This is a genomic window from Paraburkholderia sp. BL27I4N3 (assembly GCF_003386115.1).
Taxonomy (GTDB): Bacteria; Pseudomonadota; Gammaproteobacteria; order Burkholderiales; family Burkholderiaceae; genus Paraburkholderia.
The window spans coordinates 5,285,111-5,342,781 of the sequence record NZ_QREJ01000001.1 but is presented as its reverse complement, the minus strand read 5'-3'; the positions used below and the strand labels follow the sequence as shown (position 1 = coordinate 5,342,781).

Annotated in this window: 49 protein-coding genes and 2 pseudogenes (2 of these 51 running past the window's edge); 32 read left to right on the top strand and 19 right to left on the bottom strand. The window is 61.2% G+C overall.

Features of this window, described 5'->3' with window-relative positions; all coding sequences use genetic code 11:
* Positions 1-1,181, top strand: the 3' portion of a protein-coding gene (locus tag B0G71_RS24335; protein ID WP_116144821.1) for a chloride channel protein. It extends 127 nt beyond the left edge of the window; the window shows 1,181 of its 1,308 coding nt (coding positions 128-1,308); its start codon lies off the left edge, out of view; it ends in the stop codon at positions 1,179-1,181.
* 93 nt (positions 1,182-1,274) lie between these two features.
* Here the strand turns inward: B0G71_RS24335 and B0G71_RS24330 are convergent, their stop codons facing one another.
* Complete coding sequence (locus B0G71_RS24330) at positions 1,275-2,090, bottom strand: helix-turn-helix domain-containing protein (protein ID WP_258875657.1); 816 nt, start codon at positions 2,088-2,090, stop codon at positions 1,275-1,277.
* Between the two features lie 96 nt (positions 2,091-2,186).
* Between B0G71_RS24330 and B0G71_RS42075 the strand changes: the two are divergent.
* Positions 2,187-2,335, top strand: a pseudogene (locus tag B0G71_RS42075) (maleylacetate reductase); the annotation flags it as partial.
* A gap of 129 nt (positions 2,336-2,464) precedes the next feature.
* On the opposite strand, the gene B0G71_RS24320 reads toward B0G71_RS42075, so the two are convergent.
* Positions 2,465-2,902 (bottom strand): PRC-barrel domain-containing protein, encoded by a 438-nt coding sequence (locus B0G71_RS24320; protein ID WP_116148849.1) that lies wholly within the window; start codon positions 2,900-2,902, stop codon positions 2,465-2,467.
* A gap of 294 nt (positions 2,903-3,196) precedes the next feature.
* Here B0G71_RS24320 and B0G71_RS24315 point away from each other — a divergent pair, with 294 nt between their 5' ends.
* From B0G71_RS24315 to B0G71_RS24305, 3 genes are all read left to right on the top strand, one after another.
* Positions 3,197-3,772, top strand: coding sequence for an HdeD family acid-resistance protein (locus tag B0G71_RS24315; RefSeq protein WP_116144817.1), 576 nt, complete (start codon positions 3,197-3,199; stop codon positions 3,770-3,772).
* 143 nt (positions 3,773-3,915) lie between these two features.
* Positions 3,916-4,551 carry an Hsp20/alpha crystallin family protein gene (locus tag B0G71_RS24310; protein ID WP_116144815.1) on the top strand — a complete coding sequence of 212 codons (636 nt, stop codon included), beginning with the start codon at positions 3,916-3,918 and terminating at the stop codon, positions 4,549-4,551.
* Between the two features lie 327 nt (positions 4,552-4,878).
* Entirely contained in the window at positions 4,879-7,713 is a 2,835-nt protein-coding gene (locus B0G71_RS24305) for an ATP-dependent Clp protease ATP-binding subunit (protein ID WP_116144813.1), read from the top strand.
* Positions 7,714-7,766: 53 nt separating this feature from the next.
* On the opposite strand, the gene B0G71_RS24300 is transcribed toward B0G71_RS24305, so the two are convergent.
* The 3 genes from B0G71_RS24300 to B0G71_RS24290 all read right to left on the bottom strand — a co-directional run bounded on the left by B0G71_RS24300 (position 7,767) and on the right by B0G71_RS24290 (position 9,864).
* Complete coding sequence (locus B0G71_RS24300; protein ID WP_116144811.1) at positions 7,767-8,039, bottom strand: UBP-type zinc finger domain-containing protein; 273 nt, start codon at positions 8,037-8,039, stop codon at positions 7,767-7,769.
* Positions 8,040-8,098: 59 nt separating this feature from the next.
* Complete coding sequence (locus B0G71_RS24295) at positions 8,099-9,340, bottom strand: NAD(P)/FAD-dependent oxidoreductase (protein WP_116144809.1); 1,242 nt, start codon at positions 9,338-9,340, stop codon at positions 8,099-8,101.
* A 281-nt stretch (positions 9,341-9,621) separates the two neighbouring features.
* Positions 9,622-9,864: a hypothetical protein gene (locus B0G71_RS24290; protein WP_116144807.1), complete on the bottom strand. Its 243-nt coding sequence runs from the start codon at positions 9,862-9,864 to the stop codon at positions 9,622-9,624.
* Positions 9,865-10,520: 656 nt separating this feature from the next.
* On the opposite strand from B0G71_RS24290, the gene B0G71_RS24285 reads away from it, so the two are divergent.
* Positions 10,521-11,087 carry a phosphate-starvation-inducible PsiE family protein gene (locus B0G71_RS24285; RefSeq protein ID WP_116144805.1) on the top strand — a complete coding sequence of 189 codons (567 nt, stop codon included), beginning with the start codon at positions 10,521-10,523 and terminating at the stop codon, positions 11,085-11,087.
* An 82-nt stretch (positions 11,088-11,169) separates the two neighbouring features.
* Here the strand turns inward: B0G71_RS24285 and B0G71_RS42070 are convergent.
* A pseudogene (locus tag B0G71_RS42070) lies at positions 11,170-11,360 on the bottom strand (DSD1 family PLP-dependent enzyme); the annotation flags it as partial.
* A 414-nt stretch (positions 11,361-11,774) separates the two neighbouring features.
* Between B0G71_RS42070 and B0G71_RS24275 the strand changes: the two are divergent.
* From B0G71_RS24275 to B0G71_RS24230, 10 genes are all read left to right on the top strand, one after another.
* A complete protein-coding gene (locus B0G71_RS24275; RefSeq protein WP_116144803.1) occupies positions 11,775-13,352 on the top strand; it encodes an ABC transporter substrate-binding protein in 1,578 nt (525 codons plus the stop codon).
* A 220-nt stretch (positions 13,353-13,572) separates the two neighbouring features.
* The gene (locus tag B0G71_RS24270) at positions 13,573-13,881 is read left to right on the top strand and encodes a (2Fe-2S)-binding protein (protein ID WP_116144801.1); all 309 of its coding nucleotides are present in this window, start codon (positions 13,573-13,575) and stop codon (positions 13,879-13,881) included.
* Positions 13,863-15,293, top strand: coding sequence for an NAD(P)/FAD-dependent oxidoreductase (locus B0G71_RS24265; protein ID WP_116144799.1), 1,431 nt, complete (start codon positions 13,863-13,865; stop codon positions 15,291-15,293). Before B0G71_RS24270 ends, B0G71_RS24265 begins: the two co-directional genes overlap by 19 nt.
* On the top strand, positions 15,290-16,444 hold the full coding sequence (locus B0G71_RS24260; protein WP_116144797.1) for an FAD-binding oxidoreductase: 1,155 nt from the start codon (positions 15,290-15,292) through the stop codon (positions 16,442-16,444). Before B0G71_RS24265 ends, B0G71_RS24260 begins: the two co-directional genes overlap by 4 nt.
* 221 nt (positions 16,445-16,665) lie before the next feature.
* Positions 16,666-18,126, top strand: a complete 1,461-nt coding sequence (locus tag B0G71_RS24255) for an aldehyde dehydrogenase family protein (RefSeq protein WP_116144795.1) — start codon at positions 16,666-16,668, stop codon at positions 18,124-18,126.
* Positions 18,127-18,222: 96 nt separating this feature from the next.
* Positions 18,223-18,696, top strand: coding sequence for a GNAT family N-acetyltransferase (locus B0G71_RS24250; protein ID WP_116144793.1), 474 nt, complete (start codon positions 18,223-18,225; stop codon positions 18,694-18,696).
* Between the two features lie 54 nt (positions 18,697-18,750).
* Complete coding sequence (locus tag B0G71_RS24245; RefSeq protein ID WP_116144791.1) at positions 18,751-20,790, top strand: hydantoinase/oxoprolinase family protein; 2,040 nt, start codon at positions 18,751-18,753, stop codon at positions 20,788-20,790.
* A 71-nt stretch (positions 20,791-20,861) separates the two neighbouring features.
* Positions 20,862-22,865, top strand: coding sequence for a hydantoinase B/oxoprolinase family protein (locus B0G71_RS24240; RefSeq protein WP_116144789.1), 2,004 nt, complete (start codon positions 20,862-20,864; stop codon positions 22,863-22,865).
* A 488-nt stretch (positions 22,866-23,353) separates the two neighbouring features.
* Entirely contained in the window at positions 23,354-23,992 is a 639-nt protein-coding gene (locus tag B0G71_RS24235) for an SDR family oxidoreductase (protein WP_116144787.1), read from the top strand.
* A 319-nt stretch (positions 23,993-24,311) separates the two neighbouring features.
* Positions 24,312-25,526 (top strand): alkene reductase, encoded by a 1,215-nt coding sequence (locus tag B0G71_RS24230; RefSeq protein WP_116144785.1) that lies wholly within the window; start codon positions 24,312-24,314, stop codon positions 25,524-25,526.
* A 120-nt stretch (positions 25,527-25,646) separates the two neighbouring features.
* Here the strand turns inward: B0G71_RS24230 and B0G71_RS24225 are convergent, their stop codons facing one another.
* From B0G71_RS24225 to B0G71_RS24195, 7 genes are all read right to left on the bottom strand, one after another.
* On the bottom strand, positions 25,647-26,819 hold the full coding sequence (locus B0G71_RS24225) for a fumarylacetoacetate hydrolase family protein (RefSeq protein WP_116144783.1): 1,173 nt from the start codon (positions 26,817-26,819) through the stop codon (positions 25,647-25,649).
* A 46-nt stretch (positions 26,820-26,865) separates the two neighbouring features.
* A complete protein-coding gene (locus tag B0G71_RS24220) occupies positions 26,866-28,089 on the bottom strand; it encodes a glycoside hydrolase family 88 protein (RefSeq protein WP_116144781.1) in 1,224 nt (407 codons plus the stop codon).
* A 145-nt stretch (positions 28,090-28,234) separates the two neighbouring features.
* A complete protein-coding gene (locus B0G71_RS24215; protein ID WP_116144779.1) occupies positions 28,235-29,128 on the bottom strand; it encodes a helix-turn-helix domain-containing protein in 894 nt (297 codons plus the stop codon).
* Positions 29,129-29,362: 234 nt separating this feature from the next.
* On the bottom strand, positions 29,363-29,806 hold the full coding sequence (locus B0G71_RS24210; protein ID WP_116144777.1) for a MaoC family dehydratase: 444 nt from the start codon (positions 29,804-29,806) through the stop codon (positions 29,363-29,365).
* Positions 29,803-30,996 (bottom strand): CaiB/BaiF CoA-transferase family protein, encoded by a 1,194-nt coding sequence (locus B0G71_RS24205; protein ID WP_116144775.1) that lies wholly within the window; start codon positions 30,994-30,996, stop codon positions 29,803-29,805. Before B0G71_RS24205 ends, B0G71_RS24210 begins: the two co-directional genes overlap by 4 nt.
* 44 nt (positions 30,997-31,040) lie before the next feature.
* A complete protein-coding gene (locus B0G71_RS24200) occupies positions 31,041-32,186 on the bottom strand; it encodes an acyl-CoA dehydrogenase family protein (RefSeq protein WP_116144773.1) in 1,146 nt (381 codons plus the stop codon).
* Positions 32,187-32,233: 47 nt separating this feature from the next.
* Complete coding sequence (locus B0G71_RS24195) at positions 32,234-32,659, bottom strand: MaoC family dehydratase (RefSeq protein WP_116121631.1); 426 nt, start codon at positions 32,657-32,659, stop codon at positions 32,234-32,236.
* Between the two features lie 421 nt (positions 32,660-33,080).
* Here B0G71_RS24195 and B0G71_RS24190 point away from each other — a divergent pair, with 421 nt between their 5' ends.
* The 6 genes from B0G71_RS24190 to B0G71_RS24160 all read left to right on the top strand — a co-directional run bounded on the left by B0G71_RS24190 (position 33,081) and on the right by B0G71_RS24160 (position 40,594).
* On the top strand, positions 33,081-34,112 hold the full coding sequence (locus tag B0G71_RS24190) for a TRAP transporter substrate-binding protein (protein ID WP_116144771.1): 1,032 nt from the start codon (positions 33,081-33,083) through the stop codon (positions 34,110-34,112).
* 12 nt (positions 34,113-34,124) lie between these two features.
* On the top strand, positions 34,125-34,658 hold the full coding sequence (locus B0G71_RS24185) for a TRAP transporter small permease (RefSeq protein WP_116144769.1): 534 nt from the start codon (positions 34,125-34,127) through the stop codon (positions 34,656-34,658).
* Positions 34,659-34,669: 11 nt separating this feature from the next.
* Complete coding sequence (locus tag B0G71_RS24180; RefSeq protein ID WP_116144767.1) at positions 34,670-35,941, top strand: TRAP transporter large permease; 1,272 nt, start codon at positions 34,670-34,672, stop codon at positions 35,939-35,941.
* A 107-nt stretch (positions 35,942-36,048) separates the two neighbouring features.
* A complete protein-coding gene (locus B0G71_RS24175; RefSeq protein ID WP_116144765.1) occupies positions 36,049-36,882 on the top strand; it encodes an enoyl-CoA hydratase-related protein in 834 nt (277 codons plus the stop codon).
* A gap of 159 nt (positions 36,883-37,041) precedes the next feature.
* Positions 37,042-37,824 (top strand): ABC transporter substrate-binding protein, encoded by a 783-nt coding sequence (locus tag B0G71_RS24170; protein WP_116144763.1) that lies wholly within the window; start codon positions 37,042-37,044, stop codon positions 37,822-37,824.
* 1,120 nt (positions 37,825-38,944) lie between these two features.
* Positions 38,945-40,594 carry an MOSC domain-containing protein gene (locus B0G71_RS24160; RefSeq protein ID WP_404935483.1) on the top strand — a complete coding sequence of 550 codons (1,650 nt, stop codon included), beginning with the start codon at positions 38,945-38,947 and terminating at the stop codon, positions 40,592-40,594.
* 89 nt (positions 40,595-40,683) lie between these two features.
* Here B0G71_RS24160 and B0G71_RS24155 read toward each other — a convergent pair whose 3' ends face one another.
* From B0G71_RS24155 to B0G71_RS24140, 4 genes are all read right to left on the bottom strand, one after another.
* Positions 40,684-40,869 carry a hypothetical protein gene (locus B0G71_RS24155; RefSeq protein WP_116144756.1) on the bottom strand — a complete coding sequence of 62 codons (186 nt, stop codon included), beginning with the start codon at positions 40,867-40,869 and terminating at the stop codon, positions 40,684-40,686.
* A gap of 413 nt (positions 40,870-41,282) precedes the next feature.
* Positions 41,283-41,666, bottom strand: a complete 384-nt coding sequence (locus B0G71_RS24150) for a hypothetical protein (protein WP_116148847.1) — start codon at positions 41,664-41,666, stop codon at positions 41,283-41,285.
* A gap of 143 nt (positions 41,667-41,809) precedes the next feature.
* The gene (locus tag B0G71_RS24145) at positions 41,810-42,280 is read right to left on the bottom strand and encodes a BON domain-containing protein (RefSeq protein WP_241974959.1); all 471 of its coding nucleotides are present in this window, start codon (positions 42,278-42,280) and stop codon (positions 41,810-41,812) included.
* 30 nt (positions 42,281-42,310) lie between these two features.
* Complete coding sequence (locus tag B0G71_RS24140) at positions 42,311-43,252, bottom strand: hemerythrin domain-containing protein (protein ID WP_181916816.1); 942 nt, start codon at positions 43,250-43,252, stop codon at positions 42,311-42,313.
* Positions 43,253-43,488: 236 nt separating this feature from the next.
* Here B0G71_RS24140 and B0G71_RS24135 point away from each other — a divergent pair, with 236 nt between their 5' ends.
* Both B0G71_RS24135 and B0G71_RS24130 read left to right on the top strand, forming a co-directional pair.
* Entirely contained in the window at positions 43,489-46,188 is a 2,700-nt protein-coding gene (locus tag B0G71_RS24135; protein ID WP_116144752.1) for a LuxR C-terminal-related transcriptional regulator, read from the top strand.
* Positions 46,189-46,385: 197 nt separating this feature from the next.
* Positions 46,386-47,510, top strand: a complete 1,125-nt coding sequence (locus B0G71_RS24130; RefSeq protein ID WP_116144750.1) for a porin — start codon at positions 46,386-46,388, stop codon at positions 47,508-47,510.
* 77 nt (positions 47,511-47,587) lie between these two features.
* Here the strand turns inward: B0G71_RS24130 and B0G71_RS24125 are convergent, their stop codons facing one another.
* A complete protein-coding gene (locus B0G71_RS24125; RefSeq protein ID WP_106277903.1) occupies positions 47,588-48,589 on the bottom strand; it encodes an AraC family transcriptional regulator in 1,002 nt (333 codons plus the stop codon).
* Positions 48,590-48,795: 206 nt separating this feature from the next.
* On the opposite strand from B0G71_RS24125, the gene B0G71_RS24120 reads away from it, so the two are divergent.
* From B0G71_RS24120 to B0G71_RS24090, 7 genes are all read left to right on the top strand, one after another.
* The gene (locus B0G71_RS24120; protein ID WP_116123771.1) at positions 48,796-49,851 is read left to right on the top strand and encodes a 3-keto-5-aminohexanoate cleavage protein; all 1,056 of its coding nucleotides are present in this window, start codon (positions 48,796-48,798) and stop codon (positions 49,849-49,851) included.
* Positions 49,852-50,003: 152 nt separating this feature from the next.
* Positions 50,004-51,323 carry an MFS transporter gene (locus B0G71_RS24115; protein WP_116144748.1) on the top strand — a complete coding sequence of 440 codons (1,320 nt, stop codon included), beginning with the start codon at positions 50,004-50,006 and terminating at the stop codon, positions 51,321-51,323.
* A 179-nt stretch (positions 51,324-51,502) separates the two neighbouring features.
* Positions 51,503-52,483 (top strand): quinone oxidoreductase, encoded by a 981-nt coding sequence (locus B0G71_RS24110; protein ID WP_116144746.1) that lies wholly within the window; start codon positions 51,503-51,505, stop codon positions 52,481-52,483.
* 10 nt (positions 52,484-52,493) lie between these two features.
* Entirely contained in the window at positions 52,494-53,342 is an 849-nt protein-coding gene (locus B0G71_RS24105) for a TauD/TfdA family dioxygenase (protein ID WP_116144744.1), read from the top strand.
* 18 nt (positions 53,343-53,360) lie between these two features.
* Positions 53,361-53,921 carry an alpha/beta hydrolase gene (locus B0G71_RS24100; protein WP_116144742.1) on the top strand — a complete coding sequence of 187 codons (561 nt, stop codon included), beginning with the start codon at positions 53,361-53,363 and terminating at the stop codon, positions 53,919-53,921.
* Between the two features lie 45 nt (positions 53,922-53,966).
* Positions 53,967-54,311 carry a Rieske 2Fe-2S domain-containing protein gene (locus B0G71_RS24095; protein WP_116144740.1) on the top strand — a complete coding sequence of 115 codons (345 nt, stop codon included), beginning with the start codon at positions 53,967-53,969 and terminating at the stop codon, positions 54,309-54,311.
* Between the two features lie 26 nt (positions 54,312-54,337).
* Positions 54,338-55,966 (top strand): 3-(methylthio)propionyl-CoA ligase, encoded by a 1,629-nt coding sequence (locus B0G71_RS24090; protein WP_116144738.1) that lies wholly within the window; start codon positions 54,338-54,340, stop codon positions 55,964-55,966.
* An 84-nt stretch (positions 55,967-56,050) separates the two neighbouring features.
* Here B0G71_RS24090 and ppk2 read toward each other — a convergent pair whose 3' ends face one another.
* Positions 56,051-56,866, bottom strand: a complete 816-nt coding sequence (gene ppk2 / locus B0G71_RS24085; protein ID WP_116144736.1) for a polyphosphate kinase 2 — start codon at positions 56,864-56,866, stop codon at positions 56,051-56,053.
* 385 nt (positions 56,867-57,251) lie between these two features.
* Here ppk2 and B0G71_RS24080 point away from each other — a divergent pair, with 385 nt between their 5' ends.
* Positions 57,252-57,671 carry the 5' portion of a hypothetical protein gene (locus B0G71_RS24080; protein ID WP_116144734.1) on the top strand. The gene runs 261 nt beyond the window's last position, so only the first 420 of its 681 coding nucleotides appear in the window; its start codon is at positions 57,252-57,254; the stop codon falls past the right edge of the window.

Genomic DNA, 57,671 nt, shown 5'->3' with positions numbered 1-57,671 from the left:
TCGACTTCGGCTACGACATCTTTTTGCGGATGATCGCCCACAACTGGTGGCTGCCGCTGCTCGTCACGCCGGCGATCGCCGCTTTTAGCGTCTGGGCCACGCGCCGCTGGTTCCCCGGTTCGGAGGGCAGCGGCATTCCGCAGGTCATTGCGACGCTACACGATGTGCGCACACGCGGCCCGCGTCTGCTTACGCTGCGCATCCTGATCGGTAAAATTGCCCTCTCATTCCTTGTGATTCTCGGTGGCTTCACAATCGGCCGCGAAGGGCCGACGATTCACGTCGGCGCCGCGCTGATGTTTAGCCTTCGGCGCTTCTACCCGGCACGGCTGCGCAGCATTTACGGCGTTGGTCTCGAACGCAAGCTCGCGCTCGCGGGCGCGGCCGCGGGGCTGTCCGCCGCGTTCAACGCGCCGCTCGCGGGCGTCGTCTTCGCCATCGAGGAACTCACGCGCAGCTTTGAGGCACGAACCAGCGGCGTCATTATCACGGCAATTATTTTCGCGGGCGTCGTGTCGCTGGCGCTTCAGGGCAACTATGTGTATTTCGGCACGATCGCCATCGGGAGCAAACTGCCCGATCTGCTGGCCGTCGCGGTCATTCTGGTTGGTGTGATCACCGGCGTTGGTGGCGGCGTGTTCTGCTGGCTACTGCTCAACACCGAACGATGGATGCCCGCCTGGTTATGCACGCTGCGAAAGGTCCATCCCGTGGCGTTCGGCGCAGTTTGCGGCCTCTTCATTGCCACAATCGGCGTGGCCAGCGGCGGTCATCTCTTTGGCAGCGGCTATGCGGAAGCTCGCGGAATGCTCGAAGGCCGTTTGCAACTCGGCGCGGCCTATCCGGTCCTGAAAATGGCGTCGATGGTGGGCTCGTATCTGCCGGGCACGCCGGGCGGCCTTTTCGCGCCGTCGCTGGCCATCGGCGCGGGGATCGGCAACGCTTTGCACATCGTGTTCGGACAAATGCAATTGCCGATGTTGATCGCGCTCGGTATGGTCGGTTATCTCGCCGCCGTCACCCAGAGTCCGATCACGGCGTTCGTCATCGTCATCGAAATGATCGACGGGCACGCGCTGGTGATTTCGCTGATGGCGACGGCACTGGTGTCGAGTCAGGTGTCGAAACTCTTTGCGCCTCCGCTCTACGAAGCGTTGGCGCACCGGTATCTCCGTCATTGATGGACACGCGGCATCCGGGCAGGGAAATTCGTTGATCGGAGGCAGATGGGGGCGGGGTAAATCGGTGTCCAGCGTTCTTCATCGTCATGTCGGTCAGCTACCGACGTTCCGGTGGGCCAGCCGGAACGCGCGCGGCGTCACGCCGGTATATCGATGAAACACGTCGGTGAAATGCTGCTGAGTCTGAAACCCTGCGCGCGCGCCAACGTCGACGAGGGGAATGGTCTCCTCGCACAACATCGTCCTGGCAAATTTCACTCGTTCGAGTGTCACATACAGATGAGGCGGGTTACCTGTCGCCGTTTTGAAACCGCGTGCAAAGTTTGATGCGCTCATGTGCACCAGAACTGCGAGTTGCTCGACCAGAATGGTTTCGGCGATGTTCTCGTGAACGAAGGCTTGAATGCGAGTCAGCATCTGACGCGTAAGCGGCATGTCCGGCTCAACCGCGCCTGCGCAGTGCCCGTAGCGCAGAGCGATGTGCGCCGAGATGACATCGGCAAAGGCGTCGGCGCAGGCAGCGTCGATGAGATCCGCGTTATGCAAAGCACCCAATGTATCCGCAGCCTCGCGCAGGAACGGATCCCAGGACTTGGACCATTTCGGAACCGCGCCAAACGCTTCTTGCGAGACTTGCCCAAGAACGCCCGGTTTGAGTGCGATAACCCATCCCTTGGGATCGTTGTCAGCAATGGTGGTCAATTGCGCCCCGGCAGGAATAACCGCGACAAATGGTGCACTTATCAGGATCGAGTGACTCATTCCGCCCTCGTCGCAGCCCGCGGCCCGCACAACAGTGCCACCCGTCGGTATAACGAGCCGAATTCCCTGCACCGAATGCAGCCCGCCATTGGTGAAAACGACGTTCATCGGTTGGCAGCGTAACGTGTGATCCGAGGTCGATCCCATTGCTTACTCCATAATGAGCGGACGTTTTCTCCTTGCATCGTCGCATACCTGAGTTTACGTCGAATTCAAGGCGGCTTAAGGCAGATTCGTAATACGCTCCAACCGCGCCTGCCGATCATCGCGATCCCGACCGCGTATGCGGGCTCAAGAATGACATCGATTTATGGCCTGACCGAGAGCTGTCTGAAAGGTATGGGACGCGGCCGCATGTGTTGCCGAAGACGGTGATCCACGACCCCGAGCTGTGACGTGAATTACCGCCGGCTTACGGCACGACGAATGGTCACGCGGTGGCGCATTTATCGGCGGACCGCCCATTGGAACGAACGTGCCGCGCGCCAAATGAATCGATCACGCACGCTGCGAGACATATATCAGTGATGCTCGCTCTTGTAGTCGGCCCTTGCCTTGGGTGTCGCGCGTACCTTTGCGTATTGAAACTCGGGCAGCGCCTTGATCGCATCTTTCGTCGCACCGGCAAGCAGCAGTTTGCCGTTGTTGAAATCGAGCTGCTCGATCGGGATAGCCACGTCGTGATGCGACACCCCGAGAAACTGGTTTGCGGCGACGATTGCAAACGATACCGACCGGTCGGGTGCCACGATAATGTCATGAATGACGCCGACGCGCTCACCCTTCTCGTTGAAGACCGGCTTGTCCATGACCGACTTTCTCACGCTCCAGCCTGCCACGATCGCGGCCGACTCTTCCACGCTGACGCCGAGCGGCTGGGTGCCGGCCACCTGGGCATTCGCCACTAGCGGGAGTGCGAGCGACGACGCGAGCAGCCATACAAGCAGATTCGTTTTCATGAGATTCCCTTCGTTATCGTGCCGACGGTGCGACACCGGGTCAGCAATGATCACGCTGATGCCGGACCGTGCGCGGCATAAGTTCATGTTAGAACTCCTCACGGCGAGCGTTTATAAAAAAACGGTGATGGATCGGTTTATTTTGGTGCAACTGTGACGCCAACTGGATGCCATTCAGCACGCGTCGAGAATCAACGCAGAATTGCGAAAGACATGGCAGAAACGCGAAAGAATCGCCGATGCGTGGAGCGTAGACTGAAGTCCATCACCTCACGGCACAGCCCGGAGTCCCACATGGATGAACTGCTTGGACGCGCCTGGTGGATGCTCATTCTGCGTGGCACGGTCGCGCTGCTGTTCGGTATTCTGGCGCTATTCTGGCCCGGTCTCACTCTGCTGCTGCTCATCACCCTTTTTAGCGCCTACGCAATCGCCGGCGGCGTTGTCGCGATTGTGGCGGCCATCCGCTACCGCGCGACGCACAGCGGCTGGTGGGTGCCCTTGCTGCTCGGCATCTGCAGTATCGGCGCCGGTGTGATTACCGCGCTGGTGCCGGGCATTACGGCGCTCGTGCTGGTCGCGGTCATGGGCGCAAACGCAATTATCACCGGCGTATTCGATCTGATCGCAGCAACGCGGCTGCATAGGCGCCTGCGCAATGCGTGGATGCTGGTGCTAACCGGAGTGCTATCCGTGCTGTTCGGCATCCTCGTGCTGCTCTTTCCCGGCGCCGGCGCACTAGCGCTCGTCTGGCTGATCGGCGTGTATGCGTTGTTCACGGGCGCGCTGCTGTTCGTACTCGGCATCACTGCGCGCGCCTGGCACCATGACGGTCTGGCCGGCGAGCCACACGCGCCATTGCATCCGTAAACGAACCGCTCGCGGGAATGCGTGGGTCACCAGGCCAAGCCAGCGGCCGCGCCGTCGCATCCGGAGGTCGAATGGACTACCCGTCGTCTCGAGTGGTCCAGCCTCGGGTCTGGCTCTGGCGCACCTGACGCAAGGAGAATCACATGCTTCTCGATCTCGACAAATGGAATCCGTTCCGGTTTTTGCGCTCGGACTCCGCGCAGGAAAAGGCATCCGGCCCCGCCGGTGCGTCGCGCACCAGTCAGCAAAGCGCACGGCAAAATACGCAGCAGACTGGCGGCACGCAAACGGGCGACGGGGCACCGATGGCAACCGCTGCTGCGCCGGCAGCACTCGCGTCTGCCAGCTGGCCGCTGCCCGATCCTATTCATCTGTTTGCCGAATTGATTCGTGATCCGTTCGGCGGCCGTGGACCGCTCGGAAGCTGGTTCGGCGACTTCAGCGCCAGCGAGTTTCAACCACGGATCGACGTCACCGACGAAGGCGACGCACTGCGTATTGTCGCCGAATTGCCGGGCATGACCCGCGACGACGTCGAGCTCGAAGTGATTGAAGACATGCTGATCATCAGCGGCCAAAAGCGCTTCGAATCGACGAGCGAAGAACAGGGATGCTATCGGGTCGAGCGGTCGTTTGGAGACTTTCAGCGTGCGGTTCCGCTGCCCTCGGGAATCGATCTCGATCGGGCCGAGGCCAGATTTGAAAATGGCGTGCTGACGCTGCGCGTCCCCAAAGCGGCCGCAGAACCAGCCGCGAAGCGGCGCATTGAGATCAAATAACGCGCTCCGCACTCCGCGGTCAGGCCTATCGTTGGCAAGTGAACGATGTGCCGTTGCAGGAAGTCGCGGTACGCCTCGGCACGAACGACCCACCGCGCGGCGCTGGATTGAGCATGCCGATGCGTTCCTGCGCGTAGCTAAAGGAACTGGGTGTCGGGGAAACAACCGATCAACCCACGTACCGTCCACTTAATTGCTTGCTTCGGATGCAGCGCGAGCCCAGCGTGCGAACAAGGCGGCGTCGGAACAAGCAGCGGAACAAATATTTTCCACCCACCCATTACCCGCCCGGGAAGCGATGCGCTCACGGACGAACAGGAGATCATCATGGCCGAGTGCAGTGTTTGTGGGAAGCCCGCGACTTCGCAGATCACGATCACCGAAAACGGTCAACGCCGTCAGCTGATGCTGTGCGATGAGCACTATATGGAGTTCATGGCGCGCAATCAGCGCCGCCTATCGCCGCTCGAGTCCCTCTTTCACGGCGGACTTTTCGACAGTCTGTTCGACGACATGTGGCCACAGCTGGAAGGCGGGCGCGGTAGCCGGCCACGCATCAGACGCGCGCCCGGACAGCCCGGCGGCGCGGATCAGGATACGGGCCCCGCTAGCGGGCAAATCGGCGATTCGGCGGGCGCGCAGCCAGCCGGCCGGACACGCCGGCATCGCCGGGCGCGTGAAGCGGTGGACCTGCAGACGTACCTGAGCCAGAGCGGTCTGGAGCGCCTGCAAGCCGCGGCGCAAGCAGCGGTCGAATACGGCAAGAACGAAGTCGATACGGAACACTTGTTGCTGGCGCTCGCCGATAACAATGTGGTGCAGGAAATCCTGCGCGAATTCAAGCTTGATCCCGAAGAGATCAAGAAGTCCATCGACCAGACCGCGCCGCGCGGCACCCGCAAGGAGCCGAGCGACAACGAGCAGATCGGCGTGTCGCCACGCGCCAAAAGTACGCTGGAAAATGCGTTGAAGGCATCGTTGGAACTGGGTCACAGCTATGTAGGACCAGAACACATACTGATTGGGCTTGTGGAGGAAGAAGACGGCTTTGCAGGTGAATTGCTGCGCAAGCTCGGGCTGTCGTCGCCATCGCTGCGGCAAAAAGCGGTCAAGGTGGTCGGCAAGGGTGCTGAAGACGGCAAGACGGAAGACCGCTCCACTACGCCCACGCTCGACAAGTACGCGCGCGATCTCAGCGCGCTTGCGCGTCAAGGCAAGCTCGATCCGGTGATCGGCCGCGACAAGGAAATCGAAACCACCATTGAAGTGCTCGCGCGGCGGCGCAAGAACAATCCGGTGCTGATCGGCGAACCCGGTGTGGGCAAGACCGCTATCGTCGAAGGCCTCGCGCAACGCATTGCTCAGGACCAGGTGCCGGAAGTGCTGCGCGGCAAGCGCGTGGTCGAACTGAATATCAATAGCGTCGTGGCAGGCGCGAAGTATCGCGGCGAGTTCGAGGAACGCGTCAAGCAGGTGCTGGATGAGATCATCGAGAATCAGGACCGTCTGGTCGTGTTTATCGATGAACTGCATACGATAGTCGGCGCCGGCCAGGGCGGTGGCGAAGGCGGCCTCGATATCGGCAATGTCTTCAAGCCCGCGCTCGCTCGTGGTGAACTGCACCTCGTGGGTGCGACCACGTTGAATGAATACCAGAAGTACATTGAGAAAGACTCGGCATTGGAGCGGCGCTTTCAGCCCGTCATGGTGCCTGAGCCGAGCGTCGAGGAAACGATCGAAATTCTGCGCGGCCTGCGGGACCGGCTCGAAGCGCACCACAAGGTGAAAATCACCGAAGAGGCGATCGTTGCTGCGGCAAAGCTCTCGGACCGTTACATCGCCGCACGCTTTCTGCCAGACAAGGCAATCGATTTGCTCGATCAGGCCGCTGCACGCGTGCGCATTTCGTCGAATTCGCGTCCGCAGCCCTTGCACGATGTCGAGGCGAGCATCCGCCGCATCAAGCAGGAACAGGACGCGGCCAGCGCTGCTAAAAAATTCGATAAAGCCAAGGAACTGGAAGGACGACTCGTCGCGGAACAAAAGCGCCTGCACGAAGCTACTGAAACGTGGAAGAAGGAGCGCGGCACCAGTTCACAGGAAGTGACGGCGGAAGACATTGCGCAGATCGTTTCGTCGCTCACGGGCGTACCGTTATCCGAACTCACGGCTGAGGACCGTGAAAAGCTATTGCGACTGGAAGACCGCCTGAAGGAACGCGTGGTCGGTCAGGATGAAGCCGTCTCCGCGGTCGCCAAAGCAGTGCGGCTTTCGCGCGCCGGTTTGACGGAGGCCGGCAAACCGACAGCGAGCTTCCTCTTTCTTGGACCTACAGGCGTGGGCAAAACCGAACTCGCGAAGGCGCTTGCCGCTTCGGTATTCGGCGACGAGAGCGCGCTCGTGCGTATCGACATGAGCGAGTATTCCGAGCGCCACACGGTGGCACGACTGGTTGGCGCGCCACCCGGATATGTCGGTTACGAGGAAGGCGGGCAACTCACCGAGCGCGTGCGGCGCAGGCCATATTGCGTGGTGCTGCTCGACGAAATCGAAAAGGCGAACGCCGAGGTGCACAACCTCCTGCTGCAACTGTTCGACGAAGGGCGGCTCACCGACGGCAAAGGACGTCTGGTCGATTTCACCAACACGATCATCATCGCGACCAGCAACGTCGGCTCACAGTTGATCCAGGACAATATGAAGGCCGACGCGAAGCAACTCGACTATCCTGAGCTGCGCGACCGGTTGATGCAAATCCTGCGGCACCATTTCAGGCCGGAGTTTCTCAATCGCGTCGACGAAGTGGTTGTGTTTCATGCGCTCGGCAAGGAACAGATTCGCAGCATCGTAGATCTGCAACTTGCGCGCGTACGACGCACGGCGTTGGCCCAGGGCATCGATCTGTCGTTCGACGATGGCTTGCGCGATCACCTTGCGCAGATCGGCTATGACCCCGAATTCGGCGCGCGCATGCTCAAGCGCAAGATCCGTCTTGAAGTGGAATCGCAACTCGCCGATGCGCTGTTGGGAGGCGACGTGCGCGACGGCGACAAGGTCACAATGGTCTACGACTCGGGTACGCACTCTGTGCGTGTGCAGAAAGGCGCCACTCCCGCGGAAGCGCCCAGCGAGGCGTCGAAGCCGGCACCGGCGCATGCGTGACGCTGGCATGCACAGGAACTCGACGCCGCTCGCACGTGCAGGCGGCGTCGGCGTTACGATTCGAGTTCACCTGCGATGATCTCGTCGCGATAGCACCAGATCCAAGCTTCGCCGGGTTCAATTGAACGTACCAGCGGGTGGCCCGTCGCGTGAAAATGTTTGCTTGCATGCCGGTTAGGCGAAGAATCGCAACAGCCGACGTGGCCGCACGAAAGACAAAGCCGCAAATGTACCCACGGCTGGCCAAGCTTCACGCAGTCCTCGCAATAGTCGATGGATGTGTGGAGAATGCGGGCCTCGCCCAGGTGCATGCAACCAGGGGTCATGATGGTACTCCTCGGACAGGTGCGCACAGACGTGCGGACCAAGGTTGTTGTGCTTACGCTCAGGCGCTATTCAGATAGCGATGCACCAGCGCCACCGCCATCGCTCCCTCGCCGACCGCCGACGCTACGCGCTTGATCGATGCGTGACGCACGTCGCCAGCTGCGAATACGCCGGGCACACATGTTTCCAGATGCAGCGGCGCGCGTTCGAGCGGCCAGTTCAGGGTCGCCCGATATTCCTGCAGGTCGGGACCGGTCACGAGATAGCCGCCTTCATCGCGGACAATGCCGACGTCCTGCGCCCATTCAGTCTGCGGCACGCCACCAATGCAGACGAATAGCCAATTCGTCCTTGCCGTGCTTTGCCGGCCGGTGCGCACATCGGTCAGCGTGATCTCCTGCAACACGTCACTGCCTGCGAGCGCGGTAACTTCGGTGCACGTGCGCACTTCAATGTTCGGCGCCGACGTGACGCGATCAATCAGGTAGTGGGACAGCGTGTTCTTGAGCGACGCGTCACGCACGAGCATATAGACGCGCCTGGCGGTCTGCGAAAAATGCATGGCGGCCTGTCCGGCCGAATTGCCGCCGCCCACCACATAGACGTCTTCGCCATGGATCAGTTCGGCCTCACTCGCGCCGGCGCCGTAATAAAGGCCCGCGCCGAGAAAGCGCTCTTCGCCGCTCAGCCCTAGCGTGCGATATGCCACGCCGGTCGCGCAGATAGACGTGCGCGCCGTGATACGTGTGCCGTCTTCCAGATACACGATGCCACGCCCTGGCGGAAACTCCGCGTGCACGCCGGCGCGCGCCAGCAGGATTTCGGCGCCGAACTTGACGGCCTGGACGCGCGCCCGTTCAGCGAGGTCCACACCGCTCACGCCTTGTGGAAAGCCCAGGTAGTTCTCGATTTTGGAACTGCTGCCTGCCTGGCCGCCCAGTGCCCAACGCTCCACCAGTACCGTACGCAATCCCTCCGATGCACCGTACACCGCCGCGCTCAAACCCGCCGGTCCCGCGCCGTAGATCGCGAGATCGTAGGCCTCACGGGATGGACTTGCGAACCAGCCGAGCTTCTCGGTGATTTGCCGGATGGTGGGACATTCGAGCCGCGTGCCGTCGTGGAAGATGCAGACCGGCAAGCGCGAATCGGAAAGATGCTGCACGTGCGCCAATTCCTCCGCTTCTTTATCGCTGCGCAGTTCGATCCATTCGAACGGTATATCGCTGCGATGCAGGAAGTCGCGTAGCGCGTAGCCATTTGCGCCGCGCATTGGGCCATAGATCCTGACCGTGACCATGCTATTCGCCTTTGAGGTGGGAGTTTCCTTCGTTTCACGCGTTTCCCAAGCAGGCGGGCCGCGCCGGGATAAGTGCGGTTCGCCGTATTCAGGCATCGTAAGCCCATGGTAAGAGGCGTCTTTTGCAATACCGCCCGGTTTTGTTCGCTTTCCGCTAAAGGTTCCATCACGTCGGGTCGTGCGACTGCCTGCCACGCGCCGTATGCGTTCTGCTCGATCCCGCAGGCCCGACGTTCAAACGCGTGCGTTCGCACAGGCCGCTCCGGTTTCGTATCAAGGCGTCAATCTGGAAGCACGAACTCGGTACGCATGTCTTCGATCGCCTTCTGGACATGATGTGACCAATCCGCGCCGAGGTCGTTGAGCGGCACGATGTTCCAGTTGCGGCCGGATGCGTCCGGCGGACACCGCTCCGGTAGCGGTATGCGCACGTGCAAAGCGCCCGGCACGTCCGCGGCGATTTTTGCAACGCGGTTCTGCAGTTCATCGCGAATCTGCTCAGCGGTTCGAACGGTCTTCCCCATCGGTCTGCCTCTCTAGGTCGCATGTGCGGTTCGTGACTGAATGGCGCATACGTTCCTTGCGCGTGAGCATGCGCCAACGATGCTTTAAGTCTAGTCGCTAATCCGGGGATGTTTGGATAATCGCTCGCTTGCGCGGACCGCATCAAGGGACGGCACGCAACAAAGGCGCTTGGAAAATGCGCAAAAGCCAGAAAGACCCGGGAAAGAGGCGCGGGTGTCGCTCGCGAGGCTGCATTGAAACCCTGTGTCACGCGCGGCAAGAGCTGCATACATCTTATGAGCGGTTGACGACCGGCCGGCGCATCGTGGGTGGGACGGGCAGTGAGGCAATCCCCGTAACGCCGCCGAAATCGCGTATTCTATCTTGCGCTCGTTGGGGTACAGTGCATGGAGCTGCTGCTTGAGGCTTAGTACCTCTTCGAATTCATGACAGGAACCTGTATCAGAAGCGCGAGATAGTTCGGCCTCTGTTATCAATCACCGGATATGTCAGTTCCGCTTTGGGCAGGTATCCGCGAGAAGCCGCGCAAGCGCGAAAGACCGTAGCATGTGAGTTACCCCAGCGTCGAATGAACTGTGCACGGTGCACGGTGCATGTGCAATCCATGCGCGCGCGGTGCGTTCGCGGCGCAGCACGGCCGTCCGGGAGTCAAATCATGGAAAGTAAGAAAGGCTGGCTACGCAAGGATCTCGATGCGTTGCGTCTGCAGTGGGCGATGCTCACCTTTTATGAACGATTCGAGCAGCTTGTCGCGCATGTGCTGAGCGTCGTGATTTCCATCATCATCCTCGTGTCGCTCTGGCAGTTGATTCAGGCGGTGATTTCATTGCTGGTTGCGGATGCGCTCAACCCGCTGGATCACGCGGTGTATCAGACCGTCTTTGGTATGGTCATGACGCTGCTGATCGCGATGGAATTCAAACATTCAATTACGCGCGTGATGGCGCGGCGCGATCACATCGTGCAGGTCAAAACGGTGCTTCTGGTTGCGCTACTGGCTATCGCCCGCAAATTCATCATTCTCGATCCGGCCAGTGCGCCCGCCCAGATCGCGGCGCTTGCATTTGCGCTGGTGGCGCTGGGGAGCGTCTACTGGCTGATGCGGCAGCGTGATGACCCGGTCGACGCACCGAACGCCGCGCAAGCGGAGCGTGATCGCGTGGTGCACGCGCAGCGACAGCAAGGCGGCCCGCCCCGGGCAGGCGACCAGCCTGACAATTAACTTGAGTCGCCGCGCTCGTCTCGTGACGGCAGTGTAAGCGTCAATCCGCCGGACGGCGTCGACGGTTACGGGAAGTCCGGTGGGCTGATGCGCAAGCGCCGCTGTCGGCAACAATTTTTAATCCGCAGCCTTTTCCCCGCAGCGCAAGCGCCCCGTGAGGGCGCTGGTTGGCGCCATACTCATTGCGTAGACGATGTCACTTAGATCGCTCGCAAAAAACTGCCCGGCTTCCTTCAGCGTGGACACGGTGATGCCGCTTGCCCCGGCGGCCATTCAAAACCGGTGGCTGCGAATTCGCCGATTTCCAGATTCGAGTGCGCCGCGCCGCTTCCGGCGCTCCACTTCGGTCTGAAGATTGAGATCCAGGCTGTCGCACAAGAATAAGCGCGTCGATTCGCAACGCCAGGTTTGAGGTCGATGCGACGCATCGACAGACAACATCCGCCCCCGCATCGCCACGCAATTCATGCTGTGCACCCCACCAAGAACGATCGATTTGAATGGTTGGGATGCCGCGTTTGCAATAAAGGCCATTTTTTGGGGTGATTAAATTGGTTCGTCACGAGTCCGTTGCGAAGCCGTTCCAGGCGACGGGCGTCAAGTTTCAACAGAGACGGCATCGCACGAGGCCGCGCCAGCTTCAGCTGTCATTGCACCATCAATCTCTCTATGTAAGGAGCAGTTCGCATGAACGACGCCCAGATCAAGAATGGCCGTATCAGCCGACGCGACATGATGCGTCTTCTCGCCGCCGGCGGAATGCTTGCCACTGGCGCCGGCGGACTGTTCGCCGGTGTGAAGTCGGCGATCGCCGCGCCGGCGCCCAAGAAGGGCGGGGCGATCCGGGTGGCGTACGACGCCGGATCGAGTGCGGACACCATGGACCCGGCCAAGGGCTCCGCAGGGTCTGACTACATTCGCTTCTTCATGTTCTACAGCGGACTCACGCAACTGGACCAAAGCTTGACACCGCAGATGAATCTTGCGGAGGCGGTGGATACTTCCGACGGTCGCGTCTGGATCATCAAGCTTCGCAAGGGCGCGACCTTTCATGACGGCAAGGCGCTGACACCGGCGGATGTCGTGTATTCGCTGATGCGCCACAAGGACCCTGCGATTGGCTCGAAGGTGAAAACGCTGGCCGATCAGTTCACCGATATCAAGGCAAGCGGTCCAAACGAAGTGACGTTGACCCTGGCGTCGGCCAATGCCGACCTCCCGGTCATCCTCGCCACGCCGCAGTTCGTCATCGTCAAAAACGGTACGACTGACTTCTCGTCGGGAATCGGTACTGGTCCGTACAAGGTCAAAACGTTCAAGCCGGGTGTGACCACCATTGGCGTGCGCAATGAGAACTACTGGAAACCGGGTCTGCCTTATCTGGACCAGATCGAGCTCATCGGGATCGGCGATAACGCCGCCCGTGTGAACGCTTTGCTGGCCGGCGACGTGCACCTGATCAATTCCGTCGATCCTCGTTCGACCCAGCGAATCGCGTCGACGCCGGGCTATGCGGTCCTCGAAACGAAGTCGGGGCTCTATAGCGATCTGATCATGCGTCATGACAATCCGCTCTCCGGCAATGCGGACTTCGTCGAGGGCATGAAATACATGTTCGACCGCGAGCAGATCCGTACTGCCGTATTTCGCGGCTATGCCGTGATCGGCAACGACCAGCCGATTCCGCCGGGGCATCGCTACTTCAATGCGTCGGTACCGCAACGGCAGGTAGATCTGGACAAGGCCAAGTATTACTTCAAGAAGGCGAATGCGATCGGCCCGGCGCTGCCCCCCATCTACGCGACGCCCGACGCAAATGGCTCGATCGAGATGGCCGAACTTCTGCAGCAGACGGGCGCGAAGATCGGCGTCAACGTGACGATCAATCGCGTGCCCGCCGATGGCTATTGGTCGAATCACTGGATGAAGCATCCGCTTGGCTTTGGCAGCGTGAATCCGCGTTCGAGCGCGGACGTCCTGTTCACGCAGTTCTTTAAATCGGATGCGCCATGGAACGAGTCGGGCTGGAACAATCCGAAGTTCGACCAGTTGCTCGTCGCTGCACGATCGGAAACGGACGAGACCAAACGCAAGCAGATGTACGGTGATATGCAGCAGATCGTTGCGACGCAGGGCAGCATCGGTATTCCGGCGTTCATCAGTATTCTCGATGCGAACGACAAGCGTCTGCAAGGACTCGGGTCGATTCCAACGGGTGCGATGATGGGCTTTTCGTTTGCCGAACACGTGTGGTGGAACGCGTAAGCCCGCGCGGTGAAGCGTGACCGGCGCACGGACATAGATTGAGCGATGTCCTGACGCCGCATCGTGTGCTGCGGAGTGTCCGCAAAACGGTGAGATCTGTGCAGCACACCCACGAATACGGCATAACGCCGGGTTTTTAAGGTGATTAAATGTCTCTCAGTGCGGTCGCATCCTTTCATGATCAGCGCCGCGCATGCGGCGTGCGTTGGGAGTCATGTGCATGAAGTCCAAATTCGTCCGGCTGTCAGAAACGGCGCGGACTCCGGTCCGGTTTTGCATCGACGGAGAAACCGTCGCAGGCTTTGAAGGCGATACGCTTCTCGTAGCCATGCTGTGCAACACGGATCATGTGCGTCATTCGGAGTTCGGTCCGGAAACACGCGCCGGCTTCTGCCTGATGGGTGCGTGTCAGGACTGCTGGGTATGGACCACGGATGGCGAACGCATGCGCGCCTGCACGACCATGGTCAGTGCCGATCTGAACATGGTGACTCGCCAGCCGGAGGTGCAATGGCCGAACCTCGCGTGATCATTGTCGGCGCGGGGCCGGCTGGGGTTCGCTGCGCTCAGGCGCTGGTCGCCGCCGGATTGCGTCCGCTTGTCATAGACGAAAGCAGGCGCGACGGCGGCCAGATCTACCGGCGCCAGCCAGATCAGTTCACTCGCCCGTACAGCAAGCTATATGGCACCGAGGCGCCGCGTGCGCTCGACTTGCACGAGAGCTTCGAGCGCCTTCGCGCGAGCATCGACTATCAATCTGAAACCCTTGCATGGAATGTCGCAGGCGGCACACTCCACACCACGCACGCGGGCGTGGCGAGCCAGCATCCGTTCGACGCCCTGGTGCTGTGTCCGGGCGCGACCGACCGGCTGATGCCGGTGAAAGGCTGGCAACGGGCCGGTACGTATAGTCTCGGTGCCTCACAGATCGCGCTCAAGGCGCAAGCGTGCGCGATCGGCAGCAACGTGGTGTTCATGGGTTCGGGGCCGTTGCTGTATCTCGTCGCGAACCAGTATGTGCAGGCGGGTGCAACGGTCGCGGCGGTGCTCGACACCTCGTCATTCGGCAAGCGTCTTCGCGCGTTGCCGAAGCTGCTTGCGCGGCCCGATGTACTACGCAAGGGCGCGGCGCTGGTCTCGTCGCTCAGGAAGCAGGGCGTGAAGATCGAGACGGGCATCGTGCCGGTGGAGATTCACGGCGATGACCAGCGGGGTGTGGATGGCGTGAGTTATCGCACGGCACGTGGCGCGCAGCATCGCATCGCGTGCGACGCGGTGGCGCTGGGTTATCACCTGCGGCCCGAAACGCAGCTCGCGGACCTCGCAGGCTGTACTTTTACATTCGATGCATCGACGCGCCAATGGCTACCGCAACTCGACGAGATGGGGCGCAGTTCGGTTAAAAACGTGTATCTGGCAGGCGATGGTGCACGTGTGCTCGGCGCGGACGGCGCCGAAACTGCGGGGGCGCTCGCAGCGTTCGCCGTGTTGCAGGACCTCGGCAGCGCTGTCGATGCATCGCGGGTCGCGTCCCTGATTCGCACGCGGGAGAAAATGGACCGTTTCCGCGCAGGGCTCGCCATCGCGTTTCCCTGGCCGGCCCAGCAGGCGGCCGCGCTCTCCGACGACACTATCGTGTGCCGGTGCGAAGGCATCTCGGCAGGCGAATTGCGGCGAGTGGTTCGCGACGAGAGCGCGCGCGAAGCGAATCGTGCCAAGGCATTCAGCCGTGTCGGCATGGGCCGCTGCCAGGGGCGCTATTGCGGCCATGCCGCGGCTGAAGTGATCGCCAGCGAATCAGGCGTGCCACTCGAACAGGTCGGCCGCTTGCGCGGTCAGGCACCCGTGAAGCCGTTTGCGATCTCAACGGTTTCCGATACCTTGGCTGCAACGCAGGTCGTGGCCGGGCATACCGCGCTTACGACGCTGGAGGAAGAATGAAGCGGATCGAGGCGGATGTGGTCATTGTCGGTGGTGGCTTCATGGGCGCGGCGGCGGCCTTTTTCCTGCGCCAGCGCGGACGCTCTGTCATCGTGCTCGAGCGCGGCCTGATCGGCCAGCAGGCGAGCGGCACGAATTTCGGCAACGTACGCCGTCAGGGGCGCTTTCTGCCGCAGTTGCCTCTTGCTAACCGCTCACGCGAGATCTGGGGAAAACTCCCGGAACTAATCGGTCATGATGCAGAGTTTCTGCCGTCGGGACACGTGCGTGTCTGCTACCGGCAGGAACAGGACGACGCGCTCGAGATCTATGCGCGTGAGGCCAGTCACTATGGACTGAAGCTCGATCTGTATCGCGGCGCCGAGATGCGTGCCAAGTTCCCATTTCTGGGCAAAGAAGTGCGTGCGGCTTCCCACTCCGTGACGGACGGTCACGCGAATCCGCGCCTTGCCGCGCCGGCGTTCGGTCGAGCTGCGGCACGCGCGGGCGCGCGTATCGAAGAGAACACGGAGATTGCCGTCGTCGAGAAAGACGGCGATACATTTCGCGCACGAAGCACCGACGGCCGTGAATTCTGTGCGCCGAATCTGCTGATTACAGCGGGCGCGTGGGGAAATCAGCTGAGCGAACAATTCGGTGAAGCCGTTCCGATTGCCGTGCGAGCGCCTCAGATGGCGGTGACCGAACCCATGCCTTATGGACTGCGCGAGGTGGTCGGCGTGACCTCACCGTTGCTCGAAGAAGTCGTCTATTTCCGGCAGGTCAAACGCGGAAACATTGTGATCGGGGGCTGCGCGCGTGGGCCCGCCTACCTTGACGAGCGTCGCGCAAAAGTCTTGCCGGAAAGTCCGCTGATCCAGTTCCGTCAACTGGCGCGCGTGGCGCCAGCGCTGACTCGGCTGCATATCATTCGCGTGTGGAGCGGCGTGGAGGGCTACATGCCGGACGATCGCCCAATCATGGGGCCGAGCAACAAGGTGGATGGTCTTTACTATGCATTCGGTTTCTGCGGCGCGGGTTTTCAATTGGGCCCGGGCGTCGGCGACGTCATGGCCGAGCTTATCGATACCGGCGCAACCAGCACGCCGATCGACGCATTTGCAATCGAACGGTTTGCGGCAACGGCGACGTCCGCAGCGGTGGCGGCATAGCACGGTCACAGGCGCCGACGCCTGCGCGCCGCGCTCTACACAGAATCTGCTACGTGCCTTCGTATTTGCGCATGACGCCGAGTGCCTTCCTGAAAAGCGTCCGCCTCAGGCCGGCCACGCATTTTGATAGCTTGCACGCGGGCTCGCCGTTACCCATATGAACGCCGCGCGCCGCGTTCAACCGATTGCCGGCGCTTATTACTCTTTCCTGGATGTGTGCGATGACTTCTCTCTCAACGAACGCTTATAACGTCGATCCGGTCGCATGCCAGCGTTTCTATATCGACGGCCGCTGGATTGCACCCGCAAAGCCCACATTCATGCAGGTTATCAATCCCGCGACGGAGGAACCCGTCGCCGAGATAGCATTGGGTTCCTCCGAGGACGTCGATCGTGCGGTTAGTGCTGCCCGCGCGGCGTTCGATGGCTGGTCGTCCTCGCCTGTAGCGACGCGCGTCGCCATTCTTGGCAGGATGCATGATCTGATTCTCGAACGAAAGGAAATGTTCGCCCAGGCAATATCGCTTGAAATGGGCGCTGCAATTTCTTTCGCGCGTTCACTGCAGGTTCCGCTTGCGGCCGAGCACGTTCGGATCGCACGCGACGTGGTTTCGCAATATCGCTTCGTGTCCGTCAATAACGGCACGGCAATTTCACGTGAGCCGATCGGCGTTTGCGCGCTCATTACGCCGTGGAACTGGCCGCTTTACCAGATCACCGCAAAGGTGGCTTCGGCGCTCGCGGCCGGGTGTACGGTGGTCCTCAAACCGAGCGAGTTGTCGCCGCTCAGCGCGCAGCTCTTCGCACAACTGGTCCACGACGCCGGCGTTCCTCCCGGCGTGTTCAATCTGATTAACGGCACTGGTCCGAAAGTGGGCGCGGCACTCGCGGAGCACGTGGACGTCGACATGATCTCGATCACCGGATCGAACCGCGCCGGCGTGCTGGTTGCCCAGGCGGCAGCGCCGACGGTCAAGCGTGTCGCCCAGGAACTGGGTGGCAAGTCCCCGAACGTCATGCTTCCTGATGCCGATTTCGCAAAGGCCGTACCGCTCGGCGTGATGTCCGCATTTCGCAACGTCGGACAATCATGTAGCGCACCCACGCGGATGATCGTGCCCCGCGACAGACTTGCGGATGTCGAAGCTTTGGCCGTGGCGACTGCCGAGGCAATTGTCGTGGGCGATCCCCAATCCGACGCGACGGTGTTAGGGCCCATCGCCAACGAGGCCCAGTTCAACCGCGTACAGACCATGATTCTCGCGGGCGTGGAGAGCGGAGCGAAATTGATTTGCGGAGGGCCCGGGCGAGTGGAAGGTTTCAGCAAAGGCTTCTTCGCCCGCCCGACGATTTTCTCCGAGGTACTACCTCAGATGCGGATCGCGCAGGAAGAAATCTTCGGTCCGGTTCTTTGCATCATTCCCTACGACACGATCGACCAGGCAGTCGAGATAGCGAACAGCACACCTTATGGACTGGGTGCCCATGTGCAGACTCAGGATATCGACGCCGGGCGCACGGTGGCATTTCGCATTCGCGCGGGACAGGTTCATATCAACCATCCGGCATGGGATCCGCACGCGCCGTTCGGTGGCTATAAGCAATCCGGTAACGGACGTGAGTATGGTGTTCAAGGATTCGAAGAGTACCTCGAAACGAAGGCTATTCTTGGTCACGGATGATCGAGGCACGACTTTGATCCCTGAAAAGTGGGGATCTGCCTACGTTATTGTCGCAACCGAAAAGCCGATCGGCAGGGCGATCCACCAGGTCTCGTCATGACACCGTCAAGTCCCACATTTCAGCTTTTGCCTTTCGAAGCCGGGTCGGCGCGCTGGTCGCGCGATGGCTTCGAAGTGGATACCGACCGGCAGCGTATCGATGTGCCGGCTACCCAGCGTTTGCTGATCGAGGAAAGTTACTGGGCGCAAGAATCGACGGCCGGCGCTTTGCGGCGAGCAATAGCCGGATCCGTGGCGTTTGGGCTGTATGACGGCTCGCGGCAGATCGGCTTTGCACGGGTCGTCACGGACGGCGTCGCGTTTGCTTACGTACGTGACGTGATCGTGGCAAGTGCATATCGTGGGCGGGGTCTGGGCCTCTGGCTCATGCAGACGATTGGCGAGCATCCCGACCTGATACCCGTGCGCCGATGGATGCTGTCGACCCGGGATGCTCATACGCTCTACGAAAAGGTCGGCTTCAAGCGTGTCGGATATACCGATCTCCTCATGACGAAGGCCGCCGAGTGAGCGCATCGAGCGTCATACGAGCAGCGGGAAAGCATTCTATTCAGGGTAGCTAACATGGCCTACAGGGTTGGAGTTGATATTGGCGGTTCGTTCACGGACTTCGCGGTGCTGGACGAAAAGGACAACACGATTCGAACGTTGAAGGTGTTGTCACGTCCCGATGAACCGGGCGCGGAGATCAGGACCGGTATGGCCGTATTCGCCGAGCGCGATGGCATTGCCGCTGCAGACGTCAGCTACTTCACGCATGGGACGACCGTCGGCGTCAATACCGTCATCCAGCGCAAGGGCGCCAAACTGGCGCTTCTCACCACCCTGCATTTCGAGGACGTGCTGGAGTTGGGCCGTCTCAAGATGCCGCGCTTTCACAATCTGTATGCGCGCCGGCCGGTCCCGCTGGTTCCTCGGTATTCGGTATTTGGAATCGACGAGCGTACCGACGCCGCCGGCAAGGTTCTCACGAAGGTCGATGCCACAGCCGTCAAGCGAGCCTTCGAGCAGGCACAGGAGCAGGGTTGCGAGGCCATCGTGATCTCCTTTCTGCATTCCTATCGCAATCCGGAGAACGAGCGGGCTGCAAAAGCGGCGATCGCCGATATCGCGCCTTCTTTTCCGGTGTTCTGTTCAAGCGACGTGTGGCCCATCATCCGCGAATATGAGCGCACCGTGACCGGGGTGATCAGCGGCTATGTGCAGCCGAAAGTGGCCCGCTATCTCACGGCTTTCGAGGAAGCACTAAACGGAGTCGGCGTTCCCGTGCCGCCGCGCATCACGAAATCGAACGGAGGCGTGATGAGTGCGCGCCAGGCGAAGGAAGAATGCGTGCAGATGATCTTGTCGGGTACCGCGTCCGGGGTGATCGGCGCCGGCTATCTGGCGCGCATGATGGGACTGCCCAGGATACTGAGCCTCGACATCGGCGGCACGAGCGCCGACGTGGCCGTCATTGTGGATGGCGCGGCGGAATATGGTGCAGGTGAGTTGATCGGTGAGTTCCCGATCTTCATCCCTTCTGTGTCCGTCACGTCGATCGGCCAGGGCGGCGGGTCGATTGCGTGGGTCGATGACCTCGGCGTGCTGCAGGTGGGCCCCGAAAGCGCGGGATCGAGTCCGGGGCCGGCATGCTTCGACAAGGGCGGGCTTCGGCCGGCGGTGACCGACGCGTTCGCCGCCTGCGGTTTGATCGGCCACAGCAAGCTGGGTTACAGCGCCGTGAACATCGACGTGAAGAAGGCGCAAACCGCATTGGCGCCGCTCGCAGACGCGCTGAATCTGAGTTTGTTCGAAACCGCCGAGAGCATCATTACGATTGCTGTATCGGGCATGTTCGCCGATACCAGCGGATTGATGTCGCGCTTCGGCATTGACCCGCGCGAATTCTATCTGCTCGCATTCGGCGGTGCAGGCCCGATGATGGCGTGCTTTCTCGCACGCGAACTGAATATCAAAGGCGTGATCGTTCCGCCGACACCGGGTGTATTGAGCGCATTGGGTGGGTTGATAGCCGATCTGAAGAACGATTTCATCAAGACGTTGTATATCGATCTGGATGAGGATTCGATCGCGTTGCTGCAGGAATCGTTTGACGCGCTGAAATTGCGCGCCGAGCATTGGCTCTATCGGGACCAGCAGTTCGAAGGTGAAAGCACGCTCTCGTACACGACCGAGATGCGGTATCGCGGACAGTCCTTCGAAATCGAAGTGCCGCTCGATCCGGACTGGGTCGCTCATGGCGATCTGGACGCGATCACCGCTGCCTTTCACGCGCAGCATCAGCGTTTGTTCGGCCACAGCGATTCCCTTGCGCCGCTGCAAATGATCAGCCTGCGTCTGCTGATTACCGGCAAGACGCCGAAGCCGGCGCTCGCGCGCATCGCACACAGTACGGCCGCTCCGGTGCCCGCTGCGTTCGTCGACGCATACGTCGACGGCAAAGTGCGCAACGTAGCGCTATATCAGCGTGCGCATTTGCTTGCGGGACAATGCTTCGATGGTCCGGCGATCGTCGCTCAGGACGATTGCACGACATGCGTGCTGCCCGCAATGAGCGTGACAGTCGATACATTCGGCAATCTCGTGATCAGCATGCATTGATGGCCCGCCTGCGTCGCGCCCGTGCTGCTCGCGGGCACGCACAACGATAAACCCTCAAGGAGCCATACGTCATGGCGATTGACCGTCGTAACCTGCAAGTTCTTGCCAACTACTGCGCCGCCGCAGCGGACGCGATGGCTTATACCTTGCTCCGAACGGCATACTCGACGTTCGTGAAGGAAACCGAAGATTTCTCATGCACGATCCTGACCGAGTCGGGCATGGCATTCGCCAATCCGCGCAGTTTCGGCGCACCGTGGTACAGCGGGATCGACTATGCTCCGGTCATCGAGATGTTCGATGACTACGAAGACGGCGACGTCTGTATCACGAACGACTCGTATAGCGGCCATGTCGCCACGCATTCTCCCGACATCCATATCTGGAAACCGGTATTCGACGACGGTGTCCTTGTGTGCTTTGTCGCGGGCCATATTCACAATACGGACGTAGGCGGCGCGGTGCCGGCTTCGCTCTCCCGGTCGCTCACCGATATCGTGCAGGAAGGGATTCGCATACCGCCCGTGAAGATCTACCGGCGAGGCGTTCTGAACGAGGAGATGGCGGCGATGATGCGCCTGAACGTGCGTGCGCCGGATCAGAACTGGGGCGACTTCAACGCGCAGATTGCGTCGGTCAATATCGGCGAGCGCAAGGTCAAGGAAATCATCGCGCGCTTTGGCCGGGAAGATTTCAAGGAAGGTGCACGGGCGATTCTCGACCATGCCGAACAGCAGGCGCGAAATGTCATCCGCACCATTCCCGACGGCGAATATTTCTTTGCCGACTACGCTGACGAAGACGGCGACGGCGGCGTGCCATGCCGTATCGCGCTTACGCTGCGCGTGAAGGGCGACGAGGTCGAGTTGGACTATACCGGCAGCGATCCGCAACTCGCGTCGTCGCTGAACATGCCGACGGGCGGGCGCGAACACCATCCTTTGCCGCTGGTCGGCCTGACCTACGTGCTCTATACGCTGGACCCGCGCATCTGGATGAACGCCGGAACCCTGCGTGCGGCAAGGGCGATTCTTCCGTCAGGCACGGTCGTCAACTGCGAAGCGCCTGCTGCCGTGGGTATGCGCTCGCTGACATGCATGATGACGCAGATCGTCACGTTTGGCGCATTCTCGCTGGCGCTTCCCGACAGGATTCCCGTGACGGCGCCCGGTGGCAACGCGATCATGAATGTGAAGACCGTCGATCACGCCAATCGGCCCGTCATGGCGTCCATTGGGCCAGTGGGCGGCGGCGGTGGAGCGACCCCTATCTCGGATGGCGTGGAGGGTTGCGGTGGCGCGTCGGCGTTTCTTAAGAACACGCCGATCGAAATCAGCGAAGCTGAAGTGCCGATCTTTTTCCTGCGTTACGGTTTGTGGCCAGACACGGCTGGCGCCGGGCAGTATCGAGGCGGCATGTCCACGGTGATGGAGTTCCGCGCGTCGACGCCCAACACGATCGTGACGGCGCGTAACCGTAACCGTTCAGTGTTTTCGTCATGGGGCGTGAAGGGAGGCCGTGCGGGTGCGCTGTCCACCTTCCAGAAGAACCCGGATACTTCCGATGCCATGGAACTGGGCAACACGGACGTCGTCCGGTGCGATCCGGGCGACGTTATCCGCGTCATTGGTCCGGGGGCAGGCGGCTACGGCGATCCGATGCTGCGCGATGCGCAACGCGTTCTGTCGGACGTTCGCAGCGGCTTCCTTTCACCTGAGCGCGCGCTCGAAGACTATGGCGTGGCGGTGAAGGGGACAGGACTGCACATGTGTATCGATCAGGACCTGACCGCGACGCATCGCGAGAAGAGGCGTGGGGTGGCTGGCGGGCATGAGCATTTCGACTATGGTCCGACGCGCTCTGCGTTCGAACAACGCTGGACACGCGATCGATATGATGAGATGACGACTTTTCTCGCGAGCCTGCCGGTTGCGTGGCGTCACTTCATCAAGCGCCAAATCTTCATGGTGGTCGATGCGCAGACGGGCATGTCAGTCGACTTGCGAACGCAGATGCAGGAAATCTTCAGCGCGATCCGCAGCAAATATCCTGCGCTTACGCCCAGGCCTGAATAGCTTTGAAGGCATTTCGGTTCGCGTAGTTGTGTGAGAGATCAGGCGATTACGATGGCCATCACGCTGCGTGCACGTACAAGCGCGCAGCGTATAGCACGCAATTCGATCATAAGGCGTTGTCAACTTGCCGAAATCGCTCTCCGGCGCGGACATGGCTCCAGCGTTGGAGAATCTGCTGAGAGGCGTTATTGAGTGGCAACAAGCGCTTGCCAGAGCAGAGAGTAGCGATTCAAGCTGTTACGGCGGTCATGCGTGGCGCTCAAGCCGCGAGAAGATATTGCGCACAGGCCGGCCGAGAGCACTAGACTTCCTTCATGGGAACCGTCCGGTCGCATGGAAGAGTGCATCGCGGCGAATGTAGCGGCGCGCGTGGGTTGGATGGACTCACAACCGCCACCAATCTTAAGCGATAACACGGCTCCTGGAAGACATGTCAGCTGAATGCCCGAAGCTTTCGCTGTGCTGACGCTTTCCCGAGGAGAGACACGATGAGCATTGCATTGATTGGCGCCACCGGCCGCACCGGTCGCCTGGTGGCAGAGAAATTGCACCGTGCGGGCATTTCGTTCCGCGCGTTGCTGCGCGACGAGGCGCAGCGGGCCCATTTCGAAGGCCTCGGCGCGACCGTTGCGATGGTCGACCTGACGCAGGACTTCGGCGCGGCGCTCGCAGGTGCTCGTACAGTTATTTTCACAGCCGGATCCGCTGAAACCGAGGGCGCCGCACAGGAGGCTCAGATCGATCGGGACGCGATCATCAAAGCGGTGGATTATGCGAAGCAACATGGCGCGGACCGCTTCATCGTTATCAGCACCTTGCTGGCATACGCCCCTGAACGCGCGCCGGATGCGCTTCGGCATTACGCGCAGATGAAGCGCGCATCCGACGATTATCTGATCGGCAGTGGGCTCGATTATCTCGTGCTGCGTCCCGGCACGCTGACCATGGAGCCGGGTACCGGGACGATTGAGGTCGTGATCGACGCGCAGTCGGCTCGTGCCCCCGTGGCGCGCGCGGATGTTGCCGACGTCGTGCTCGAAGCGCTCAAGGTGGGCGTCGTTAACACGATCTTCGGGTTTGCCGGTGGCAGTGAATCGATCGACGACGCGTTGGCCGCGCTTCGTTGACGTTGCGCGCCGCGCCGCAGAGGTCTTGGTCAGTGGAGAGCCGGGTCGTTGGTCGCAGTGGCTTGGCTATGAACGAGCCCTCCGTGCCCGTGCCGCTGTCTGAGTCCGCTGCTGGCATTCGGCGGATTGTGCGGTACTGGAAGACATGGGGAACGGCAGGATCGCGACACTTCTGAGCAGAAACCGGAAAGAAGCGCGCGTGGGCCATGGCTAGACTGGCCTGAGAGCGGAATCATGTCGACGTGATCCGCACAGACGCTTCGAAGCGTCAATGGCAGCACTTTTCGGGGCCGAGTCAAGAAACGTAAGGAGCGAATTTATGCCGGATACAGAAATCGCGCCGGCGGAAGCCGGGCAGCGCGACGAGCAAATCCCGCTTGGCAAGCTCTTCGAACCCGTCAAGGTGGGACCGTACAACCTGCGTCATCGTGTCGTGATGGCGCCGCTGACGCGTTCGCGCGCGAGCCGGCCAGGCAACATACCGTCTCAGCTCAACGCCTGCTATTACACGCAGCGCGCATCGGCCGCGCTCATCATCAGTGAGGCGACGCAGGTGTCGATGCAAGGGCAGGGCTATGCGTGGACGCCAGGGATTCATAGTCGCGAGCAGGTCGAAGGCTGGCGGCTCGTCGCGAACGCTGTGCACGAGGCGGGCGGGTTGATGTTCATGCAGCTCTGGCACGTCGGACGCATATCGCACCCCTCGTTGCAGCCGGACGAAATGCTGCCCGTAGCGCCGTCTGTGGTCCAGCCGAAAGCGGAGGCGTTCGTCGAGAACGAGCGCGGCGAAGGTGTCGTTGCACCCTGCATTACGCCCCGCGCGCTGCAGGTCGAAGAGATGCCGTATCTCGTGCGACAGTATTTCAGGGGTGCGCGCAACGCAAAGGCTGCCGGTATGGACGGTGTTGAAGTGCACGGAGCGAACGGGTATCTGCTCGACCAGTTTCTGCTGTCCGGGACAAACCGACGCGAGGACGAATACGGCGGGTCGAGCGAGCGCCGGGCCAGGCTGCTGTTCGAGGTGATCGAAACGGTTTGCGACGTGTGGGGGCCGGAAAAGGTCGGCGTACGGCTTTCTCCTCTCGGCACTTTCAACGACATGCATGACGACGATCCCGAGGCGACCTTCTCTTACGTCCTCGAGAAGCTCAATCGATACGGGCTCGCTTACTTGCACATCGTCAATCCCGCGCTGGCGGCGACCGGTGAGGATGCCGCTTTCACGGAACGCGCGAAACGCATGAGCGAGATGATACGACGCACCTATCGCGGTGTGCTGATGGTCGCGGGCGGGTTCGACGGCAGCAGTGCGGAAAGATGGATCGAGGACGGCAAGGCGGATTTGATCGCGTTCGGACGCCTGTTCATCGCCAATCCCGACCTGCCGGAACGCTTGCGGTCGCACGCTTCGCTCAATTCGCCGGATCCGTCCACGTTCTATGGAGGCGGCGAGCGCGGGTACACCGACTATCCGTCGCTCGCGCAGGAGCGCGGAGAGGCCCCTCGGTCGGTGATCGACGGGCGTTGGAGATAGACCGTCACGGTCGTTGAGCAGCGGGCTCGCCGGCGTCGCGGGACAACGTGCGAGGCTCGCCGAGCCGGCGACCGGCGGTCGACGGTCTCGCGGAAGTTTTTTATCATGTGCAGCGCCGATTTACGTATCGCTTACTTGCCCCACCGCGCAGGTAAGCGCCCGCCGCTTTGCAAGGGCCTCGTAAAGAGCGCGCACGCCGAATCGCCAGGGCGCGATCTCGGTTGACGACTGCACGGTGTTGACAAGTTTGCCGAGCGCCGGCGTTGCAATCGTCACTTTGTCCCCGAGATGATGCGTGAAGCCGCTGCCCGGAGCATGCCGGTCTTCAATTGGAGAGAACATCGTGCCGAGGAACAGCATGAAGCCGTCTGGATACTGGTGATGCGGCCCGGCAGTCTGAGCGACAAGTTCCTCTGGGTCACGGCTGATCTCGCGCATGTGGCTCACGCCTTCGAGAATAAATCCGTCGTCCGCGCCCTCTATCCTGAGTGACACGCTGGCCGCCCGCACCGAGTCCATCGTGAAGCGTTCATCGAACAACCGGATGAATGGACCGATCGCGCATGAGCCGTTGTTGTCTTTCGCCTTACCGAGCAGCAACGCACTGCGGCCTTCGATGTCGCGGAGATTAACATCGTTGCCGAGGGTTGCACCGACGATCGTTCCGCGGCTGTTGACCGCCAGCACAATTTCGGGCTCGGGATTGTTCCAGCGGGAGGCCGGGTGTAGCCCAACGTCCGCGCCGTAACCGACTGCGGACATCGGTTGAGACTTGGTGAACACCTCTACGTCAGGCCCAATGCCGACCTCCATATATTGCGACCATGCGCCGCGCCGTTCCAGTTCCCGCTTCAGACTGTCGGCGGCCGGCGTGCCGGGGCGAATCCTGGAGAGATCAGTGCCGATCAGTTGCGCGATCGTCGCGCGCACCGTGTCGGCTTGCGTCGCGTCGCCCGCAGCCTGTTCTTCAATGACCCGTTCGAGCAGGCTCACGGCAAAAGTCACGCCGCATGCCTTGATGGCCTGAAGATCGCATGGCGCGAGCAATGCCGGGCCGATGTTCTCGACGGGGCCGAGCGCTTCGCCCTCGACGTGACGCGCAAACTCCAACAGGTCCACGCGCTCGAACAGGTCGGAGGTCGTCGGTGCCGACGCCGTGATGTCGAAGACCTGACCGGCGCGAACAACGACGACTGACGGCCCGTCGATCGGCGCGTTTCGCCAGATGCGTCCGACCAGCAGGGCTTCGGCTAGGTCAGTAGGTACGAAATGCGGAAGATCGTTCGATATCATGGTGGCGTTGCCTGGCGAGAGTTGGGAACCGGAAGGGAGGCGCGCTTCAGGCGAGCGATACGCGTTGCGTATCGGTTGGCCGAAGCTTGCCGGGCAGCATCACGCGACTCAGTGCTTCAGCGAAGAAGAAATCGCCGAACATCGTCGCACCATCGACGCCTTCATTGTGCGGCTTCGAATAGCAGGAATTCTTCAGGAGTCCGCGCTGCGCGGGTTCGTGGGCAAACTCGTCACGACATAGCGCTTCGAGCATCGCGACTCCGTGTTCGCGCCAGCGAGCCGCGTCAGCAGGGTCGGGATGCAGACGACCCATCTCGATCAGCGCTGACGCCATCACCGCTGCTGCGGCGGTGTCTTTGGTTTGCGCGTCGGCGCCAGCGGCGTCGAAATCCCACGGTGGCACCGGACGGCCATCGAGCCGGCGCAGATAGTACGCCGCCAGACGCCCTGCAAGATCCAGCCAGTGACGCTTGCCGGTTTCTCGCGCGGTGTTCACGTAGCCATAGACGGCCCACGCCTGGCCCCGGCTCCACGCCGATTCGTCGAATGCGCCTTGAAACGTGTAGCCGCGCTGGCGCACACCCGTTGTCACGTCGTACTCGACCGCGTGATAAGTCGAATCATCGGGGCGGATAAACGCGTTGGCGGTCATGAGGGCGTGTGCTTCGGCGGCGAGGCGATAACTGCCGTCGCCGGAATGGTTCGCCGCCCAATAAAGCAACGACAGGTTAGCCATCGTGTCGATAGCCGAGGCGCTGCGTCCGCGTGGATCGTCGAGCGGGCCCCAGGAAGCGAGATAGGCGCCGCTGCGCGTGGTGACAAGACGGGCGCGTAGTTTGTCGGCGGCTTCCATCGCGATTTGCGCGTACCACGGGTCGCGGGTGATTTCATAACCGGGGACGGCACTGCTGTCGAAGATAAAGCCGATGTCGTGCGTGTTGGGGTCCTGCGCGCGCTGCGCGACGAGACGCATGCGCTCGCGGGCCCACGAGAGGTATTTGTCCTTGCCGGTGTGCAAATACGACGTCAGCAAAAGTCCGACCCAGAACCCGCAAAACCAGTTTCCATGGCTCCACGCCGAACCGCTGTAGCCTGCCGACAGCGACGCCGGAAGCAGGACCCACTTTCCATCGGGCGCCGTGATCTGAGGGAATTCGACACCCAGCGTCGGCTCGTCCTCGGCAACTTTGGCCGCCATGCGATCGAGGATAGTGGTGAAGAGGGCGGACCGCTCAGAGGACAACCCTTGATCCTGGTACGAAGCATTCACGCGTTTGTCTCCTGATTACTTTCACGTTTCCCGAGTGACGGGGACACGCAAATTCTAGGAGCGCGGCGGTTCTGGCAGTTAGGACGAAGTGCGGCTTATATTGGACTTTCCTGCACACACCCCGGACGCCTGTGGTTCCGCTGCTTCAAATGCTCAGTTTCTCCAGGCTGCGGCGGAAATCGATTGGCGAGCGGCCCGTGTGCTTGCGAAAACATCGGCTGAAGTAGGCCGGGTCGTCGAAGGCGAGCTGTGTTGCGATCTCCGCCACATTGACCTCCGAATGCAGCAGCAGACGCTTCGCCTCCAGCATCACGCGTTCGCGAATCAGCTTGGCCGCCGTACTGCCGAGCGCCTGACGCGTTGCATCGTTCAGCGCGCGTTCTGTGACGTTCAGCAGGCATGCGTAGTGAGCGACGTCGTGGACCGTGGCGAAATTTTTTTCCAGCAGGCTTTTGAAGCGTCGCGACAGCAGCACGCTACGCGACGAATTGACGTCGGCGACGGCGTCGCCGCCCAGGCGCGCGGACTTGATTAACAGAACGCGCAGGTATGACCAGATCACGTCCTCGTAACCTGCCTCTTCGCCCTGATATTCCGCATTGATTCCATCCAGCACGCGATGAAGGTCCTGAGCTTGTGTGTCGCTCATATACACCGTGTTCGGAATTCGCTCGAAATCGTAGACGGGAATCTCGGTCTGCGAATGGCGGTTCTGCACCTTGAACGCGAAAAATTCGGACGAGAAACTGATCGCGTGCCCGACAGCGTCGTCGGACAAGGCGAAATCATGGATCTGGCCGGGGGCCATGAAAAACAGCGTATTGGGCCGCACCTCGTAGCGAATCGAGTCGATGATGTGGTGGCCGCTGCCCGCCACGACCCAGACGATGTGATAAAACTCGTGTCGATGCGGATACGGCAACGTCGATTTCATATCCTCGAGGGGCGCGAGATGAAAATCGATCGACTTGATTCGCGACCCGTACTCATAGTGCGCGATCTTGAAGACCGGCAACTGGCAACCACAACCGCTAAGCATTTGATTTGTCTCCTGCATCCAGCTCACTTATCTGGCTCGCCTAGCCAGTTCACTCCCTGGCTAAATCAAGCGTGCGGTTTCTCCTTCGCCGGTTCGGCATCGAACGTAGTGTAATTGTAATTAGCAAAGCGGCGTGACGGCTGTTGTCGAAAACCCGCACCGGTCGACCTCGCGTGCGGATTGTCAGTTCCCTCGCGTGCGGATTGTGAGTTCATGTGTCAGCTCATCTGTCACTCATTCGAAACGCAATTCCTTTAGCGCCGACAGTCCGCTCAGCACGGGTTTGCCGTCCTGATTGCGGACCATCGTGTCCATCACGAGGATGCGCTTGGCGGGTTTCTTCTCGACTACCGTCACATGGATTCTGATCGTATCGTCGATGAAGACGGGTCCGAGAAAGCGCAACTCCTGCCCGACGTAGACGAAGCCGGGACCGGTCAAACCGGTATGTGTCGTCGACACCAATGCGGCGGTTAGCAGGCCGTGCGCCACGCGCTGGCCGAACGGCGAGCGTGCCGCGAAGTGCTGATCCATATGCAAGGGATTCAGGTCGCCCGACAGATGGCCGAAAGCGTTCACGTCACTTTCCGCGATGGTGTGCACGAGTGTCTGACAGCGGCCAATCCGGATGTCGTCAAAGCGCAGCATCTCGTGGCGCTGAGTCGGAAGAATGTTCATGCGGTTCTCCGCCCGGTCAGCGCCGCGCCGGCTTCGACCAGCGTATCGATTTCTTCCGGCGCGTAGCCCAGTTCGGCGAGCACCTCGCGGGTGTGTTCGCCTTGCCGGGGCGGCTGACGGACGAGCGGCGGTGCCGCGCCGTCGTACCGGACCGGATGCGCGAGCAAACGGATCGGCCCGGCCTGCGGATGGTCGACCGCCATGATGATGCCGTTGTGCGCCACTTGCGGATCGACCTCGACCTGATCGTAGTCGTTCACGGGCGCGTACCAGATGTCGTGCGCGTCGAAGGTCGTCATCCAGTCGGCCGTCGTACGCGTCGTCAGCGCGTCGTATACGATGCGGTTTAATTCGTCGCGGCGGCGCACGTTGTCCTTCGGGTGCGAAAACCCGGCGAGCATGGGTTCAGACAAGGCCGCCGCGAGCTTCTCAGTGGGCGTCAGCGAAATCGCGATCCAGCCGTCGAGAGTCCGGTAAATGCCGTAGGGTGCCGGATGGAACCGGCTGCCGGTCGGCGGGTTTGTGCGCGGCCAGAGTGGCCCCTTGTTCAGGTAGTAGGTGAACGGCTCGATCTGAAGATCGAGCGCCGCGTTGAGCAGATTGCTTTCGACCAGCGTGCCTTTGCCGGTACGTTCCCGCGCCTGCAAGGCGACGACCACGCCGAAGGCCGCCAACGCCGCCGCATGCTGGTCGACGATCGCGGATCCGACTGGCGTGGGCGGGGAATCGGCTTCGCCGGAGAGCATCGTCATGCCGCTTATGGCCTGCAACAGCAGGTCCTGCCCCGGGCGCTTGAGATATGGCCCCGATGGCCCGTAGCCGGTGCACGAACAGTACACGAGCCGCGGATTGATCTCGCGTACATCGTCGTAACCGAAGCCCATGCGCTGCAGGACGCCTGGGCGGTAGTTTTCGATCAGAACATCGGCTTCCTTGATTAGCCGCCAGACGATCTCTCTCGCGCGCTCGTCGCGCAGATCCAGCGAAATGCTGCGCTGGTTGCGATTGCCGAGCAGGAAGAACATGCTCACCCCTTCGACATACGCATCGAAGCCGGTCCAACTGCGCTCGAACGCGCCGCCCGGCGGTTCGATCTTTATCACGTCGGCGCCGACGTCGGCCAACATCTGCACGGCAGCGGGGCCCTGCAAGAAGTGAGTAAAACTTAGCACCTTGATGCCTTCCAGCATGACTTGTCTCCTGAGCGCGTGTCCGTATCTGTTTGACTGAGGGCTCAGGCAAGCAGGTTTCGCGAAATGATCATTCTTTGAATCTCCGAGGTGCCCTCGACGATCTCCAATACCTTGGCGTCGCCGAATGCGCGCGACACCGGGTACTCGCTCATCACGCCGTACCCGCCATGTATCTGCAGCGCCTGATGAGCCGCCTCCATCGCGCGCTCGGTGGCGAAGAGCTTGGCCATCGACGCCTGCTGATCGAAGCGAACGCCCGCATCTTTCAGCGCGGCGGCATCGTAGAGCATCAACCGCGCGGCGTGCGCGTGGGCCGCCATGTCAGCGATCTTGAACTGCAGCGCCTGGAACTCGGCAATCGGCTTGCCGAATGCGCGCCGCTCCTTCATGTACGCGATCGACCGATCCAATGAACCCTGCAGGATGCCTAGCGCGAGCGCGCCGATCAGGATTCGGCCCGTGCTGATCTGGGCGAGCGTCTGTCGCAAGCCCGCGCCGCGTTCGCCGAGCAGGTTGGCGGCCGGGATCGCACAGCGCTCGAAGTACAACTCGTAGGTGCTCGATGCGCGCCAGCCGATCTTGCGCAGCTTGCGCCCGTAGCCGAAACCGGGGGTGCCGTTGGGCACGATGAAATTGGAAATTTCCTTGCGGCCGTCAGGGCGCGTGCCCGTTACCGCGGCGATGACGACCGGTCCGGTCACTTCCGTGCCAGAGTTGCTGATGAAGGTCTTTGATCCATCGATGACCCATCGGTCGCCTTCCAGCGTCGCACGCGTCGCGATGTTGGCCGCGTCGGAGCCCGCGTTGGGCTCCGATAATCCGATCGCGCCGACCTTGCGGCCGTCGAGAATAGGGCGCAAATAGCGGTCCTTTTGCTCATCGGTGCCATAGTTGGATAGCAGGCTCGCGACCGTCGAATTGGCCATGAGCGAGTTGGCGATTGCGCAATCTACCCGTGCGAGTTCTTCCAGCACGATCACATAGGAAAGCCATTCGCCACCGCCGCCACCCCAACTCTCCGGATAGGGCAGGCCTGCGAAGCCGAGCTTGCCAGCACGCGTCCAGATTTCGTAGGGAAAGGCTTCCGCTTCCCAAAGATCTTCCGAGACAGGAGCGATTTCGTTTTCCGCGAAACGGCGCACGGCGTCACGTATCGCGGTGTGTTGTTCGTTTAACCAATGCGGCATGTTCGACTCTTTGAAAAGCGGGAGAGGAGTTAAAGGCAGGCTCTGTGTTAAAGCACCTTCAGATAGGTATCGCCCGATGCGACCACCGTGCCGTCCTGGCGCGTGACCTCTGCTTTGAACACGCACAGGTTGCGATCGTCGTTCTTCTCGCGCAACGTGAGCCGGGCAGTGACCGTGTCACCGATGAATACCGGCGCGTTGAACGTGATGTCGTAGCGGTAAGAAACCGCACCGGGGTTCGGTGCCTTTTGCGCCATATAGCCCATCACAGTCGATAGGAAGCCGACCGAGAGACATCCTTGCGCGATGCGCTTCTCGAAGCGCGTGGTTTTGGCGAATTCCTCGTTCAGATGCACGGCATAGAAATCGCCGACGATTCCGGCGAAGCCGTAGATGTCGAATTCAGTTACGGTCTTGGCGAAATCGGCAGTGTCGCCGACCGCGTAACAATCCATGTGCGGGCGTTTGGCCATGGTGGTTCTGAAAGTGAGAGTCAGTTGAGGAGCCGGCCTGTTCCATGTTGATGGGCGCCGGCGGGCGTGACTCAAATTTAATCAGTGCGGGTTGCTGACCGTTAGGACGGTTTGGGCGAATGCTTGGACTTTTTTGACTGCACGCACGCGGTGATTTCAGTCTTCATCGATCCGCAAGGAGCCCGCGGATAGCCGCCGGTCTCCCACGAGTCAGTATCGCCAAGGGTTTCCACCGTGTGCGCCGGATAGATCGCCACACAGGGCGGCAGACGCTTGCTATCGAAGAGGCCGTAAAAAAGTACAAGAAATCGGGCGACCGGTCCTAACGCCCGTTGCGTGCACTCGCGAATACTTGAAGCGCCTGCAGACGGATCGACCTGATGCAGCGCGGAAATTACATTCCAGTATGGAAGGAGACGAGATGAAATCATTCTTTAGCGCGCGCCGCGCAGGACGCGCCGTGATGGTGGGTACGCTGCTCGCAGCAGGCGTCGTTGCCGCAAGCGTTGCCCGTGCCGACGAGCCTATCGTCATGAAGCTGGGCCACACCCTCGCGCCGGACAACCACTATCAGCTGACTGCCCAGGTGTTCGCGAAGGAGGTCGCGCAGCGAACCCACGGCAAGGTCAAGATCGAGATCTTTCCGCAGTCACAGCTCGGCGGCGAAGTTCAGATGGCGCAGGCGCTACGCACCGGCACCCAGGAGCTCATGATTTCCGCACAGGCGCCGATCGGAAACACGATCAAGCAGTGGCAGATTTTCGACACGCCTTATCTCTTTAGCAGCATCGACGACGCCAACCGGGTTCTGCAAGGACCGGTCGGCCGCAAGTTCCTCGACATGATGCCGGCGGTCAACATGATCGGCCTGACGTGGCTTTCGGTGGGCGAACGCAATCTGTTCACGGCGAAAAAGCCGGTCGGCTCGCTTGAAGACATGAAGGATATGAAAGTGCGAGTGATGCAGAGTCGCGGCTATATCGCGGGCTATAAAGCGCTGGGCGCAAACCCGACGCCACTGCCTTATAACCAGGTATTTCTGGCGCTTTCGCAAGGCCTGGTCGACGGCGGCGATACCTCCCCGGAGCAGTTCATCCAGGACAAATTTTCGGACGTCGCCAAGCATTACTACCTGACCCACGTGAACTACCTGCCCGTGGTGCTGGCAATGGGCAAGAGCGCCTGGACGCGTCTTTCGCCTGACGAACAGAAGGCGTTTCAGGCAGCTGCCGCCGTCGCCGCGGATTATGACGTGAAGGAATACAAGCACGAGTACGACGACGCGCTCGCGACGATGAAGAAGAACGGCACTCAGGTGAGCGGGATCGACACGGCGCCGTGGGCCGCCGTGACCGAAAGGGCACGCCAGAGCCTGCTCAGCGACATCCCCGATGGCCAGGCGCTTTATCAGGAAATCAAGGCGGTCGACAAGTCTGCTGTCGCTTCGAAGTGAAGGGAGAGTGCGATGGAAAAGCTCGCCCGTAATCTCCTCTTTATCGACGACCTGGTCCTGAAGATCACGCTATTCCTCTGCGGCGGACTACTTCTCATGATGGTGCTCGTCGCTGGCCTTGGCGTGGTCTTTCGCTTCATCCTGCACAACTCGCTGTCGTGGTCCGACGAGCTCGCGGCTTATCTGTTCGTGTGGCTCACATGCCTCGGTGCGGCGGCGGGAGCCAAGCTGCGGGTTCATCCGGAGGTGCGGGTGCTGGCCGACCGTTGTCCGCCCGCTTTCGCGCAGACACTGGCGGACTTGACCGACTGTGTCGTTCTCGGGCTCGGCGTGGTGTTCGTTATGTACGGTGGCGACATGCTGGAGCTAATGGGCACCGAAACCGCGACCTCTCTGCCGATCTCGATGGTGTACCCGTACCTTTCGATTCCCGTCTGCGGCGCGTTGCTGGCCTTTCATTCCGCGGTGCGAATCGCGGTTTCCCATCTCGCGCCCGGCGCGCAAACGAGGCCGTCTCTGTTGCAGGGCGTCTCCGAACATATCTGAGGTGAATCAACATGTGGGCACTCGCTCTGGGCGCCGGGTTTCTCGGCTTGGGTGTACCGGTGGCCATTTGCATCGGCATTGCGGCGACGATTGCATTGACGCTAAATGGAACCCCGCTGCTGGTGATTCCGCAGCAGTTGTTTTCGAACCTGAATAACGTCGGACTGCTGGCCATCCCGTTCTTCATGTTGACAGGCGCAATCATGGATGCGGGCGGCGTCTCGCGCCGGATCATCGACTTTTCGCAGGCGCTCGTCGGGTTTATGCGCGGCGGCATCGGGCAGGTGACGATCGTTGCGAGTATGTTCTTCGCCGACCTCTCCGGTTCGGCGACGGCGGATACCGCAGCGATCGGCTCGGTCATGATCCCCGGGATGGTGAAGCAGGGGTATTCACGCGCGTTCGCGGTCGCGCTGCAGTCGGCAGCGGGCTCACTCGGACTGCTGTCGCCCGTGTCGATGAGCATGCTCGTGTACGCTTACACCGCCAACGTTTCGGTCGGGACGATGTTCGTCGCGGGGATAGTGCCGATGCTGCTGGTGGTCGTTTCCTTCATGCTCGTGAACTACGTGACTGCCGTGCGCCAGAACTATACGGCGGTCGAGGCGTTCTCCGCCAGGCGGCTGTGGGCCACCTTCAGACAGGCGATCTGGGCATTGCTGACGCCCGTGATCATTCTGGGCGGCATCCTCGGCGGCGTATTCACACCGGTTGAAGCAGGTGTCGTCGCGGCGCTCTATGTGACGCTGGTGAGCGCTTTCATCTTCAGGTCGCTCAAGCTGTCGCACTTCAGGGAAATACTCACGCGCACGGCTATCAATACCACGCGGGTATCGTTTCTTCTCGGACTCGCGTTCGTGCTCGGCCGCTATCTGATTGAGGCGCAAATTCCGTTGCACGTCGCCAACAACTTCCTCGCCGTGACGACCAGCGCGTTCGTGTTGCTGATCCTGATCAATCTCTTCCTTCTGGCAGCCCATACGGTACTGGAAACCATTTCGAGTATCGCGGTGGTGATTCCTGTGTTTCTACCGCTCGTCGTGCAGATGCATATCGACCCCGTCGTGTTCGGCGTCATCGTACTGGTCAACTCGGCCATCGGCATCAACCTGCCACCCATCGGTTTCTGCCTCTTTACGGCGGCGTCGATCGGCGGTGTGTCAGTCGAAAAGGCGACTCGGGCGATCCTGCCATTCATCTTCGCGCTGGCGGTCGACCTGCTGCTGATCATTGTCTTCCCGCATATCCCGCGCTTTCTGCCCAACCTGCTGGCAATCAAATAACACGAGGCCGATGGGCCGCCGGCTGCACGCCTTTGGCCCGGGCTCCACGACCGCCGTAAGCGGCGACTGTTCGCGCGCATAGCGATCGAATTAGCGAGAGGCTCATCATGAACACGGCTCACATCGAGCGAAGCGGCGCGGCGCCGGTCCTGCTGGCCGCAGGCGAGGACCTGCAGTACCTGAAGCTGGAACAACCAGCTGAGTTCGTCTGGCTGATCACGTTGAATCATCACGAGAAGCGCAATGCGCTGTGTGTGGCGCTACTGGAGGAGTTGGCGCGCGTGCTCGCGGCAGCCGAGGTCAGCGACGACGTCAGGGCTGTCGTGCTTACCGGCGGCGAGCGTTTCTTCAGCGCGGGGGCGGATATTGCCGACATGGCGGCGCGCGGGGTCGCAGCGTATGCGGACCCGGTGCGCCTCGCGAGCTGGAAGGCGATTGAAACCTTTCCGAAGCCGCTGATCGCCGCGGTCAACGGCTTCGCGATCGGTGGTGGCCACGAGCTGGTGATGCTGGCCGATATCGTCGTCGCGGCGGACGACGCGACCTTCTCGCAGCGAGAGATCGTTATTGGCGCCCTCCCGGGCGATGGCGCCACACAACGCTTGCCGCGGGTGCTAGGCAAGACACTGGCGATGAAACTCGTGCTTACCGGAGAGCCGCTGACGGCAGTCGAGGCCGAGCGCCACGGACTGGTGACCGAGGTCGTACCACCGGTACGCAGCATCGCACGTGCGGTGGAGATCGCGTCGCTGATCGCCGGCCGCGCGCCGCTCGCCGTCCGGCTGGCCAAACGCGCCGTGCTCGATTCGTTCGAGACCAACCTTCAACAAGGCTTGCAGTGCGAGCATCTGGCGAATCTCGAAGTGTTCAAGACCGAGGATCGCGCCGAAGGCCACCGTGCATTCGTCGAGAAGCGGCCACCGCATTTCACGGGGCGCTGACCACTGGCGCGTCGCGCATGCGCCTCTCGACGGATTCTGCCGGTATTGTGGCCTGCACTAAACGATCGGTTGAGACATACTCCGCAGAGTCCGCCGTTCCTTACCGACTCATGGGATGCAACATCGCCGGTACCGGCGCTGCGATCACGAGGGGACACCATGAACAAGTTCAGCAATATGGTGATCGCGACGGTCGTCTCGTTGGGCGCGATCGGTTGCTCTGTGCCATCGTGGGCGCAGCAACCACTCAAGGTGGCGGGTCAGGACGTGCAGCCCTGGGTCTTCCACGACAAGAACTCGGACTCGCTCTCCGGCGTCTTCGTCGACCTGACAAACGCCATCGCCAAAGATGCAGGCCTGCCGGTCCAGTATCAGCTCATGATATTCGGCGACCTGATCCCTGCGCTGGCCAGTGGCAAGATCGACGTGATCGCCACCAATATGGCGATTACGCCCGCACGCGCTCAGCAAGTCGATTTCAGTGATCCGGTTTACAACGCGCCAACAGAAGTCGTTGTCGTCCCGGCGAACGACACGACGGCCTATCAAGATCTGGCAGACCTCAAAAATTTCCCGGTGGGCGCACAGAAGGGCAGCATTCAACTAGCGCTCCTGCAACGGATTGGCGGTTTCTCCGAAATCAGGATCTATGACACGCTGGAAGACGCGTGGTCGGCGGTCGTTTCAGGCCAGATCAAGGCAGCGGTGACTTCTGGCCCTGACACGATATACGCCTCTAAACACGGCCGACTTACGAATCTGCGAATTGTGAGCTCCTACCAGTCGCAGTCGCCAAAACCTCGGATCGGCATTGCGGTGCGAAAGGGAAATAGTGAACTGCTTGAAAGAATAAATCGCTCGTTGGCGAAGCTCGAAGCAGATGGCACGGTCAAAGCGATCTTCGTCAAAAATGGCGTCGACGATTGGGCGCCGCCGAAATAGGCCCGTTGCAAAGGATCGGGCTGCACGGGATCGCCGGTTAGGCTTCACTACACGCGCCAGATAAGCCGGTTAAGTATCAGACCGTGTGCGGCCAGTACCGGCCACGAAGTGTCATTCGCTTCGGCGTTCGCGATACGAAAAATCGCCGTCGGCGTCACCCCTTGATCGCGGCGATATGGAAGCGGTCGTCCACCAACGAGACTCGCAGAGATGGACATACCCGCTCCAAAGGAGGCGATGACATGACATGCACTGGTGGTGTGATGAAGCCCGATTTCGGCGATGAAAAGAACGCGACGAAGGATCGCTATGCCGAGGAGCCCGCCTGGACGACACGGTTTTCAAGTCGAACGCGGCTGCGGCAGGCCATCTGGTTGCCGCTGTGGTTTGCCGTATGGATGGTCGCGGCCCTCTCTCACATGGAATCTGGCCAAGCGACCCCGGCCAGCGGATTCACTGGCACGACCCTGGCCCAAGGAACTTTCGCCGAATTTCAAGTCATGAACCGCCTCACACAGGACCAGCTTCAGCGGTTTGCTCCTGGGTTCCTGGAGATACGTGGTCTTCATTCGAAAAGACCGAGGGGCCGTCAGACGTGTACATACAGACCAACACCTGGGCGCCGGGTGGAACCACTGGCTGGCATCGGCACCCCGGGCATAGCCTGATAGTCATCACGTCGGGACAGTTAACCGAGTACCACGCAAACTGTACGCCGCAAGTGTACGGGCCGGGCACAGCCAATGGCACGACATTGGTGGACGGCGGCAATGACGAACACCTCATTCGGAACGAAGGTTCCGTTGCGGCGACAGGCCTTGCGGTCCAGATTGTCGCCAAAGGTGCTCAGCGTCGGATCGACGAGCCGTCACCGAAGGCCTGCTCGTCGATCTTCTGATACCGTGTCCAGTACGCCGCCAGACGAATCACGGGAGAAGGCTCGAAAGAGCCATCGAACGTTACCGGTAATGCGATAAGGCGGTCCCAAAGATCGGAGCAAGACATGGCTCGGCTACTGTCAGTGAATGTTGGCCTTCCGCATGATATCGAATGGAAGGGCCGTACGGTTCATACGAGCATATGGAAGGAGCCGCTCACGAGCCGTTGCTGGGCGGCTCGTTTGAATCTGGCCGGAGACGGGCAGGGCGATCTCGCCGGGCACGGAGGTGAGCATCGAGCCGTATTCGTCTACCAGGCCGAATCGGCACGTTTCTGGAAGGAGCAGTTGAAGTGGCCTGATGTTGTCTATGGCCAGTTCTGTGAGAACTTCACGGTTGAGGGCATGCCCGATAGCGATGTATGCATCGGCGACCGGTATCGAATAGGTCATGCAGTGTTTGAGGTTACGCAACCTCGGGTGACCTGCTATCGCGTGGGTATTCGCGTTAATGAGCCACGTATGGCAGCTTTGCTTACGTCGAGCGGGCGGCCGGGATTCTACTTTCGCGTTCTGAAGGAAGGCGAGGTTGGGGCAGACGACGAAATAGTGAAAGTGGACGAAGCCGGCGAGCGCATGACGGTCACGGAGATCAATGCGCTCCTGTATTCCCCGCATCATCCTCGCGACCGCCTTGAGCGAGCGCTGCGGATCGACGCGCTTTCATCGGGGTGGAAGCGGTCGTTCGAGGCATTGTTGAGCAACTCCGTTACCGGCAAGACGGGAGGCAACGCCGGGCTCGCGCCTGCCTCGGCCGCTTATCCCGCCACACCGGGATTCCGTTCACTCACAGTCGTGTCTGTTGTGGTCGAGTCCGCCGACGTCGTTTCGTATTCCCTGCGGCGAGCGGACAGCCAGCCGTTACCGATGGCAAAGCCAGGCCAGTATGTTGTATTGCGTCTTCCGCAGGACGGTGGGAGACCGCCGCTTTATCGCAGCTATTCGCTCTCCAATGGTCCGTCAACGCTGGAATACCGGATCAGTGTGAAATTCGAAGAGGGGGGAGCAGCCGCCACTTATCTCCGTGATCGCGTGCGCGTCGGGGACGTAATCGATGTCAGCGCTCCTCGTGGAAGTTTCGTGCTATTGCAGAGCCCAAGTCCCGTGGTCCTTCTAAGCGCGGGTATCGGCGCGACCCCCGTTCTCGCCATGCTGAATACGCTGTCGTCGCAACGCTCGACGCGGCAGGTTTGGTGGTTGCACGCGGCTCGTGATGGACAGCATCATCCCTTCGATGCTGAAGCGGGGCGTCTCGCGGAGGCGCTTGCGCATTGCCGTCGGTATATCTGCTTCAGCAAGCCCGACGCCACGCGTGACCGGCAAGGAGTCGAGTACACGGAGACGGGTCATTTTTCAGAAGCCAGGTTAGCGGACGCGGGTATTCCGACGCAGGCCGATGTTTATCTTTGCGGACCGTCCCGCTTCATGGTCGATATGAAGGCGGCGCTGACGAATCTCGGGTTTGCAAAGAGGCAAATACACACCGAAATCTTCAATGGCCTGGAGTCGATGACTCCGGGGATCGTCGGCGATGCGATTCGTGCGCCTCATCTGCCTGAAAACCATGGCGCCACCGGTCCGATTGTGTCCTTTGCACGCAGCGGGATCGATGTGCACTGGGACGGTGTGGCCTACCAGAGCATCCTGGAGCTGGCTGAGGCGTGCGATGTTCCCGTTCGTTGGGCGTGCCGGACAGGTGTCTGCCACAACTGCGAAAGCGGATTGGTCTCGGGCTCCATAGCGTACAGTCCTGAGCCGATCGACAAGCCCGCAGATGGCAACTTGCTCATCTGCTGCTCGCAACCCGTTGGTGATGCGGTCATCGACCTATGAGCGGACTCTCAGTAGATAAAGTAACCGACGCGAAATCAAAGAGGCCCCATGTTGGCGAGGCCTTGAGCTACGAAATCACCGTGTTTCTGTTAGTACGTCACAGAAGCCCCGCTGCCAGTAAAGCTGTGCTGGGTAGGAGAGTCGTTTGCGTAGTCGGAAACCGCCTGGATGATGTTCACGATCTGCTGCGGCAACCTGCCGCCGCAGACGGCGGTCATTGCAGTACGATCCATCTCAATGGCTGCGGGGAGGTCTTTGATTACCAGTGTGTTCATGTCGATTCTCCGAGGGTGAATTGGTCAGTCAGGAATGTCAGAGCTTGTGTTGAGGGTGTCGTCACTCCTCAGTGAGGACCAAGGCAAAGTCCATGCCAAACGGCGACGCCGCCGCAAGCGACCGCGCAACTAGTTGAAAATGTTGGATTTTTAAGGGCGGTCAGTGCGAGTTGATAAACAGGCGTGCGCGCTACGGCCGGTGGGTCGAATCCAACTGTCCGCCTCGCGCTGTGGGTTGGATCGCGACATATGCGGTCCGCCTACGTACCCTGTGTTTGTACGATCTCATGGTCGCCATGCTGCGGTGGCCTACTATGGCGAATCCGCGCTCGGTCTTTTTGTACCGGACCTCTTGATAACACCTTGCTGAATCGGCGCTGACTCGCCATCGTCGACGCCGCTTTATTTCCCGTCTAATTGGTCCGGATGGACGCAGGACAGTCGGCACCAGCGGAACCGGTATTCTTCAGCGTAAGCACGAGCCTGCTTCCTTTGGTTGCCGTGATGATCTGTCCATAGCTGACGGTCGGGATGAACTGAATGTCCGGCGCAACTGCGACCGGAGGATTCTTTGTTCCGTCCACGGTCAGATCGAGTTCCACTGTGATCGAGTCGATAGCGAAGCCAAAGTCCTGCTTCCGTGCCGCCATATCCTTCCTGGCACTGCAAAGGCCTTCCAGAACCTGCTGCAAAGCGGTCGGAATATCGACTGACTTACCGGGCGGAATCGGCGGCGTGTTACAGCCGACGAGCAGAAATGGCAAGAGAGACAGGGGAAGATAGAAGTGGGCGCGCATCAAGATCCCCTCGTGGGCCGCATCAATTGCCACTATTCACCTGTCTTGCGCCCGGTACTGTTCGCTGCCGTACGGACGCGGGTCGTCGCGGCGGAACGCCGACGATCACGACGTCGTATTGCATCGACTCGCGCGGCAGGCGCTTACTGACCGAACGTCTTCGCAACCACGATCTGATTCTTGACCGATGTCACACCTGGGACCGCTTTCGCCACGACGGCCGCTGTGTCGATCTGAGGCGCGGCCGGCACGGTTCCGTAAAGTGTTACTGCGCCGCTTTTCGCTTTCACGCTGATGTTTGCGGCGTCGATGCTCTTCTCCTTGGCAATCGCCGTACGAACTTGTTTGGCCAGTTCGCGATTCGCTCGTTTTGCGGCTTTGGCATCGACTCCAGCCGATGCCGCTTTTGCAGATCCGGTTGAAGCCGCGGCTGTCTGGCCGGGCTGTGCCCACGTGGTGATAGACGTCAGCGCGATCATTCCGCTGACGGCCAAATTGAGTGCTGTTGCTTTTCTCATCGATTTATCTCCAGGTTTATTGGTTAAGTGTGACAGTTCGTTTTTCTGCAATCGCGGATCGACTGGAGCATGAAATGAGGTTTCCTTATCTTGCATGTGCGCTGTCAGGCCCGCAGTTCATACAAGTCAAGTTTGCCCCTTGGCGGAGTTCGCAGCCGTTGCGTCGAACGCCATTGCGATATCGTCCCAGTCCTCGTCTCGCAAATAGCGCCGCGCGATGGGTAGTACCACGCCTTCTTCCCGTCCCAGATACTCCCAGGTGAATTGCGCGTAAGCGGCTAGAGCCTGTTCAAGCCGGGCAGCCAGGACGCGCGGCGCCGAGTCGCGCCCGACCAGTTCGGAGAGTTCGGCCAATTCGTCGAGCAGTTGTTTGTCGCGCTGATGCCGGCATTCGAGTTCATCTAGCTCCGCATCCGCAACGGAGGTGCGCTCGCGCAGCCGTGGAAATAACCTGGCATCTTCCTTAAGACTATGCCGGCGTATCTGAAGATCACGCAGGCGTTCGACCGTTTCACGCATCGATATCGGCTCCGGCTGCTGACCGGCGGCGCGTGCTGTGCGGACCATGTCCAGCAGCGCGTGGACGGTGTCGGCGATGGTGCGGTGTTCGTCGAGGAGCCTGCCGATCGCGCGCGAGGTTGCCGGGCGACTGTCTGCGGCGAATATCAGGACTGCCACGTTGACCGTACCGGAGTCATCGGACGGTGCAGGCGCGACGTCGCCCGCTTCAGTCAGCCGTTGAGTAGGGGCGATGCAAATCAGGTCGCATCCGGACTTGATTGCCGCCGCGACGATGCTGTCGAACGACGTTTCCTCGCTGGCAGCGATGGACGAATACGGCACGCCTTGCGCGCGCGCTGCAGCCTCGGCCCGAGCCAGCAGTTCCAATGTGCGCTCCGTGAGGTTGCCTGCGCGCGAGGCCAGGCGGTGCAGCGTGGCAGCATGTCGGTACAAAATGGGCAGGAAGGTCACGCGCGCACCCATCGACTGCGCAAACGCGACTGCGTGACCGGTTGCTTCAATGCATGAACCCATATCTCCCACAGGGACGAGAAAGTGTCGGTACATGGTATTCCTCATGCTGCATTCAACGTTTGCAGTTCCTGCTGTCCAGTTTCGAGTTCGCCGGCTGGTTTTGCATCCGAGGTCTGTTGGAACTTATCTTAGTCCGCGGCCGGTTCGCTCACCCCTCCCACGAAGGGAGGGGGCTTGGAGTGTGCGGGTGGTACGCTTGAGCCTTCCCCTTATTTCGCTCCCCGCGGCAGCCGGAGATGGCCGTCAGGAGCCTCGACAGGCTCTGCAAGATGGCATCGACATCGACAAGCGCCGCTAGTGTAGCCACCGAACTGGTCCTGAAGACCATCGCGCCGCGCGCGCCGGCCCATTTGCTGATGCGTGAGCGGCTGGCCGCGCACGCGTTGCACTTCGGCGATCAATCCATCGCTCTTGTGCAAGCGCCGGCTGGGTATGGCAAGACTTCTCTGCTTGCGCAATGGCGCCGGGAAACCCTGGCGCGTGGTGCCGCGGTCGCCTTCCTTTCAGTGGATGAGCGGGATGATCCTCAGCGGCTCCTGCAAGGGCTCGTCCATGCCATGCGGGCAGGCTGCGCCCGCCCCGCGTTCGGACGATTGCTGCTTGACGGCGCCGTGGGGTCGGTCGGCGAACTGGACGCCGTGACCGCCTGGCTCGCCGAAGTCGCCCAATTTTCGGGCGATGTTCTGTTGATCGTCGACGAGGCCGACCGTCTACCCGAAGCCGGCCTCACTGCGCTGATCTATGTCTTGCACAATGCTCCGCCCAATCTTCACGTTGCCGTTGCCGCGCGCCGCAGAATCGATACGGCCGTTGCCGATCTGATCGCTTACGGGCAATGCATCCTGGTCGATCCCGAGATGCTGTGTTTTCGTCTCGAAGAGACGATTGCACTGATCGCCAACCGGTTCGGCTCGCGTTTCGACGCCGACGCGTGCGCGAGGCTGTTCGAGTTGACGGACGGCTGGCCGCTTGGGTTGCAACTCGCAATGGCGGCCATGGCGCGAGCCCGGGATCCCCGGCAGGTGGTGGAGACCATGGCGGCCAATCAGGGCGGACTGCGTGAACACCTTGTCGGGACGCTGATCGCGGAGCTTTCGTCGGAAGATACCGATTTCCTCACGCGCACCAGCCTGGTGGATTCGCTGCACCCGGAACTTTGTCAGGCGTTGACCGGAGACCCACAGGCACCGGAGCGGCTCGCGCGCCTCGTGCGTGAGACGCCCGTGTTCGTCACCTCCGAGGACGGCGCATGGTGCTGGCTGCACGCACTTGTGCGCGACGTCCTGCAAGGCCGTCTCGCTCATATGCCCGCCGCCGAACGGGCTGCGTTGCATGGCCGTGCTGCTGCCTGGCTGACCCGGCACGGCATGATCGAACAGGCAGCAAGGCATGCTCACGCCGCGGGCCAGCACCAGACTGCCTACGAACTGGCGGAGCGTTGCCTGCATGACGCAGTCAAGGAGGGACGCCTGACGGCGGTTCTCGAATGGCTTGATCTGCTCCCTGCGAATGAACTCGAGCGGCGTCCGCGTTTGTTGTTGGCAGCGGCCTGGGCATTGGCGCTGGGTGAGCGGCACAAGGAGGCGGAACTTCAGGTGCAGCGCGTCCTCGCCAGCCCCGGGGCCGACGCTCAACTGCGTTACGAATGCGCGCTCATCCTATGCGCGGCCGCCTATTACGCCGATGAGATCGACCGGTTCGTCGAGCTGTTCGCGCCTTGGGCCGAGTTCGCTCCCGCCGCCGATTCCTGGCTCGCCCAGGTTCATGCAAACCGCCTCGCAGTACGTGCGATTCTGCTCGGTCAGCCCGCACAGGCGCGTCGGTTCCAGCTGGCGGCAAAGCGGGCCGAAGTCGGCAAAGGGATCGGTTACGTGGTGCGCTGGGCCGATTACATCGTGAGCTTCAGCTACGTATGGGAAGGCCAGCTTGTGCTTGCCGAGGAGGTACTCCGTCCGGCACTGGCAAGCGCGGAAGCGGACCTTGGCCGCCGTCATCCGCTCTCGTGCATGTTTGCCACGACCTGCGCTGCGCTGAGCTATGAAGCCGATCGGGTCGACGAGGCCGCCGCCCTGCTGGCCAACCGGCTTGACATCCTGGAGCGAGGCGGCACGCCAGACACCGTGTCGCTCGCGTACCGCACCGCGGCGCGTATCGCAGCGGTCAAAGGCGACGAACACCGGGCGTTCGATCTCCTCGAGGCAATGTACGCGATGGGCGTGAGCCGGCGCCTGCCGCGTCTGTGTATTGCCAGCATGGCGGAACAGGTGCGCATTCACGCCGGCCGCTATCGCGCGCAAATGTGCGACGCGCTGGTGCGCCGTATCGACGCTATGGTGACCGAGGAGGGACCGAAAAGGGGGCCGCTGTGGAGGCAGTCGGTCGGGCTGCTAGTCGGGTTGGCGCATGCCGGCGCTGCCATCGCGGCGCGTCGCTGGCAGCAGGCGCTCGACGACCTCGCGCAGGCCGGCGAGGCCGCTCTGGCGATGAAGCTTGGTCGATATCAGATTGAAGTCATGGCGATGCGCGCCTTCGCGCTGGAGCAGTCCGGCGCGAACGGGCTCGCATTGCTTCGCGAGGCGATGAATCTCGCGCAGACCTTCCGTTTGACCCGTACGCTGGCCGACGCGCATCCTGCCCTCGCCGACTGGGCGCGGCGCGTCAGCGAAGAGCAGCCTGAATCCGGCGAAGTCGCTCACGCGATTGCGGCAGCGCGCGTAGCCGTGCCGCCACTGGGTCGCCAGGCCACCGTGCCGCGAGCTGTGCCGAGCGTTGTGCTGACGCCCAAAGAGCGCGAAATCCTCGAGCTGCTGGCGCGAAATATGTCGAACAAGGAGATTGCGGCTGCGGCCGCGGTGGGAGAGGGCACGGTGAAGTGGCACCTCAAGAATCTCTTTGGAAAGCTCGACGCCAGCTCGCGAAAGCATGCGGTTCGAAGAGCGTTGGTGCTGGGTTTGCTCGAAGGCGCATAAGTTCGCGCTGCGCGCTGTTCACCGAGATGTTCTGCCCCTCCCGCTTTGGGAGGGGCCTGTACGAGCTCCTTTACGTATTCTTCCCTGCACGACGCGCCACAATGCGGCGAATTCCGTCACACCTACGCGACTTGAGTTCATTGCGGGGAAGGGCTGGCTGGCCGCAGTCGAAACAAAACTATCAGGAAGGAGACAAAATGAAGATGAAACTGATCGGCGCGGCAGCGCTCGCCACATTCGCCTGCGCCGCTCAAGCGCAATCTTCGGTGACGCTTTACGGCATCCTCGATTCGGGCTTCCTGTATCAGAGTACTGCCGCAGCGTCGTTTAATCCGAAGGCGCCGAATACGGGATCGGTGTACCGGCTCAAGGACGGCGGCATTTATTCGAGCCTGTGGGGAATCAAGGGTAGCGAAGATATCGGCGGCGGCTATCACATCAATTTCAGGCTCCAGGGTTCGTTCGACAGCAGCACCGGCAAATTCGGCCTTAGCGATACACCAGGTGTCGCGGCTGCGTTCAACCAGTTTGCGACCGTCGGCGTATCGGGACCGTTCGGCACGTTCAACGCGGGCCGGCAGATCATCCCGATGATCTATGCCATGGCCGAGACGGATGTACGGTCCTCCCAATACTTCGGCAGTATCCTGACCGCGTGGCTGGGTATAAACCAGTCGGCCGGTTGGCCTGGCACCAGCACCAATGCGCCAATCGGCGCACTGTATGACAGCAACGCGCTGGTTTACCAGTCGCCCTCTTTCGGCGGTGCTTCGATCGGATTGGAGTACGCACCCGGCGGCGTGGCGGGCCAGTTTCAGGGGGGAACGCGCGAGTCCGCTGTGCTCAAATACGCGAACTACGGTCTGAGCCTGTCCGCTGTGTACTACAACGGACACGATACGAATCCGGCTCCCGGTGCGCCATTGACCGGCCTCGACAACAACCAGTTCGTGTATCTCGGCGCACTTTATACGCTCCACGGATTTTCGGTGTCGGCGTCGTACAGCAACGGCAGGAATCCTGCGCATTCCAATCAGGTCAATATCGATCTGTTTTCCGCGGGCTTGGGTTATCGCTTCAACCCGACGCTTCAGGTGACTTCGGGTCTCTACTACCTGAAAGACAAGAATAATTCGGCAAATCGTTCGACGGAAATTGCGCTCGGAGCCGAATACAAGCTCTCCGTCAGAACCATGGTTTACGGTCAGGTCGGTCACGTCGTGAACAAGGGGACCATGAACCAGACGATCGTCTACGGTCAGCCGGTGGCGCCAGGCCTGACAACGACGGCGGCCATGATCGGCTTGCGCCATAGCTTCTGAACCAACGGCGCATGTGGCGTTGTGCCGTGTCGCATGGGCCATCGCGGCATCCGGTTGCACCACGACGCCATACGTTTTCACTTCCGGTGGCGACTGCGCCAGTCACGGGGCGTCAGACCAAAACGCTTCTGGAACCAGACCGTAAACGCCCCCTGGTTTGTGTAGCCCAACAGGGCTGCGACCCGGCCGATCGGATAACGCGGGTTGAGCAGGTAGCGCACGGCGAGATCGCGCCGAACTTCTTCAACGATGCCCGAGAAACGGGAGCCGGCTGAATCAAGCTGGCGCTGCAGGGTGCGCACGGTCAGATTCAGTTGTCGCGCCACCAGTTCGATTGAAGCCTGACTGAGGGGCAATAGCAGGTAAATCGTCTTGCGCACATCCAGCGCAATAGAATCTGCCGCCGTATCGTTGAGCGGATTGGCGAGGCTTTCCGCATAACGGACCAGCACGGGGTCTGCATTCGGATTCGGATAATCGAGGTCCGCTGCCGCACAAACGAATCCGTTGAAGTCGCTTTCGAATGTGATCGGACAGCCGAAGAACCGGCGATGGAAGGTCAGGTCAGGCGGCGCCGCATGGGTGAAATGCACACTATGCGGTTTCCAGTGGGCACCGAGGAGCGCGCTGGAATGGCGGGCCAGCACGCCGACGGCCAGTTCGATCGCCTGGACTGTCCGGGTGCCCGGTTCGGCGACAATCTCTTCGCGGATCGTCACCGTGTCGCCGGTCGTTTCGACGTAAACACCCAGCGCTTCGTTGAGCAGATAGCGGTACTGCGCCGCCGCCAGTAGCACCTCGCGGAGCGTGCGCTTGTGGGCGAGCAGAACGTTGACGACGCCACTGCCGAACTGCTGGCGGGTTTGCGCGATCCGCAGCCCCAGTGTCAAACACGACGCTTTCTCCGCAGTCGCTTCGAGCAACCGGCAGGCACCGTCAGCCGGAATCCGTTCCTCGGGGTTCGCCAGCGCCACGGCGTCGAGACCGACCGCCTGCACAAGCTCGTAGGGGTTCAGACCCAAGCCTCTCACCACGTCGAAATACCCGTGCAGTGTCGACGACCTCACCATGCTTTGCACTCGACCTCCTTTCATTCCTCACGCGCGAAGTCCATTGGCGCGGGATTGGTGTTAACGCGCGGTGTCGTCAAATCATAAAACAATGTCGTCGGAAACGAAATCCGTATCACCGGATTGCCGTATCTTCGCCTTACTGATCTATTTCCTGACGCGTCGACATGCACCCGGCGCCGAAGAAAAACATCCAACTATTTCTGGAGGAAACGATGCAATTTCTCGACGACTCGCTGCACCCGGAGAATCAGCACAAGGTAGTCATTACGACGGCTCCGTACGGACCGGAATGGGCGCCTGAGGATTTTCCCGAAGACATTCCGGTGACGATGGAAGAGCAGATCCAGAAGGCCGTCGACTGCTACAACGCGGGCGCGACCGTGCTGCACCTGCACGTGCGCGAGCTGGATGGCAAAGGCTCGAAGCGCCTGTCGAAGTTCAACGAACTGATCGCGGGCGTGCGCGCCGCCGTGCCGGACATGATCATCCAGGTGGGCGGCTCGATCTCGTTTGCACCGGAAGACGACGGCCAGGCCGCGAAGTGGCTGTCCGACGACACGCGTCACATGCTGGCCGATCTCGACCCGAAGCCCGATCAGGTGACGGTCGCGATCAACACCACGCAGATGAACATCATGGAATTGCTCTATCCGGAGTACCTGGAAGGTACGTCGCTGGCCAATCCTGCGCTCATGGCCGCCTATAGTGAAATGACGGTGCCCGCGGGACCGGCCTGGGTTGAGGAACATCTGCGCCGCCTGCAGGCATCGGGCATCCAGCCGCACTTCCAGCTCACCGGCATTCATGCGCTCGAAACGCTCGATCGCCTGGTACGCAAGGGCGCCTACAAGGGGCCGCTGAACCTGACGTGGATCGGCATCGGCGGCGGCTTTGACGGTCCGAACCCGTTCAACTTCTTCAACTTCGTCCACCGCGCGCCGGACGGCGGCACGGTCACGGCCGAGTCGCTGTTGAAGAACGTGTTGCCGTTCAACATGATGGCGATGGCCATGGGCCTGCACCCGCGATGCGGAATCGAGGACACGATCATCGACCAGCACGGCAATCGAATGAGCTCGGTGCAGCAGATCGAGCAGTGCGTGCGCGTGGCACGCGAACTGGGCCGTGAAATCGCGAGCGGCAAGGAAGCGCGCGAGATCTACAAGATCGGCGTGCAATACAAAACGGTGGACGAAACCCTCGCCGCCAACGGCATGGCGCCGAGTCGCAAGGCAGGGGTGAAAAACCTGCCCCTACGCGCCGCGTAACTGGGTGGACTCGCCAACGGCACGGTATTCCGCGTCGATGGTGATTGAAGAAGGAGGCTCCCCGGCACGCATCGGGGGGCGACACAAATATCGGCCCCTTTTGTCCATCATGGGAAAAGGGCGCCGGACGCGCGAGACGCGGAGGAGACGAAATGCTTTTACAGCATGCTGAGCCCACGACGGGCGATCTTTCAACAACACAATCCGGGATACCGGCCTACGCATGGGTGGTATGCGCGCTCACGATCGGCCTGCTGCTTTCCGACTATATGTCGCGCCAGGTTCTCAACGCGGTCTTTCCGTTTATCAAGTCCGCGTGGAATCTCTCTGACACGAAGCTCGGCTCGCTCAGCAGCGTGGTGGCACTCATGGTTGGCGTGCTGACCTTTCCGCTTTCGGTTCTCGCGGATCGCTGGGGCCGCGTCAAAAGCATTGTACTGATGGCGGCGCTGTGGAGTCTCGCGACGCTCGGATGTGCCATCTCGACGACTTACGGCGAGATGTTGCTCGCACGCGCGTGTGTCGGTATTGGTGAGGCAGCCTACGGAAGTGTGGGCATCGCGCTGGTCCTGAGCATTTTTCCGCCGCGTCTGCGCGCCACGCTCACCGCCACTTTCATGGCAGGCGGCGCATTTGGCTCCGTGATGGGCATGGCGCTGGGCGGCGCTGTCGCGACCCACCTTGGATGGCGCTGGTCGTTCGGCGCGATGGCTTGCGTCGGTATCGCGCTGGTTGTCATTTACCGTTGTGTTGTCACGGAGAAAAGGCTGGCGGCACTGCAGCCGGCGACCGCCGGGCACAAGGGTAACCTCGGCGTGCGGATGAGCTTCCGCGCGCTGATGAAGGGGCTGTTTTCCACAAAGGCCGTCGTTTGTGCCTATGTGGGCAGCGGTATGCATCTGCTCGTGCCGGCGGCCGTGTGGTCATGGATGCCGAGCTTCCTGAATCGCTATTACGGCATGGCGCCGGATAAGGCCGCCGTGCATGGTGCGGTGTTCGTACTGGTGACTGGCCTTGGCATGATCGTGTGCGGCTGGCTCTCCGACCGGCTCAACAGGAAGGTCGTACAAAGAAAGTGGCTGACCGCGATCGTGTACTGCTTGTTGTGCTGCGTCCTGCTCGGCATCGCTTTCCAACTGCCGGCCGGCCGGTTGCAACTCGTCCTGATCGGTTGCGGCATGTTCTTCTGTGCCGGCGCGACGGGGCCCTCGGGCGCCATGGTGGCGAACCTTACCCCGCCGTCGATCCACGCTTCAGCATTCGCCACCCTGACACTGGCCAACAACCTGCTGGGGCTGGCGCCCGCGGCTATTCTCACAGGCATCGTCGCCGACCGGATCGGCTTGCTCGGCGCCTTGCAACTGGTCCCGCTGGCGCCGCTGTTCGCGGCGATCGCGTTTGCCATTGGCCGTCGCAGCTACAGGCGCGACCTCGACCTCGTGAATACACTGCGTGAGAAGGCCTCGCTCTGAGCGGCTCTCTCGCGCTTGCCGCATCGTCCGCTTGGCGAAGCGGCGGCGCGGTCGGTTAAATCCGGTCAATAAAGCAGTACCTGGACACTTGCGGTAATCGACGCCTTCGCCGGGACGTAACGTTCTCCGGCAGGCGCAATCCCCTTCTGTAAATCGAGCAATAAACTGGAGAACGAATCATGGCGAAAGCAGTCCGCTTTCATGAAACCGGCGGCCCTGAGGTCTTGCGTTACGAGGACGTTGAAGTCGGCGATCCGGGGCCGGGGCAGGTTCGCCTGCGCCATGAAGCAGTGGGCCTGAATTTCGCGGACACCTATTTCCGCTCCGGACTGTATCCAGTTCCGCTGCCTGCCGGCATGGGCGTGGAAGCAGCCGGCGTGGTCGAAGCAGTGGGCGAGGGCGTGACGAACGTCGCGGCAGGTGATCGTGTCACCTACACGGGCTTTATCAACACGCTTGGCGCCTACAGCACGGAGCGCCTGTGTCCGGCGGCACCGCTGATCAAGCTGCCTGACGGCATTACCTGCGAGACGGCGGCAGCCATGACGATGCGCGGCTTGACCTCGTCGTATCTGATGCGGCGCATCTACGACTTCAAACCCGGCAATACGATTCTGCTTCATGCGGCCGCGGGCGGCGTCGGGCTGATCGTATCGCAGTGGGCCAAGCTGCTGGGGCTCACGGTGATCGGCACGGTTTCGAACGAAGCCAAGGCGGAAGTCGCCCGCGCGCATGGCTGCGAACACACCATCAACTACAGCCATGAAGACGTCGCCGCGCGCGTACGCGAGCTGACCGATGGCGTCGGGGTCAATGTGGTGTTCGACAGTGTCGGCAAGGATACCTTTGAAGCGACTCTGAATTCGGTCAAGCGCCGCGGCCTGATTGTTTGCGTCGGCACGGCATCGGGGCCGATTCCGGCATTCAATCCGCAGATCCTGGCAATGAAAGGATCGCCGTACCTGACCCGTCCGGCGCTCGCCGACTACATCGCCGACCCCGCCGAAAAGTCGGACCTGGCCGGGGAAATCTTCGGCCACGTTGCGGCTGGCCGTATCAAGATCGAGATCAACCAGCGCTATGCGCTCGAAGATGCCGCGCAAGCGCACCGTGATGTCGAATCGCGCAAGACAACGGGTTCATCGGTCTTCGTCATCTAAGGAGGGCACCATGCTTGTCGAACAACTCACTAACGCCATTGGCGCCGAACTGGTGGGTGTCAAGCTCGCCGACGCGATCCACGACGATGGCCTCTTTGCAGAGATCCGGGCGAATCTGCTCAGGCACCGTGTCCTGTTCCTGCGCGATCAGGACATTAGCCGTGCTGAGCATGTTGCTTTCGCGCGCCGCTTCGGTGAGCTGGAGGACCACCCGGTCGCGGGCAGCGATCCAGAGCATCCGGGCCTCGTGCGAATCTACAAGTCGCCGGATCAGCCCAACGACCGCTACGAAAACGCGTGGCATTCCGACGCCACGTGGCGCGAAGCCCCGCAGTTTGGCGCCGTGCTGCGCTGCGTGGAATGCCCGCCCGTTGGCGGCGACACGATGTGGGCGAACATGGTGCTCGCGTATGAGAACCTGCCCTCGCACGTGAAGGAGCAGATCGCCGAACTGCGCGCACGTCACAGCATCGAAGCGAGCTTCGGTGCGGTGATGCCGATCGAGAAGCGGCATGCCTTGAAAGCCCAGTATCCCGACGCGGAGCATCCGGTCGTGCGCACGCACCCCGAGACGAGCGAGAAAGTGCTGTTTGTCAATGCGTTCACCACGCACTTGACGAACTACCACACGCCGGCCCGCGTGCGCTTTGGCCAGGACGCCAATCCGGGCGCTTCCGATCTGCTGCGTTATCTGATCAGCCAGGCGTACATCCCGGAATACCAGGTGCGCTGGCGCTGGAAGCCGAACAGCATCGCCATATGGGACAACCGCTCCACGCAGCACTACGCCGTGATGGATTACGCGCCGTGCCATCGAAAGATGGAGCGAGCCGGAATTATTGGCGACAAGCCGTACTAACCTGAAGGACTCAGCGTCGTGACGCTCAATACCGCACCTACCGTACTCATCGTGCCCGGTCTGCGTGACCATGTCGCCGAACACTGGCAGACACTGCTGCAGGCTCGTCTTCCCAAAACGGCTTCGGTGCCGCCGCTCGAGCAGGACAAGCTCAGCTGCGCGGCGCGCGTCGCGGCGCTGGACGAGGCCATCGCGAAGATCGATGGCCCGATCGTACTGGTCGCTCACAGCGCCGGCGTCATGATTACCGTGCACTGGGCGCGGCACCGCAACCGCCCGATCCAGGGCGCGCTGCTGGCCACGCCGGCGGACCTGGAAGTTCCCATGCCCGCCGGTTATCCGACGCTGGACGTGCTCGAAGAACACGGGTGGCTGCCGTTTCCGCGCAAGCCACTGCCGTTCCCGAGTATTCTCGGCGCCAGCCGCAACGATCCGCTTGCAGGGTTTGATCGCGCTGCCGGTATGGCGGCAGACTGGGGCAGCCGTCTCGTGGACCTCGGCGAAGTCGGGCACCTGAACCCCGCGGCCGGCTATGGCGACTGGCCGCAGGCGGACACCCTGATCCGCGAGCTGATCTGACATGGAAGCCATGTTGCGTCGGGCCCGTGATCGGGAGAACAGATAATGTCACGCCAGATACCGGTCGGATCAGCCGATGAACTCGCCCCAGGACAACGCAAGCTGGTCTTCGTTGACGGTCGCAGTGTCGTGCTCTTGAACGTCGACGGTGAACTCTGCGCGGTCGACAACGCCTGTCCGCACAACGGCGCATCGCTTGCAGGCGGGCAGATCGAAGGGCGCCTGCTTCGCTGCCCCGCCCACGGCCTTCGTTTTGACGTCGCGACCGGTTGCATGCCGGGCAAAGGCGGTTTGAGTCTTGTGACCTTTTCCATCCGGAACGTCGCCGGCACGCTCGAACTCACCGTCGGCGATACCACGGCAGATGCGTGTCACGCGCAATCAAGCTGAATCTTGGACAAATGAGGAAGATAGTCATGTATGGTTTGATGATGCAGCAACCGCTGCTGGTCGCATCGCTGCTCACCCACGCCGAACGGCATCACGCCGGGCAGGAAATCGTGTCGCGACGGGTCGAAGGCGACATTCACCGCTATCGCTATCTCGATCTTGCGCAACGCGCCAGAAAGCTGGCCAACGCCCTTGCCGGGCTCGGCATTGCTCAGGGCGAGCGCGTCGGTACGCTGGCATGGAACGGCTACCGCCACATGGAGCTGTACTTTGCGGTGTCGGGTTCCGGCGCCGTGCTCCACACGCTCAACCCCAGGCTGCACGTCGATCAGATCGCCTACATCATCGATCATGCCGACGATCGCGTCATTTTCTTCGACCTGACCTTCCTCCCGCTGATCGAGTCTGTCGCATCGCGTATCAAGAGCCCGAAGGTATTCGTCGCGATGACCGACCGCGCAAACATGCCGGCCAGACACGACCTGCCGGTCATGTTGCTGTGCTACGAAGATCTCATCGACGGTCACAACGACGACTTCGCCTGGCCGCTCCTCGACGAGAACCATGCTTCTTCCCTGTGCTACACGTCAGGGACCACCGGCAATCCGAAAGGGGTGCTCTACAGTCATCGTTCAACGCTTCTGCACACTTACGCAGCGGCGTTGCCCGATTCACTGAACTGTTCAGCGCGGGACGTGATCCTCCCGGTCGTCCCCATGTTTCATGTGAACGCGTGGGGTCTGCCTTATATCGCATGCATGGTCGGCGCCAAGCTCGTGTTCCCGGGTCCCGCTCTCGACGGAAAATCGCTCTATGAGCTGATCGAGGCCGAACAGGTCACGCTCTCCGCCGGTGTCCCGACTGTCTGGCAGGGACTGCTTCGTCATGCGGCCGAGCGTGGCACGACGTTTACTTCCATGCGCCGCACGATCGTGGGAGGCGCGCCGTGCCCGACGGCCATGACCGCGGAATTCCAGGAGCGCTACCAGGTCGACGTCCTGCATGCGTGGGGGATGACGGAACTGAGCCCGGTCGGCACGGTTTGCAGCTTCAAAGGGCACCACCTGTCGTTGCCGGCGCAGCAGCGCTACGCTATCCAGGCCAGGCAGGGCCGCGCCGTGTTCGGCATCGACATGCGGATCGTGGGCCCGGACGGCAAGGAGTTGTCGTGGGACGCTCAGGCATCGGGCGACCTGCAGGTGCGCGGGCCGTGGGTGACGTCCGGTTACTTCGGCGGCGAAGATGCGTCGCCGCTATGCGATGGGTGGTTTCCGACCGGTGACGTGGCGAAGATCGATCCCGACGGCTTCATGCAGATCACCGACCGCAGCAAGGACGTCATCAAATCCGGCGGGGAATGGATCAGCTCGATCGACATCGAGAACGTGGCCTGCCTGCACCCGGGAGTGGCGAGCGCCGTGTGCATCGCCGCGAGGCATCCGAAATGGGACGAGCGCCCGTTGCTGCTGATCGTGAAGACGCCGGAGAGCGCGCTTGGATCTGACGAGTTGCTCGAATTTTTTGACGGCCGGGTCGCGAAGTGGTGGAAGCCCGATGCCGTCGTGTTCGTAGAAGCTCTTCCTCTCGGTGCAACCGGCAAGGTGCTCAAGAACCAGTTGAGGGATCGGTTCCGAGACTACTACGTGACCGCTTGACGCGGCGCGCAACACGATGGACACCCGGATGTCCGTCGTCGAGTTCCAGCCTTTGCCATCGCCGAATCTCGTGAGGCTCCCGGCTCAGAAGCGCTCGGCTATGTACTTGAACGGATAGTCCGGATCTTTATAGCCATCGGGTTTTTGTCTCTTCGGCAGCGTAATTTTCTTGCGCGGCGTTTCCTGATAAGGAATTCTTCCGAGCACGTCGCTGATGATATTGAGGCGCACGCGCCGCTTGTCGTTCGAATTAGCTACATACCACGAAGCGATATCGGTGTCCGACGCCTCGAACATCGCGTCGCGTGCACGGGAGTAGTCATACCATCGGCTATAGGATTTCAGGTCCATTTCCGTCAGCTTCCAGACCTTGCGTCCGTCGTGGATGCGAGCTTCGAGGCGGCGCGTCTGTTCTTCGGGGCTGACCTCCAGCCAGTATTTAAGCAGGATCACCCCCGAATCGACGATCGCACGCTCGACAAGCGGCACCGCCTTGAAAAAGGTCGCGACGTCCTCGTCGGAACAGAAGCCCATCACTCGCTCGACTCCCGCGCGGTTGTACCAGCTGCGATCGAAGATCACGACTTCTCCCGCAGCCGGCAGATACGGCACGTAACGTTGCAAGTACATCTGGCTCTTCTCGCGTTCACTTGGCGCAGACAACGCAACCACGCGAAATACCCGAGGACTCACCCGTTCGGTAATCGCCTTGATCGTGCCGCCCTTACCGGCGCCGTCGCGTCCTTCGAACACGATGCAGATCTTGCTTCCCGTTTGCACGACCCATTCCTGAAGCTTGACCAGTTCAACGTGCAGATGAAACAACGCCTTCCGGTATTCCTTGTAAGAGAGAGCGTTGCCCTCCGCGGAAGGCACTTCTTTCCCCCGAGTCTTCGCCATTCCCGTATCTCCGCGCGGACGTGACCTGCATAATTTTCCCGTGATCCTTTAGCAAGGTAGGACGCCGGACACCGGACGGCCATACGACTTTGGTCCAATATCGTCGCTGAAACGTGCGCAGTATCTTGCTAGAGTCCGCCACTGGATCGTCGATCCCACGGTCGTCGCCATGCTATGTCCACGTGTTGATTCGAACAGCGCCATCGCCACGAACGAAGAGGCACTTGTCGTCGCCGCAACAGCATTGGGACTGCTGCCTCGATTGTGATCGGCGTGACGAAAACTCATCCTTCGGCGGCATTCGCCCGCCGCCGCGTGTCGACATGCCATGAGCGCGTTCGGCCGGGGGGACGATAAACACATGCCAACCGCGGCGAGAGACCTCATGTACGCTATCGGCCTGATGGATCAGGGAAACATCGACACCCGCGAGCCGGTTCTGGACACCGTCGATCGGGTATCCGAATTGTGTTTTGGCCTGTTTATGGCGCTAACGTTTGTCGGCGCCGTGTCGGCCGTCACAGCCGGCGAAGGTGCCGGGCGGAAAATGTTTTATACGGCGCTTGGCTGCAACCTCGCGTGGGGCCTCGCCGATGCGGTCATGTTTCTGGTCCGCACGCTGACGAATCGCGGCCGGCGGCTTAGGCTTGCGCTGACCGTGAGACATGAGCCGGATGCGGCGGCGGGAGTTCGCGCGCTTCGTGACGCATTGCCCAGGTGGGTCGCGCCGTTGATCGCCGATACGGAACTGGAACTCATCCGGGCGCGCATTGCCGCCATCCCGGATTTACCGCAACGGCCGCGC

What these genes read in the sequence shown, in the direction of transcription:
- B0G71_RS24275 (WP_116144803.1), top strand. Translation starts at nt 11,775, where the DNA reads ATGAACGACGCCCAGATCAAGAATGGCCGTATCAGCCGACGCGACATG.
- B0G71_RS24245 (WP_116144791.1), top strand. Translation starts at nt 18,751, where the DNA reads ATGGCCTACAGGGTTGGAGTTGATATTGGCGGTTCGTTCACGGACTTC.
- B0G71_RS24260 (WP_116144797.1), top strand. Translation starts at nt 15,290, where the DNA reads ATGAAGCGGATCGAGGCGGATGTGGTCATTGTCGGTGGTGGCTTCATG.
- B0G71_RS24105 (WP_116144744.1), top strand. Translation starts at nt 52,494, where the DNA reads ATGCTTGTCGAACAACTCACTAACGCCATTGGCGCCGAACTGGTGGGT.
- B0G71_RS24295 (WP_116144809.1), bottom strand. Translation starts at nt 9,340, where the DNA reads ATGGTCACGGTCAGGATCTATGGCCCAATGCGCGGCGCAAATGGCTAC.
- B0G71_RS24230 (WP_116144785.1), top strand. Translation starts at nt 24,312, where the DNA reads ATGCCGGATACAGAAATCGCGCCGGCGGAAGCCGGGCAGCGCGACGAG.
- ppk2 (WP_116144736.1), bottom strand. Translation starts at nt 56,866, where the DNA reads ATGGCGAAGACTCGGGGGAAAGAAGTGCCTTCCGCGGAGGGCAACGCT.
- B0G71_RS24175 (WP_116144765.1), top strand. Translation starts at nt 36,049, where the DNA reads ATGAACACGGCTCACATCGAGCGAAGCGGCGCGGCGCCGGTCCTGCTG.
- B0G71_RS24255 (WP_116144795.1), top strand. Translation starts at nt 16,666, where the DNA reads ATGACTTCTCTCTCAACGAACGCTTATAACGTCGATCCGGTCGCATGC.
- B0G71_RS24180 (WP_116144767.1), top strand. Translation starts at nt 34,670, where the DNA reads ATGTGGGCACTCGCTCTGGGCGCCGGGTTTCTCGGCTTGGGTGTACCG.
- B0G71_RS24130 (WP_116144750.1), top strand. Translation starts at nt 46,386, where the DNA reads ATGAAGATGAAACTGATCGGCGCGGCAGCGCTCGCCACATTCGCCTGC.
- B0G71_RS24265 (WP_116144799.1), top strand. Translation starts at nt 13,863, where the DNA reads ATGGCCGAACCTCGCGTGATCATTGTCGGCGCGGGGCCGGCTGGGGTT.
- B0G71_RS24270 (WP_116144801.1), top strand. Translation starts at nt 13,573, where the DNA reads ATGAAGTCCAAATTCGTCCGGCTGTCAGAAACGGCGCGGACTCCGGTC.
- B0G71_RS24090 (WP_116144738.1), top strand. Translation starts at nt 54,338, where the DNA reads ATGTATGGTTTGATGATGCAGCAACCGCTGCTGGTCGCATCGCTGCTC.
- B0G71_RS24235 (WP_116144787.1), top strand. Translation starts at nt 23,354, where the DNA reads ATGAGCATTGCATTGATTGGCGCCACCGGCCGCACCGGTCGCCTGGTG.
- B0G71_RS24190 (WP_116144771.1), top strand. Translation starts at nt 33,081, where the DNA reads ATGAAATCATTCTTTAGCGCGCGCCGCGCAGGACGCGCCGTGATGGTG.
- B0G71_RS24120 (WP_116123771.1), top strand. Translation starts at nt 48,796, where the DNA reads ATGCAATTTCTCGACGACTCGCTGCACCCGGAGAATCAGCACAAGGTA.
- B0G71_RS24110 (WP_116144746.1), top strand. Translation starts at nt 51,503, where the DNA reads ATGGCGAAAGCAGTCCGCTTTCATGAAACCGGCGGCCCTGAGGTCTTG.
- B0G71_RS24150 (WP_116148847.1), bottom strand. Translation starts at nt 41,666, where the DNA reads ATGCGCGCCCACTTCTATCTTCCCCTGTCTCTCTTGCCATTTCTGCTC.
- B0G71_RS24185 (WP_116144769.1), top strand. Translation starts at nt 34,125, where the DNA reads ATGGAAAAGCTCGCCCGTAATCTCCTCTTTATCGACGACCTGGTCCTG.
- B0G71_RS24195 (WP_116121631.1), bottom strand. Translation starts at nt 32,659, where the DNA reads ATGGCCAAACGCCCGCACATGGATTGTTACGCGGTCGGCGACACTGCC.
- B0G71_RS24285 (WP_116144805.1), top strand. Translation starts at nt 10,521, where the DNA reads ATGGAAAGTAAGAAAGGCTGGCTACGCAAGGATCTCGATGCGTTGCGT.
- B0G71_RS24310 (WP_116144815.1), top strand. Translation starts at nt 3,916, where the DNA reads ATGCTTCTCGATCTCGACAAATGGAATCCGTTCCGGTTTTTGCGCTCG.
- B0G71_RS24240 (WP_116144789.1), top strand. Translation starts at nt 20,862, where the DNA reads ATGGCGATTGACCGTCGTAACCTGCAAGTTCTTGCCAACTACTGCGCC.
- B0G71_RS24250 (WP_116144793.1), top strand. Translation starts at nt 18,223, where the DNA reads ATGACACCGTCAAGTCCCACATTTCAGCTTTTGCCTTTCGAAGCCGGG.
- B0G71_RS24200 (WP_116144773.1), bottom strand. Translation starts at nt 32,186, where the DNA reads ATGCCGCATTGGTTAAACGAACAACACACCGCGATACGTGACGCCGTG.
- B0G71_RS24315 (WP_116144817.1), top strand. Translation starts at nt 3,197, where the DNA reads ATGGATGAACTGCTTGGACGCGCCTGGTGGATGCTCATTCTGCGTGGC.
- B0G71_RS24155 (WP_116144756.1), bottom strand. Translation starts at nt 40,869, where the DNA reads ATGAACACACTGGTAATCAAAGACCTCCCCGCAGCCATTGAGATGGAT.
- B0G71_RS24320 (WP_116148849.1), bottom strand. Translation starts at nt 2,902, where the DNA reads ATGAAAACGAATCTGCTTGTATGGCTGCTCGCGTCGTCGCTCGCACTC.
- B0G71_RS24300 (WP_116144811.1), bottom strand. Translation starts at nt 8,039, where the DNA reads ATGACCCCTGGTTGCATGCACCTGGGCGAGGCCCGCATTCTCCACACA.
- B0G71_RS24115 (WP_116144748.1), top strand. Translation starts at nt 50,004, where the DNA reads ATGCTTTTACAGCATGCTGAGCCCACGACGGGCGATCTTTCAACAACA.
- B0G71_RS24145 (WP_241974959.1), bottom strand. Translation starts at nt 42,280, where the DNA reads ATGCAAGATAAGGAAACCTCATTTCATGCTCCAGTCGATCCGCGATTG.
- B0G71_RS24210 (WP_116144777.1), bottom strand. Translation starts at nt 29,806, where the DNA reads ATGAACATTCTTCCGACTCAGCGCCACGAGATGCTGCGCTTTGACGAC.
- B0G71_RS24305 (WP_116144813.1), top strand. Translation starts at nt 4,879, where the DNA reads ATGGCCGAGTGCAGTGTTTGTGGGAAGCCCGCGACTTCGCAGATCACG.
- B0G71_RS24135 (WP_116144752.1), top strand. Translation starts at nt 43,489, where the DNA reads ATGGCATCGACATCGACAAGCGCCGCTAGTGTAGCCACCGAACTGGTC.
- B0G71_RS24205 (WP_116144775.1), bottom strand. Translation starts at nt 30,996, where the DNA reads ATGCTGGAAGGCATCAAGGTGCTAAGTTTTACTCACTTCTTGCAGGGC.
- B0G71_RS24330 (WP_258875657.1), bottom strand. Translation starts at nt 2,090, where the DNA reads ATGGGATCGACCTCGGATCACACGTTACGCTGCCAACCGATGAACGTC.
- B0G71_RS24140 (WP_181916816.1), bottom strand. Translation starts at nt 43,252, where the DNA reads ATGTACCGACACTTTCTCGTCCCTGTGGGAGATATGGGTTCATGCATT.
- B0G71_RS24290 (WP_116144807.1), bottom strand. Translation starts at nt 9,864, where the DNA reads ATGGGGAAGACCGTTCGAACCGCTGAGCAGATTCGCGATGAACTGCAG.
- B0G71_RS24170 (WP_116144763.1), top strand. Translation starts at nt 37,042, where the DNA reads ATGAACAAGTTCAGCAATATGGTGATCGCGACGGTCGTCTCGTTGGGC.
- B0G71_RS24225 (WP_116144783.1), bottom strand. Translation starts at nt 26,819, where the DNA reads ATGATATCGAACGATCTTCCGCATTTCGTACCTACTGACCTAGCCGAA.
- B0G71_RS24215 (WP_116144779.1), bottom strand. Translation starts at nt 29,128, where the DNA reads ATGCTTAGCGGTTGTGGTTGCCAGTTGCCGGTCTTCAAGATCGCGCAC.
- B0G71_RS24095 (WP_116144740.1), top strand. Translation starts at nt 53,967, where the DNA reads ATGTCACGCCAGATACCGGTCGGATCAGCCGATGAACTCGCCCCAGGA.